The organism is Stieleria mannarensis, from assembly GCF_014154935.1.
Lineage (GTDB): Bacteria > Planctomycetota > Planctomycetia > Pirellulales > Pirellulaceae > Stieleria > Stieleria mannarensis.
Genome location: NZ_JACEHH010000005.1, coordinates 1 through 57,671, shown reverse-complemented (window position 1 = coordinate 57,671; position 57,671 = coordinate 1). Strand labels below are relative to the sequence as shown.

Here is a 57,671-nt window from a genome sequence, read left to right as displayed (position 1 = left end):
ATGGGGAAAATCCCTGAGTTGATCGAACAAGTCCGCAAATTGAAGCAACAATCCGACCGAATCGCCGAACAGAGACGGCTGGGCATCGAAGGGCTGGACTCCAAGATGGTGGAATACGCAAAACGAATCATCGGCAGATACGACGTCGATGGCGATCAGGAATTGTCGCCAGAGGAGTACGCGAAGATGCTGCAATCCCCCGCCGAAGCCGACACCGACGAAAACGGACGCATCAGCTGGGGCGAATACGCCGCGTGGATGCAATCACGTTACAGACGCCGGCAATGAGCAGTCGACTAACCCGCGCACTGATCCGTTTGACACTCCGAGGTCGTGTGGTTTTTCAAATTAACCCTCCTGGCAGGAGGGTCGAGCGCAGCGAGGGGAGGTCGAACGGTGAATCGCCGGGCAAGCGTTCGTCCGCCGGTTGCGTCAAATCGTGGATCAACCCTCCCCGCGTCGTCGCTCACTCCTCCGCGACCCTCCCAGAGGGAGGGTGGAGTCGTAAACGCCTGTTAAATCAGAGGTCAAAAACCGCCCGACCTCGCCAGGGAGGGCTAATTCTTAATCTAGTGCCTATGCCCCTCACCACCGCCTCCAAGCATTGCTAGCAATCCGAGACCCAAAATGTTTCACGCATTTGTCCCCAGAGTCCGGGAAACTGGCTTGGTGATTTTTTCGTCTTTTCGCTAAACTCGCAGGACCGCGCGGCCGACGGGCCTGATTCGTTTCACGAATCGGGGCCGATAACGAGGCGAACACGTTGTTCGTTCTCGCCGCGATCACGGGATTGATGAGGGAGCATCAACGAAGACTACGAAAGTCTTCCGCTTCGTTCATCAGTGAAGCGAGCACGCTCAAAGCGTAAACGGAGGGAACCGATGCCGGGCGAATCTTTTCGATTCATCCACGCGAGTGATTTTCATCTGGAAAGTCCACTCGGTGACTTGGATGAACTGCCTCCACCGCTGCGCGATCAAATGGCAACCGCGCCTCACGAAGCCGTCAAGGCCGTGTTCGAGGCTGCGCTGTCGAATAACATCGACTTTGTCGTGCTTTCGGGCGATCTGCTGAATCCACAGGCGGCCGGGCCTTACGGGATGAACCTGCTGTTGGAGCAGTTTGAAAAGCTGAACGCCGCCGACACACCGGTCTACTGGGCGGCGGGCAACGTCGATGATCCTCACAAGTGGCCCGAAGCGGTCGTGATCCCGTCGAACGTGACCTTGTTCTCCAAGGATCGCGCGAGCGACATCAACATCAAACGCGGTGGCCGAACGATTTGCCGATTGATCGGACGCGGCAGCGATGGTCGATCCTCGCTGCATGTCCCTGGATACGAATGCGAGCCCGGCGACGAGTTTGCGATCGGCGTCGGCTATGGCGATGCGTCGCTGGAAATGCTGGCCGAAGCCCGGTTCGACTTTTGGTGTCTTGGTGGAAAGCACAACCGGTTGGAACTGGAATCCGACGGCGAGATCGTCGGTCTTTACAGCGGTTCACCGCAGGGGCGATCGCTAAGCGAACCGGGATCGCACGGGTTCTCCATCATCGACGTGGACGCCGAGCGGAACGTCCGGGTCAGCGAAATGCCGGTCGATCTATTCCGGTACTGCAACGTTCGACTGCGCGCCGACGAAATTGCCGCGGTGGGCAGCATCCAGAATCTGCTCGGTGAACGCATCGTACGTCTGCAACACGAAGCCGGCGGCAGGCACTTGATCATCGGCTGGGACATCGCCGCTGATAGTGGCGAATCGTTGATCGAGATCGGCGACGGCGAAGCGTTGTTGGATTGGGTGCGTCATGAATACGGGCACGGCGCTCCGGCCGCTTGGTCGACTTCACTGCGAATCCGACCACCCCAAAAGTATCCCAAATCCTGGCACGAAGAAGACACGATTTTGGGCGACTACCTGCGGATCGCCGCCGAGCACCGCAAAGCGGACAGCAAGTCGGACGGTGCGGCGGTCAACCTGCTGCCGATGACCGAGGAACATCCGGGACTGCCGGCCAGCACGACCACGTTGCTGGCCGAGATCCCGCAAACACGTCGAATCGAAACGTTGGACCAGGCGACGCTGTTGGGTGTCGAACTGCTCCGTGGCGGCAAGCCAAACTGGGTGAGCAAATCATGAAAGTCAAAGACCTGAATATCGATGGCTTCGGCGTCTGGACGGGGCTGAGCATCGATTCGCTGCCGGACGGCATGACGTTGTTCTATGGGCCCAACGAGGCTGGCAAGACGACGGTGATGCAATTCCTCCGCTCGATGCTGTACGGATTCACCGCCGAACGCCGCGAAAAATACTTGCCGCCGATCTATGGCGGAACACCGGGCGGGGCGGTTCGAGTGACCGGACCCGGCGGCGGCTATCAAATCCGCCGTCACGCCAAGATGACCGACGAAAGTGTGGTCGGCCAATTGGCGGTCACCGGCCAAGACGGATTGGCTCAAGGCCAACACCGACTCAGCATGCTGCTCGGCCAGATCGACGAACCGATCTTTACCAACGTGTTCGCCATCGGCATGCGCGAGTTGCAGGAACTCAACACGCTCGATGACACCGCCGCGGCAGACGAACTGTACAAACTGTCCAGCGGATTGGATCGCGTGTCGTTGGTCGATGTGATTCGCTCGTTGCGAGACGGCCGCAGATCCCTGATCGGACAATCCTCCAAGAACGCCAAAGCCGATGCGGACAAGCTGGAATCGTTGATCCGGCGCCGCGAAGACCTGCGCGATGAAGTCCAACGGCTGACCGGCCAAAGTCGTCGTTGGAGCGAATTGGCCAGTCTGCGACAAACCCAGCAAAAGGAAATCAGTGACCTGGGCGCTCGGATCACCACCTGGGAGCGCGAGTCACGACACGTCGAAGCAGCGATCAGCGTGTTTGATCAATGGGCCGATCGAAACCGCATCGCCGGTGAGATCGCGGCGATCGAAGCCGAGACGCATCTGCCCGACGAGGCTCCCGGCCAATTGGTCCAAATCGAAGCGATGATTCAAGATCGTCGCACCAAGCTGGAAGAGGTCAAAACGAAGCGGCGATCGTTGCGTGACAAGGCCGCCCAGTTACCCGTCAGCGCCGGCATGCTGGATCTGCAAGGGCGAATCGAAGCCGCGACCGAACAGGCGACCTGGGTCGAGGCACTCGAAGAACAAATCGAGAAGGTCGACACCCAAATCCTGAAAGCACGCAACCAACTGGTCGCCGACGCCGAAAAACTGGGCCTCAGCGATGAAGACCGCGAGTCGATCGTCAGTGGCGATTCGACGCAAATGCCCGACCTGTCGCGTCAGACCCTGTCGGCCCTGTCCGGTCCGGCCAAGCGAGTCAAAGAACAGCTGTTTCTGCTCAAGCAGGCGCGCGGCGAAGGTGTCGAACACAAGAAACGCATGGAGCACTTGGACGAAGAGCTCGGCGAAGTCTTACAGCGCACGCGGGCGACGGACTTGCAACAGGCGATCCGTCAAGAGAACGAGCACCTGGCTTCGCTTCGCCGCGCGATGCAGCTGGGCGAACACATCGAAAAACTAAAGCGACATTACCGCTCGCTCGAAAACGAATCGGTCGATCTGTCCACCGCCGAAGTCCTGCCGATCGACAGCCTGTTGTTGATGGGATTGCCGTTCGTCGTCGGCGGCGCCTGCCTGATCGTGGCGTTTTCTCACTTCTTGGGAATCACCTGGTTCTTGGCAGGCGAACCGACACCGACCGCCGGCATGGTTTGGATGCTGTTCGGTTTGATGGCGATCACACTGTATTTCTTCAGCAAACAAAACAATCATCGTTCGACGACCGTCGACCGCGAAGATTGCGACCGTCAGATTGATTTGCTGAGAAAGCAGATTCGGGAGCTGGAAGCTGAAGAGGACGACGTCGAATCGGAGTTGCCCGGAAGCAGCCAGCCGATCGAATTCCGCGTCCGCCAGGCCGAACTGCTGCTGACCGATCTGGAAGCCAGCATGCCGTCCTACCACGCCCACGCCGCGGCCAAACAGGCCTACGAGACGGCGCGGGCCAAAGCGGTCAAGGCGGCCGAAAACTTGAAAGCCGCCCGACGCCAGTGGTCCGCCACGCTGCGCAAACTCGGGCTCGCAGAATCGATGTCGCCGCGAAGCGTGCGCAAGCTGAGCGAAGGCTACGAAACGCTGCAAGGCAGCCTGCGACGTCTGGAAGAACTGCAAACCGAAAAAGACCAACGCGAGCGAGAGCGGCAAGGCATCGCCAAGCGGATCGAAGCGTTGTACCTGGAATCGCTGGAAATCAGCGAAAAGGACCAACAGCAAGCCAGCAGCGAAGACCGCTCCGACGACGCGACGCGGGAAACTGTGGCGGCCAATCCCGCCGACCGACGCAGCAGCCGGATCGGACCGCTGGAGCAACTCAATCACTTGCAAGAAGAGATCCAGCGACAACGGCATTGGATCAAACGTCGTCGCGACCTCAAGGACCAGGACGCGCAACTGAAACGCCAACACGCCTCGCTCGCCCGGGCGATCGAACGCGGCGAACAACAGCGTCGTGCGTTGTGGGCCAAATGCGGCGTCGCCACGCCCGAACAGTTCTATCAACTGGTCGACAGCAAAGCGAGTTTGGCGCAGCTGAAAGAGCAACATGCTGCGGTCGACAAACAGATTCGATCCATGATCGCCGGAAACCTGTCCTATGACGACGTCAGCGGCGAAATCCAAGACACCACGCAAGCCGATCTGGAACGCAAATGGGAACTGCTTTCTTCACGCACGACCGAAACGCAACAACGAATCGCGACGCTGCAGACTCAAATCGGCGAGTGCGTCGCCGACATGAAACACCTGGCCGACGACAATCGCTTGATGGTCGCACAATTGGAACTCGGCTGCGTCAACCGCAAGATCCAGTCGGTCGCACAGCGTTGGCAAACACTGGCCGCCGCCAGTTGTCTGGTCGAAGAGGTGTGCGGCAAGTTTGAACGCGAACGCCAACCGGAAACCCTGCGCGAAGCGTCTTCGTTCCTGGCCCAATTGACCGACGGAAAGTACACGCGGATTTGGACGCCACTGGGCACCAACCAGCTGAAGATCGATAGCGCCGATGGCAACCCCGTCCCGCTGGAAGTGCTCAGCCGGGGGACGCGTGAAGCCGTCTTCATCGCGCTGCGGTTGTCGTTGGCGGCGGCCTATGCGCGGCGTGGCGTCATGTTGCCGCTGATCCTGGACGACGTCCTGGTCAACTTCGACGGCGATCGCGCCCTGCACGCCGCCGAAACGCTAAAGACGTTCGCCGAACTCGGCCACCAGGTGATGATGTTCACCTGCCATGACCACATCGTCGACATCTTCCATTCGATCGACGTCGAAGTCCGACAGTTGCCGGCCCAAGGCACACCGGGACGGGCGACGATCCTGTTGCCGGAGGAAGAAGACACTCAGTACGAAGTCGAGGAAGAAGAATACGTCGACGAAGAACTGCTGGAGGAGGGCGAGGAAGAGCTGGCGGAAGAACCCGAGCCCGAAGTCGAACCGGTGGAAGCCGAATTGCCGGCCGAGCCTGAACCGGAACCGATTCCCGAGCCGCAGCCCGAGCCCGTCCTGCCGCCGGAGCCCCAGCCGGTCGCGGTGGCCGAGCCAGCCCCTGAACCGCAACCCGAGCCCCCGCCGGCACCGAAAGTCAAGCTGGTCGAGAAACCACGCCCGCCGGTCAAACGCAAACCCAAGCCCGTTGTCGTCCGCGATGACTTCGACGACGCGGAATACGAGACCGACGAAGTGGACGAAGAACCGGTCGCCGCCGCATCGCCGTCGATCGGATGGGCGTGGTTCCAGCGTGAACCGGCCGACGGGAAAATCAGCACCGAAGAACGAGCGGCCGAAACGCTCCGCGCCGCCCATCGCGCGGTCAACCAAGAACTCTACGAGGGCGAAGCGGCCCAGGAAGAGATCCCCGAGGAGGTCTGGGACCGCAATAACGCCTGGTGGGACGGCAGCCGCGTGACGACGTAGGATTTCGCCGCAGCTAAGACGTAGCCACGCTCGCCAGAGCGTGGGAAAGCCTGGGAATCCACCTTCTGGCGAAGGTAGCGACGTGGGATCCGTCTTCCGGTAGCGGAACTCGCCAAGGGTTTCGCTACCCCCGCATCGCAAACGAAAGTCTTGGCGGCTTGTCGATTGACATCAGATTGTTGACGGGATTAGCCGTGTCGAGCCAGCGTACGGACCTCAATGGCCGAGAATAACGCGTCGGTGCCCGTAGGCTCACGCCATCCGGCTGATAAATCAACAAGCCGTTGGCAACGTCCGCTGCAGTTTCGCGACTGTTTGAAGCGGTCGATCGGATTGCGACGATCCTGCAGGGCAAGCTTTCGGAATTCATTGCCCGGGCGTTGCTCCAGAACCTCCTCCGTGACACCAGTTGCTGACGTAGGTTTCTCTAACCAGCGACACGCCACTTGTAGTTGATCGTGGCTTGGTTGTTGGGTTCATTTCGTAGCGGAAGCCGCCAAGGCTTTCGGACCCCGGAGTGGCGTGGCCGCGTCGGTGCGAAACTCTTGGCGAGTTCCGCTACCCGAATATTCCCCCCTCGCCCCCGCTTGTCCCCTTCGTTTTCATGCCCCCTCGACGACGTGGATTAACGTTCTTCGAACTGTCCGTGGTCTTGATGATCATGGCGGCGCTGGCAGCCGTCGCCGTCCCGCACTTTGCCCAGACGCTGCAGGCCCGAAACGCGAGACACGCCGCGATCCAACTGGCCGACTATGTGGACTACATTCGCAACACCGCGATCAACGAAGGCCGGTCAGCCAGCCTTTCGGTCGATCCGAATAGCGACCGCTTCTGGAGCGTCGATGTCGACTTCCCCGACCAGCCCGGTGTCCCGATCAGCGTCCTCGTCAAAGACCGCTTCGAGGACCGTCTGGAAATCACCGCGTCCTTTGACGATGCAACGACACTGACGTTTGATTTGGAAGGAACACCCACCGTCGGCGGAACCCCACTCGGCGACGGTGTGATCGTGATCGACGCGATCGCGGTGGCATATGAGGTTCGCATCGGCACGGGACCGGGCAGGGCCAGCATTGTCGAAGTCGAGCCGGAATCACCGGCCCAAGCCAGCCAGACGCAAAGCAGCGGGTCGTAAGCAATGCCTCTCCAACCAGCACCACCAGACTCACGCGACATCGGCAATCGCCGATCAGACGTAGCCACTTTTGCCAGAAGGTGGATCCCCGGTGTGACACACACCCTGGCGAGCGTCGCGACATCAATGCCGCACCGTCCGACGAGGCAACCTCGATCTGGATACACGCTGATTGAAATGATCGCGGCGATGACCGGGGCCAGTTTGTTGATGGTCACTCTGGCATCGACGGTGATCCTTTCGACGTCGCTGGTCGAGCCCACCGATGAAGACGGCCGGCGAACCCGCGACCGGATGATCTTGGATCGGATCAACCACGACCTGCGCTACGCCACCCGGATCGACGCGACGGGCAGCTATGACGTTTCCATCGAGCGAGCGGACTTGGCCAACCAGCCCGAAACGCTGGTCTACGAGGCGTATCTGAACGGATTGACGCGTTCGGTTAGCGGCGGAGAAAACACTCAACTCGACCCCGTCTCACCGACCGTCGAACTCCAAGTCGACGGATACACCGCACCGACCACAGGGCAGCAGACCTTGCGGCCGCGCATCCGCGCCGTCTCGACCGCCGTGACCGGTGGGGGATCCTCGTCCTCGTTGACCATCGACGTGCCCGATGGCGCACGCCCCGGCGATCTGTTGCTGCTGGCCGTCGTCTCGCGAAACGCTTTCTTCGTCAGTGCGAGCCCGAGCGGATGGCAGGACTTGGACTATCGATTCAACACCGGGATTTTGATGGAGCTGTATGGACAATGGATGACTGCATCAACGCCGGACGCTTACACGCTGAACTTTTTCTGGGGCGGCGACCTGGCGGTGGCGATCCTGGCGATCGAGCACGCCAACAGTTCTTGGCCATTCGGATGGGCCGGGGCGAGTGCCGGAACGTCAATCGCCGGAATCACATCGACCTATCCGCGCCCGTTGGAAAACACCGCGACGATCGGCGAGCGGACGCTCAATTTGCAATTCATCGCATCGACCGGGGCGCCGACGCCACCAACCTCCCTGGGGATCGCTTCGTTTACCGATTGTGTCAATCGAGTCGGATCGCAAGGAACGACCGGAGAGTGCTCGCTGGGAGTCGCCTCTCGCACCGGGCCGATGCCGTCACTGACGACCACACCGCACGTACTGCATCAACAGTCCGCCAGCTGGGTCACGATCGCCGTGGAAGTGGAGGGTGAAGATGAATAGACGCACCGGTTTGTCGATGTTGGAAGTCATCGTCTCGCTAACCCTGGTCGCGACCATCCTGCTCGTTTCGCTCAATGCATCGGCCAACATCCTGCAGCACCGGCTGACCGGTGGCGAAGCCGTCCAAAGCCAAATCCTGGCCGGCTACTTTCTCGATGAGATCTCGACGCTGGATTACCGCGAGACGACCGATGAACCGAAGTTCGGTCCCGAGGCGGGTGAATCGGCGACGAATCGATCCACGTACGATGACGTCGACGACTTCGCCGGATTCCAGCAAGTCACGCCAACGTTTCGTGACGGCGAATCGATTCCGGGTTATCAGAACTGGACGGTCGATGTCAGCGTGACGCCGCAAAGCGTTCTCGCAACCGGCTTTCAAACCGTCGCCGATGCGGACTCGCAATTCCGAACGGTGGCCGTCACCGTGACCAGCCCCGAGGGAGCGACGCAAACCTATCGAATCGTCGTTTCACACACACCTTCGGACCGCCCCGCCGACGCCTCCTTTGAACGACTGCGCCGTGTCGAACTGCGGTTCTCCAGTGACCGGCAACTGAACGTCGTCGTCCCGCTCCGCAACACCCCCGAGCCGGTCTATTAGTGATGCGCGGAAGTAGAAAAGAGAACGTTGCCGTGTGGAGGTCGTCTCGATTTCATTGCCACTCGTCTGCCACACGCTGGCGTCCACTTGTTCCACCATGGCTCCCTTCTCCCCCGGCTTTGCAGGGGAGAAGGGCTGGGGATGAGGGGGCAGGCGACCTGATTGACGCTGAAACGCTGGCCAGACTCTGCTCGCGTGGACGGCCCCTCACCCCCGGCCCCTCTCCCCGAATCGGGGCGAGGGGAGCCAGTGTGCATGAACACAATTCGTGCAGTCACTCCGACCTGGCAGAAACACCAAAAGCGGCGAGGCTCTCTCCCACCACACGTCGCCCCCGACACCGCACACGCGGCGGCTACCTGTACGTCGCCGTCTTGTTCACCGCGTTGATTGTTGCCGGTTCGGTGGCGACCGCGATTTCGTTGGACACCGCCAGAATCAAGACGCTCAGCGCCGCGACCGACCGACAGTCTGCGATCCGCTTGGCTGAATCCGAACTGCATCGCGTCTCGGTGCAGTTGTCCGAAAATCCCAACTGGCGTGACGATCTGACCAACGGGCAAACGAGCGTCTGGATCGACTACGCCACCATCGCGGGGTCGGCCAACGCGGCCGCCCGGTATCGTGTCAGCGATGTCGACGGCGACTTGGCCGACGATGTGTTTGACGAAATCGAAGTCGTCGCACACGCGAGATTCGGCTCCGCCCAGGCCGCCGTCTCGGTGATGATGCAAACCGGTTTCGCGCCGCTGGACTGGCTACGTTACGGCGTGACCACGTTTGACGACTTGCACTGCGACAACGGAGCAACGCTGGTCAGTGAACGCCCCGTGCAAGTCTTTGATGACTGCAAGACCGGATCCGGCGGCGACTTGACCACATCGACCTTGGAATGTTCCGGGGCGATTCAGTTTCCCGTTCGCGGTGACATCAGCGGCGGAAATGTCCAGCGACCGACGTTTGATGTCGCCGGCCGTTATCAGTTGGCCGGTACCGAAATCCCACTGGAATCGCTGACGTACTCGGGCGGCCTTCGCGCCGTGCACGCAACGGTGCTTTCATCGGCAAGCAATCCCTATGGCCCGGCCGATCCGGACGGCATCTACTGGATCGACGCCCAAGGCCAAAGTATTCGAATCGCCGACGCGCGGATCGTCGCCACGCTGGCGATCCAGAACGCCAACCGCGTTTATGTGAACGGGGCGCTTTCCTGGGAAGCCCCTGGTCAGTCGGGAGCCATCCTGGTCACCGACGGCGAAATCGAATTCGATGTGATTGAATCGACACTCAGCGAAACCACGCAAGGGGTTAACTTCAATCCGCCGTCCACCCCGTATCGGGGCACCGATTCCAACCTGACCATCTCCGATCGATTCCCCACCGAGTTTCGCGGCATCGTCTACACCAGCAACAACCTGTTCGTCCGGCCGACCGTCGACGGAGAACCACTGGCGATCACCGGGCTGGTGATGTGCCACGACCTAAGGCTTTATCACAGCCTGTTCGTTCGCTCGTACGACGAAGTCCTGACCGACGTGCCACTGGGGTTCGCCGATCCGCGCCCGCTGCGTTTCAAATCCGGCACCTTCCGCCGCGTCGACACGCTCTAGCGCGGTTCGATTCCCGACCAGGTTGGTCGATCAGGGCCCGCTTGAAGGTTGGGGGGCTTTGATTCAAACGATTGGCATACCGATTGCGTCGCCCCTCGCTCGCGCCATGGGCGAGTTTATCAACTGGCCGCGACGAAACTGCCGTGCCCGCGGGCTACACGTGCGCCGGACAACCTTTCAGCCAGCGAAGACATCAAAATGAGTTTGGTCGAGGATTTCAAAAAGTTTGCCTTGCGTGGCAACATGATCGATTTGGCGATCGGCTTTACGGTCGGTGCCGCGTTTACAACCGTCGTCAAATCGATGGTCAGCGATATCATCATGCCGCCGATCGGACTGCTGACCGGCAATGCAGATTTTTCAGATCTGTTTTGGGTCCTGGACGTTCCAGAGGGAGTTTCGGAACCCGACAGTGGATTTCAAACACTGCAAGCCGCCCAGGACGCCGGGGCCGTCACGATTAACTATGGGCAGTTCTTCAACAACTGCCTCTCGTTGCTGATCGTCGCCATCGCAATGTTCATCATCATCCGCCTGGTCAATCGCATGGACGAAAAATTGGATGAAGCCTTCGGTGACAAACCGCCCGAAGACGAGCCGAAAGAAAAGAAGTGCGACTTTTGCCGGACAACGATCGCCTACCGGGCAAGCCGCTGCCCGAACTGCACCTCCGAGTTGCCTGCCATTGAGCCGGTGCAACAAGACAGCAGCTTGGCCGGATCACATTAGAGTTGCGTTCACGATTCCGGACGTAGCGGAAGCCGCCAAGGCTTTCGCGCCGGCGCGGCGATGGGGTGTGGCGAAAGCCTTGGCGGCTTCCACTACGTGTTGAGCACCGCCTTACCGCACAGGATCCAATCCCAGCGCCCGTCGGATCAAACCGATCTGGCCGGCGTGGATGTGTTCGTGCAGCGGGCAAAACAGGATCGCGCCCAATTTGACCGGGTAAGCCGCATAGGGCATGTCGATCGGCTCCAGTAGCACGTCCGGCGATACCGATTCGAGCACCTTCAGCCCCGACTCATAGACGCGGCCGAGTCGCTCCAACAACTCGTCCGCACTCGGTTGCCCTTCGGCAGTCGGCTTGGGCGTCGATCCGCGTCCGTACGCCTTGCGAAAACGTCCGGGGATCAACTCCAAATCCTCGCTCTGTCGGCCGCGAATTCGGAACATCAGCAAACCGTACTGGCTGACCGTCAAATGCCCCACCTGCCAGGCGATGTTGGTGGGCAAGCCATCGGGGATCGTCCACCAATGCTCTTTCGGCGTGGCGTCCAATAATTCAAGCGTGTAATTGCGTGCGAATCGGATCTGCCCGATCGCGGCGGTCAGCATTTCCGCGGCCGACTGTGGCGACGGCAAGGATTCGATCGACGACTGGGATTGGTTCTCGGTTTGGCTCATGCCGCGATGATAACACATCAAAACAGATGCTTCGTCCATCCTCGAATCAAAGGTCGACGACGCGTTCAAAAAGTCGCCGTGTTCTCCGAACTCGGCGAGCGCGAGAAAGCGAAGCTTTGCCCCGCGCCGACCTCGGCGAGGACGGCGACCGTCCGGCCCAATCGAAAACGACGTTGCGGTAGACGACTAGCCGGCCTTCTTCTCGCCGCGCGGTTTCCGCGCCGGTTTGGCGACCAGCCGGATCTCCGGCATTTGGATCCGCCCCCCGTGGAACGTGCGACGGCCATCGATCGTGTGGTCGAACACAAATACTCCCGCAGCGGCCCCGGTTCGTGGCGAAACCCGCAAAATCGCCGGATTGCCGCAGTGCGTGCAACGTACCCGTAACCCGTGGGCGTCCAGCATTTCCTGGATCGACCGGGCCAACTCACGGTTCGCCTCGATGCTTCCCAGCGATTGCCCGGCCATCCGAGCCAGTTGGGCCTGGATCGCCAGCCGAATCTCTCGCTGCAACCGGTTCATCTCCCGCTTCAGGTCGGCTAGCAGGGCCGCGGCATGCTCGGGATCGACCACCGAAGCCCCCTTGTTGTCCGCGCTGGCCCCCTCTGCGGGGCCGTTTTTCGCCGGCGGTTCATCGGCGACTCGATCGCCATCCTGAAGGTCTGGCGGGGGTGTTGGCGGAAAATCAGTGCTGGGGCGTCGTTGAGGTGCATTCATATCGGTAGACAATCATATACAAACTGTATATGATGTCGAGTCGAATCGCCAAAACCGGTACATGACGCCCCCCGCGGTGGCCATTCATGTCGCATCGTTCAGGTCAACATGGAAACGGCTCCTAAGATTTACTACTGTCGCCTGACTCCATTCCCATTGTCCTTTTTCATTGCAGGGCTCTCCTGATCCATGTCGGTTAACCAGCAAACCGTTGAAGAAACCAAGGCGCAGATTCGCGGCTTGGTGAACGAGATCGCGGCGCTCGCCAAAAGCGGCGCGACTGCGGAAGAGTTCTATCCGGAGCTTCTCAGCCGGATCATCACCGCGCTGGCCGCGGCCGGCGGTGCGATTTGGTTGCTCGACGACGACAAACAGCTCAAGCTGCAATACCAGATCAACGCCGAACCTTCGGTCTTGGCGAGCGACACCGACGATGCCGTGCGTCACTCGCGATTGATCAGCCGGGCGGCCAATGCCGGCCAATCGGTGCTGGTCCCACCGTACAGCGGCACGACCGACGGCGATGCCGAGGGAAACCCGACACGTTATCTGTTGGTGCTCGGTGCGCTCGCCCACGACGGTCACAAGGACGGCTTGATCGAGGTGTTCCAGCGGCCCGACACGGCGCCGGAAACCCAGCGTGGTTACCTGCGGTTTCTCGAACAGATGTGTTCGTTGGCCGCGGAGTGGTTGCGTAGTCAAAAATTGCAAACGCTCGGCGACCGCCAAACGCTGTGGCAGCAAGCCGATGCGTTCGCGCGTGCGGCGCATGAATCGCTGGACCTGAAAGAAACCGCCTATGTCGTCGCCAACGAAGGCCGCCGGCTGATCGGTTGTGACCGTGTCAGCATCGCGATCAAAAAGGGCGGCAAGTGCAAAGTCGAAGCGATCAGCGGGCAGGACACGATCGAGAACCGTTCGAACATCGTCGCGGCGCTGAACAAATTGGCGACCCGTGTTTGTGCCGCTGGTGAGCCGCTTTATCACGACGGGGCGACCGAAGATTTGCCGCCACAAATCGAAGAAGCTTTGGAAGATTACGTCGACCAGTCCTACGGCCGAAACATCGCTGTGCTGCCGCTGCGTGAACCGCAGCGGAAACTCGGTGCGGAGGAAGACACCGGCGCGGCCGGCGAGATCGACCGTGACGACGCACACCGCGGCGAAGTCATCGGCGCGTTGATCGTCGAACAAATTGAAACCGACATCCCCGAACAGATCTTCCGGCAACGCTGTGACCTGGTCTACGAACACGGGACGCGGGCAATCGCCAATTCACAATCGCACAGCAACCTGTTCCTGATGCCGATCTGGCGGGCACTCGGACGGGCGACCTGGATCTTACGGGCCAGAACACTGCCCAAAACGATCGGCATCGCCGCATTGGTCTTGGCGGTGATCCTGGGCCTGACGTTTATCAAAAAGGATTTCAACCTGTCCGCCGAAGGCAACTTGGAACCGACCGTCCGCCGACAGGTGTTCGCGGCGATCGATGGTGAGGTCATCGATGTTTTGGTCCAGCGAAACAGTGTCGTGACCAAGGGGCAAGAACTGGTCCGGCTGCGCAACCCCGAAATCGCGATCCAGTTGGAAGAACTGGAAGGCCAACTGCGCAGCACGCTGGCGGAATTACGGAAGGTCAAGGGCCAACAATTTGGCCAACTGGAACCTGCCGATCGGACCGCCTTGCAAGGCCAGGAGTTCGAGCTGGAAACCAAACTCGCCTCCTTGCAGCAAAAACTGAAACTGCAACGCGAGCGGGAAGCCCAGTTGATCATCCGCGCCCCGATCGACGGTGTCGTGACGACCTGGGATGTCGAAGAAACGCTACGCAGCCGGCCGATCATGACCGGACAGGTGTTGCTGGAGGTTGCGGATCTGACGCAGCCCTACTCGCTGAAATTGGAACTGCCCGAAAAACGCGAAGGCCACTTGGATTTCTACGTCAAAGAAACTCAACAATCCGAGTCGCTGAAAGTGACCTACATTTTGGCGACCGATCCGACGATGGATCCGCTGGACGCCACTTTGCCAATGGCCAACATCTCGCCGCGTGCCGAGGCACACGAAGAACACGGCGCGGTGATCCCGATGGAAGCGCTGCCGGATCAGGAACCACTGCGAGAGCTGAAACCCAGCCCGGGTGCGTCGGTGATTGCCAAGGTTCACTGTGGGCGGGCCTCCAGCGGGTTTGTCTTTTTCCACGAGATCTGGGAATGGCTTTGCAAGTTCTTCTTCTGATCCGGCCCCACCGCCCCCTCGCAACCATCTGTTCGGCTACTCCATCCCCGACCACCGACATCCATGTTTAAACGAAACGCATTCTTTTTCGGCACGTTGCTCGGCAGCGTGATGGCCATCGCCTTTCAAGTCGCACCGGCCGGTGCCCAATCCGCTGCCGATAGCGATGCGGGCATCCTGGTGGAAAACTGCATGGTGCGGTTCATCAACAAGACCAAGGTGCCGTCAGAGTCGCAGGGCAAGCTGACACAGTTGTCCGTCGAAGAGGGGATGTCGATCAAAAAAGGCGATGTGATCGCGATCGTCGACGACCAACAAGCCCGATTGGCACTGGAACTGAAAGAGGCCGAGGAGTTGGTTGCCAAGCTGAACGCCCAAAACGATGTCAACAAACGCGACGCGGTGCAAAGCGAAGTGATCGCCCGCCAAGAAGCGGCCGCCTATCGCGACCTGTACGCCAAGGGCGCCGCACCGCAGTTTGAAATGCTGAAAAAACAGGCCGAAGCCGACCGTGCGGTTCTGCGTATCGAACTGGCCGACCTAAACGAGAACACCGCGATGGCCGAGTATGTCGCCAAGAAGGTCGGCACGAAGCTCGCCCAATCGGACATCGAGATGCGAACCATCCGCGCCGAGTTTGATGCCTATGTCGAGAACCGATTCGCTCAGCTCGGCGAATGGGTCCAACCGGGCAGCCCGATCGTCGAACTGGTGCAAATGGACTTTGTCCGCGTCGAAGGGTTCATCGACGCATTCCGCTACGCCGGTCAAATTCAAAAGGGCGCTGACGTGAAGGTCGAAATCACTGTCGGTGGCACCAGCACCAATCCGGTCATTCAGACCTACGTCGGAAAAATCGACTACGTCAGCATGGAACTGGACCTCAACAAGCGGCATCGTATTTGGGTCAAGGTTCCCAACCAACGCGACGGCGACGATTGGTTGATCAAACCCGGCATGCGGGCAACGATGCAGATCATGCCGCCGGCAGCCGGTGGGTTGTTTTAGGGAACAAGTCTCAAGTCTCAAGTCTCAAGTCTCAAGTCTCAAGTCTCAAGTCTCAAGTCTCAAGTCTCAAGTCTCAAGTCTCAAGTCTCAAGTCTCAAGTCTCAAGTCTCAAGTCTCAAGTCTCAAGTCTCAAGTCTGAGATTCGAGTTTCTTCTTTAGGTTCCTTGTCGAAATAGATGGCCACACTTGCCGAATCACTCGTCAGCAGTTCGTCGCGCCCGCTCACGGTGCGCAAACGACCTGATTTGACGGCCAGTCGACATCGCTACCAAGGGACCGGCTACTGGGTGCTGAAAGAACCCGTCGGGCTGCAGTACTTTCGTTTCCATGACGAGGAATACTTCATCCTGAACATGCTCGACGGGCACGTCAGTTTGCAGCAGATCAAGGACGGATTCGAGCAGCGATTCGCCCCCCAAAAGATCACCTTCGGCGACCTGCAACAATTCATCGGCATGCTGCACCGCAGCGGGTTGGTGATCAGCAATTCGCCCGGTCAGGGAAAGGCCCTGCGTCATCGCGGGCGCAAGAAAAAGAACAAAGAAATGATGGGCAAGATGGCCAACGTCTTCGCCCTGCGGTTTCGCGGCTTTGACCCCGAACGCATCTTGAACGCGATCCTGCCCTGGTTCGGTTGGATGTTCACCGTCCCGGCACTGCTGTTTTTCATCGGGCTGTTCCTGACCGCGTCGCTGATGTTGGCGACACAGTATGAAACGGTCTATTCGCGGTTACCGACGTTCCAACAGTTCTTTGCCGCCGACCGCTGGCTGATTCTTGCCGCGACGATGGCGATCGTCAAAGTGCTGCACGAATTCGGGCACGGGCTGAGCTGTAAAAAATTCGGCGGCGAGTGTCACGAGATCGGCTTCATGCTGTTGGTGTTTACGCCGTGCCTGTATTGTAACGTGTCCGATTCGTGGATGCTGCCGAACAAATGGAAGCGGGTCTGGATCGGTGCCGGCGGGATCTACGTCGAAATGATCCTGGCCTCGATCGCCGCCTTCGTGTGGTTTTTGACCGAATCGGGAACGACGATCAATGACCTGTGTCTGAACATGATGTTCTTGAACGTCGTCAGCACCGTGTTGGTCAACGGGAACCCGCTGCTGCGGTTCGACGGATACTACATCCTGATGGACATGCTGGAGATTCCCAACCTTCGTCAAAAGAGCACCGAGGTCCTGAAACGCTGGTTCCAGAAAACGTGCTTGGGGTTGGAACTGCAGGACGACCCGTTTTTGCCGACGCGGGGGCGCGTCTATTTTGCACTCTTTACCATCGCCAGCGTGATCTATCGTTGGGTCGTCGTGTTCTCCATCTGTTGGTTCGTCATCAAAGTGCTCGAACCCTATGGCTTGGAAGTGATCGGCCGGATGGTTGCGGTGATCGGTTTTTCGGGACTGGTCGCCCAGCCCGTGATTCAAACATGGAAGTTCTGTCGAACTCCTGGGAGACTTTCGAAAGTGAAACGTTTTAATGTGATGGTCACCCTGGCGGTCGTCTCATTGATCATTGCCGCGGTCTGCTTCATCAAGCTTCCGCACCATATCGACTGTGCCTTCGAAATCCGACCGACCGAGGCGGGACGCGTCTACGCGGGCAGCGTCGGCCAAATCGTCGAAACCGTCTCGCCCGGCCAAGTCGTCCAGGCCGGCGACACGATCGCGGTGCTGAAAAATCCGGACCTTGAAATGCGGATGAAGGACCTGGAAATCGAAGAGGCCGTCGCCAAGGTCCAACTGGAAAAGCTGGGCGATCGAGTTTTCTCGGATCGATCGCTTGCCGCACAACTGGAGACGCAACAAGAGATCCTGGACTCGATCACCGAACTGAAAAAGAAAACTCAAGTCGAAATCGATCGCCTGACGATCACGGCCCCGATTTCCGGCTACGTCATTCCGCCGCCGCGACGACCTGAACGCGAAGGCGACGACGGCCAACTGCCCTCCTGGTCCGGGTCGCCGCTAGAGCTGTGCAATCGCGGGGCGATGCTGACCTCCGATGACCTGCTGTGCGAAATCGGCAACGCCGACGACTTCGAAGCGATTCTGGCGATCGACCAAGGCGACGTGCAACTGGTTCGCGAAGGCCAAGCCGTCGACATGAAACTCGACTCGCGACGCCTGGAAACCTTTTCCGGAACAATTAGCGAAAAGTCTCGCGAACCGCTGCGGATGACGTCGACGTCTATGTCCAGCCAGACCGGCAGCGACCTGCAAACCGAAATCGATCCCGCCACGGGGCAAGTCAAACCTCGCAGCGTGACGTACCAGGCGCGTGTCCCCTTGGATACCGATGCGACCGACTTGCCGCTCCGCCCCGGCTATCGCGGCAGTGCCAAGGTTCACGTCGACAAGAAATCACTCGGACAACGGCTCTGGCGCGTGATCGCAAAGACATTTAATTTTGAGTTTTGAATCGGTGATGCAAACTGTTTTGCCCGCTTGCTCCCTTTTCCCTATTTAAACCTCCGTTTTCCCTAGTCCACGTACTTTGCCTCTACTTAACTCAATGCAACAGACGTGAATTGAATTTCCCTTGCGGGTCGGTTTCCGTGGCCAATCGTGATCGTTAGGATGAAACCTCGCGGTGTCGCGATCGGTGATAGCCGACCCCAGAATCGACCTTTCCCCTTTTTCAGCGATCTGCCTCCAATGTCGGATTCCGATCGCGACCCTAACCCCGATTGGAGAATTTTCATCGATGGCTGATGAAACCCAAAAACCTGAAGCAGCAGCACCGCCGGCCGAACAAGCGCAAACGCAACAGCCCGTGCAAGTTCAGGTCAACGACAACAACACGATGGCGACCTACGCCAACTTCTGCCGCGTGACCGGATCGCCGGAAGAGCTGATCGTCGACTTCGGTCTGAACCCGCAGCCGATCGGTGTGCCGAAGGAGCCGATCGAAGTCAAGCAACGCATCATCGTCAACTTCTACACCGCCAAGCGTCTGCTGGCCGCGCTGCAGATGTCGATCGCTCGTCACGAAGCCGTCTTCGGCGTCCTGGAAACCGACATCAACAAGCGTGTCCGTCCCGGCCTGGCGCAACAACAACAATCGGCGCCTCAGCAGCAATCCGCTCCGGCTCCCGCAGCCGAGTAGTCGCTTTGTCGGCGAATCGTTCGCCGTGAAGTCAAAAATTTTATAAACCGCGTGCCGTCAGATTCCGGCACGCGGTTTTTTTGCGCCCCATCGGTTACAACAAGTAGCCCACCGCGGCTTCGTATTCGATGGGACCGGACCGTCGCCGTCCTCTCCGAGGTCGGCGCGGGCGATGCTTCGCTTTCGCGCGTGCGCCGAGTTCGGAGAACACGGCGACACTCGGAACGCATCGGCAAATTCGCCGATTGAGTTGCAGTAGACTACGATTCCCCGTTCCTGACGCCTCGCGTCACTCCTGATGACGCTTCCCTGTCCTTCTCGTTTGAGCCCGATTCCATGCAGTACCCTCTTCAGCTCAGCTTCAAACTCCTGACGTTCGGCCAGCGGATCGTCGCGACCGACTCCGGCGGCAACGTGTTGATGTTCATCAAACAAAAGATGTTCAAGCTGAAAGAGAAGGTGGAGATCTACAACGATGAGAAGCAATCGCAACTGATCTTCCGAATTGAAGCCGACAAGGTGTTGGATTTCTCGGCCAACTACAGCTTCACCGACGCATCAGGCAATCCCTGGGGATCGGTCCGCCGCAAGGGCATGCGATCGCTGTGGGCGGCACACTATCAGGTGATGCAAGACGGCGAAATCGACATGGAGATCCATGAAGAGAGCCCGATGAAGAAGGTCCTGGAAAGTATCCTGGGGGAGATTCCGATCCTGGGGCTGCTCGCCGTCTACTTGCTCAACCCCACCTACATCGTCTCTCGTCCCGACGGGACGCCGCTGTTGAAATTGATCAAGAAACCCGCGGTGTTCGAAGGCAAGTATGTGATCGAAAAGATCAATGACATGCCCGAGGATGACGAGCTGCGTTCGCTGATGGCATTGCTGATGTTGGTGCTGCTGGAACGACGTCGGGGATAGCAACCGTAGCGGAAACCGCCAAGGCTTTCGGCATCCGCCCATTTAAGACAAAACCCTCCCTGGAAGGGAGGGTCGATTGGTGGTGGCTGAGTGCTTCCGAGCCACAACGAACCCTCCCCGCTCCGAGCGCTCACTCCTCCGCGACCCTCCCCGAGGGAGGGTGAAAACCGCACGAAAAAACCCCGCGAGCAATTCACTCACGGGGTTTCTGGGTCGGTCGTTGCGATTCTGGCCTGCTTCCAGGCCCGCCACTGCGATTCTACTCGCGGGGACGAATGGCTCCGGTCAGGCCGCTGTAATCGACGCGGTCGGTGTTGTGCCACAACGGCTGGCCACGCTCCACTCGGCTGCGTAGCACTTCAATCTTCTCGGGGCTTCCCGCTGGCGCGTCGGTCGGCGAGAATCGATCGTCTTCATGGGGCACGAAATCTTCATCGTGACCGTAACGAAGGATGGCTTCGAAGACGTTCTTACAACGAGTCATGTCTTTCATTGGGTTCCGCTCAGAAATGTCAGTGAGGGTTCGGCCACCTAGGCCTGAACATCTGTCGTGCACCGGACCTCTCCGACGCACATGAATGGTGAATATTCGCTTGGTGCCCCCGGGCGCTTGGGAGCGCAAACCGGGTTGGGACGAAGGGATTATTAACGTTGGTAGACGGGAGTCAAGAAAATTGTTGGGTGGTTCGAAACCTCCGGGGCGGCCTCGAGACAGGCCAGCTGCGGCGATTTGCGGGTTCCCACACGCGACGATCCCCGCCGGCTGATTGACCGTCACGCCGAGACCGGATCCGGGTTCATCATCCCTTTGCGAGACAAGGGGGCAGATCTTAACGTAGTTCGCCAACCGCGGTGAATCAGGTCACCTGCAAACCGTCAATGGGGGCGCGGCAACAAAACGGCATCCGCGGGTGGTGTCACCTTGCCGCCACCGTGAAATCGGAGCACAATCGCTAGGTTTCAGATCCGATCGCGCTCGAAAAAAAATCCGTTTTTTTCTTTGTCGCACTTTTTTCGGTTCGACTTTTTCGTAACGGTGAGGCAAGGCATGTGGGTTCAGCGAACATTGACGCTTTCGGCGCGGCCGCGGGGGTTCCATCTGGTGACCGACGAAGTCGTGGACTGCGTGCCGGAGATCGCCACGGTGCAAACCGGACTGCTGCACGTCTTCATCCAGCACACTAGCGCTTCGCTGACCATCAACGAAAATGCGGATCCCGACGTGCGGACGGATTTCGAAACGGCCATCAACCACGCGGTCCCGGAAAACCTTCCCTATGTTCACACCCTGGAAGGCCGCGACGACATGCCGGCCCATGTCAAAGCCAGCATGATGGGGGCCAGCGTCCAGATCCCGATCGGCGGCGGCCGATTACTCCTGGGCGCCTGGCAAGGCATCTACCTGTGCGAACACCGCAATCACGGCGGGTCCCGCCGACTCGTGCTGACCCTGACCGGGCTGTAGCCGGACAACGCCACCTTCGACGTAGCTACGCTCGCCAGAGCGTGGTATCCGCTGGCGATCCACCTTCTGGCGAAGGTAGCGATGTTCGCACGGCGATTTACGATGCATTTCGTGCCAAGCGGGCGTGTCAACCGCGCCCGGGGATCAGTGTCTCGCCAAGATGCTTGGGCACGTTGGCCTGGCTGCGGATCATCGACGCCACCAAGGCCGTCCAGCCGGTTTGATGGCTCGCCCCGAGACCTTTTCCGTTGTCGGCGTGGAAGTACTCGTAGAACAAAACCAGTTCTTTCCAAGCCGGATCGTTGCTATAGCGTGACTCCTCGCCGTGCGCCGGGCGGGCCCCCGTCTCATCGCGTTCGAACAACGAGATGCAGCGGTCTTCCAATTCTCGGGCGACTTCCATCAACGTCATGCGGTGCCCGCTGCCGGTCGGGCATTCGACTTGGAACGAATCGCCGTAGAAGGCGTGGTAGCGCTTCAGCGACTGGATGATCAGGTAATTCATCGGCAACCAGATCGGTCCCCGCCAATTGCTGTTGCCGCCAAACATCCCGCTCTCGCTCTCGCCGGGCACGTATTGGACTTCGTGATGCTGGCCGCCGAAATCGAACACAAACGGTTCGGCACCGTGAGCGGCCGACATGCTGCGAATGCCATAGGGCGACAGGAACTCCGTTTCGTCCAGCATCACACTCAGCAATCGTCGAAACCGGTCTTCGCTGGGGATCGCCAACAATCGCCGCGTGATCGTCGTCTCCTCGGGATCCTCGCCCTCCATGTACGTCATGTGTTGCGACAGATCGGGACGGCTGTTCAAGAACCACTTCATCCGTTTCTTGAACCCCGGCAGCTTGTCGATGATGTCTTCTTCCAGAATCACACCGGTGGTCAGTGGCAGCAATCCGACCAGCGACCGCACGCGGATCGGAATGGATTGGCCATCGACGAACAGGTGGTCGTAATAGAAACCTTCGGATTCGTCCCACAGCCCCGATCCGTCCATGCTGTTCATCGCCTCGGCGATCGCGATGTAGTGCTCAAAGAACTTGCTGGCCATGTCGCCGTAGGCTTCGTTCTTGTCGGCCAACTCGATCGCCATCCGCAGCATCGTGCCACAGTAAAACGCCATCCACGCCGTTCCGTCGGCTTGTTCCAGGTGCCCCCGCGGCAGCGGCTTGCTGCGGTCGAAGACCCCGATGTTATCCAGCCCCAAAAAGCCGCCGGAAAAGATGTTCTTGCCACGCGGGTCTTTGCGATTGACCCACCAAGTGAAGTTCAACAGCAACTTTTGAAACGCTTTGGCCAGAAACAATTTGTCACGCTGATGACGCGGGCCGCTGGCCTTGTAGACCTGCCACACGCCCCAGGCATGGACGGGCGGATTGACGTCATCGAGGTGCCACTCATAGGCCGGGATCTGGCCGTTGGGGTGCATGTACCATTCGCGCAGAAACAGAATCATCTGGTCTTTGGCGAATCCGTAATCCAGGTGCGCCATCGGAACCATGTGAAACGCCAGGTCCCAGGCCGCGTACCAAGGATATTCCCACTTGTCGGGCATCGAGATCACGTCGCGGTTGAACAGGTGACGCCATTCGCTGTTGCGTCCGTGCCGCCGTGCGTCGCTGCTGGTCGGGCCGTTGGGATCACCGTCCAGCCAAGTGCGGACCACGTAATGATAGAACTGCTTGGTCCACAACAGCCCGGCATAGGCTTGGCGGATCACCGGCCGCCGGCACTCGGGCACCGAATCGGGAATGCGGGTGGCGTAGAACTCATCGGCCTCCGCTTTTCGCTGCTCGAACACCGAATCAAAGGACTCGCCCAATGCCAGAGCTGAGTAACGTTGGATGTCGCCGCCGCAATCCTTCGCGACGATCGGTTCCTCGGTGCCGGACAATCGCACCTTAATCGTCTTGGTCACCCCGGGCAGCACCAGGTCCAATCCATAGGCGGCACACTTGGTGCCTCGTTGGTCCGGGTTGATCGTCTTGACTTCACCCTTGACGACAAATTGGTGAAACGCGTCCTTGTAGTAGTCGGACTCCGATGCCAGATCCGGGTGCCGGACCGCGTTGGTTTCGTTGTCGGTGAACAACCACGCCCAGGTGTCCGGGGTGCCCATGCAATCACAGGCAAACCAAAACTCGTTCAGGGTTTCGTGAAACGTTTTGACGACGTCGCCGACCAGTTTCATCGTCGGCCGCGTCGTGCAACCTTCATCGGTACATTGCCACGTCCACGTGTTGCGAAAGAATAGCTGGGGCAAGACGTGCAGCACGGCCGGTTGCGGCCCACGATTGGTGATGTTCAACCGGATCAGGATGTCATCGGGGCCGGCCTTGGCGTATTCGACTTCGACGTCGAAGTAACGGGATTGGTCAAAGACGCCGGTGTCGGTCAGTTCGTATTCCGGTTCGGTGCGTCCACGGCTGCGTGAAACGTCCACCAATTCGTCGTAGGGAAAGATCGCATGCGGGTACTTGTACAACGCCCGCATGTAGCTGTGCGTCGGCGTGCTGTCGAGGTAGTAATAACACTCTTTGACGTCCTCGCCGTGGTTGCCTTCCGGTCCGGTCACGCCGAAAAGACGCTCTTTGAGAATCGGGTCGCGGCCGTTCCACAACGCGACCGAAAAACACAATCGGCCTTGGCGATCGGTGATCCCCAGCAACCCGTCTTCCCCCCAGCGATACGCCCGGCTCCGTGCGTGATCGTGCGGAAAGTAGCTCCAGGTCGCATCGCCACCGTCACTGTAATCTTCCCGGACCGTCCCCCATTGTCGCTCCGACAGATACGGCCCCCAACGCTGCCAGTTTTGAAGTCGTTGGGCGCTTTCGTGCAGGCGTCGATCTTCAGCAGTCATGGGCAGCGGGTGAGGGTAAGAAGAAATGAAGGTACCCCGCCTAACGGGGAGGGGCGCGGAGGAGTTTACCTGGACGGCGACACTTTGACGTAGCTACGCTCGCCAGAGCGTGGGAAACGCCGCGGATCCACCTTCTGGCGAAGGTAGCTACGTTTGACCCTCCCCTCGCTCGACCCTCCCGGCCCGGGAGGGTCGTTTCTCAACGCGGCGTTTCTGCCCCTGGCCCCTAGGCTTCGTCCAGCAGATCGACCGCGGCGAACGACTGGCCCTCGAGCATCGCCAAACTGGCACCGCCACCGGTACTGACATGGCTGACCTTGTCGGCAAACCCGAGCTGGTCGACGGCGGCCGCGCTGTCGCCGCCACCGATGATGCTGATCGAATCGCTATCGGCGACCGCTTGGGCGACGGCTTTGGTTCCGGCATCAAACGGAGGTTTTTCGAACACGCCCATCGGGCCGTTCCAGACGATCGTTTTGGCCGCCGCCAAGATCTCGGCGTACTTGGCGCTCGTCGCCGGTCCGATGTCCATGCCCTCGAAGCCGTCTTTGATTTTGCCGGCCGGAACCACTTCCTTGTTGCAGCCTTCGGGATCCCCGAAATCGTCGCCGCAGTGGGTGTCGACCGGCAGCACCAGCTTGTCGCCGCCTTTGTCGATCAATTCCTTTGCCAGATCGACCTTGTCCTTTTCGACCAAGCTGTTGCCGACCGATTCGCCTTTGGCCAACGAAAACGTATAGGCCATCGCGCCGCCGATCAGCACCGAATCGCAGATCCCCAGCAGGTTGTTGATCACGTTGATTTTGTCGCTGACCTTCGCCCCGCCCAGGATCGCCACGAAGGGCCGCTCGGGGTTGGCGATCGCGTCGCTGAGGTATTGGATTTCTTTGGCGACCAGGTGTCCGACCACGCGCGGTTTGCCTTCCATCGCTTCGGGGACCGCAACCATCGACGCGTCTTTGCGGTGGCAGGTTCCGAACGCGTCGTTGCAGTACGCGTCGGCCATCGCGGCCAGTTTTCCGGCGAACTCGGCGTCGCCTTTCTTTTCGCCGTCGTTGAATCGCAGGTTCTCCAGCACCAGCACGTCGCCGTCGGCCAGCGCCGCAGATTTGGCCGTCGCATCCTCGCCCACGGTGTCGTTGGCGAACGCGACCGGCTTGCCCAACAATTCGCCGAGCCGTTTGGCGGCCGGGGCGAGCGAGAACTTAGCGGCGTCCGAGGGATCTCCCTTGGGACGGCCGAGGTGGCTCATCAGGATCAGCTTGCCGCCCCGATCGACCACGCTTTTGATACTCGGCAATGCCATTCGGATGCGTCGATCGTCGGTGATCGTTTGGGTGTCATCAAGCGGGACGTTAAAGTCGACTCGCATCAGCACGGTTTTGCCTGCCACGTCAACTTGGTCAATCGTTTTCTTCGCCATCGGTCGTTTGGGTGTGTGAGGGGGGAGTGTGATCTGCATCGCTGGGATGCGATTATCGAGATCCGCTGTGCAGTGTCGAGTCCCAGCAACTTGAACGAATTCGGGCAAGATCGGGGAAATCGTCGGCGGGCGGCCCAGCCGGCGCACCGGCGAAAGGCCCGGCCGGGCGGGCGTGCCGGTTTTGACTCAACTCTCCGACCGCCAATCGCCGAATCCTTACCGGTGGGATGGTGGCCGGTGCGGCCCCAGTTCCGAACACGGCGCGTTCCCAACAAGACGCGTTCCGAACACGACGCAGGGATATTGGTGGCCAAGACGAGGGGACACACGATCGCGGGCCTTTGGCACGTCTCCGGCTCGCCCGCCCCGCGGCCATCCGCGCCGGGGTTGCTGGTCGCCTTGGCCTTGTGCTCGGCGCTGGCCGGTTCGCCCTGTGCCGCCGACGGCCCGGCGGGAAAATCTCGCTACCGCTCGGCCACCCACGCCCACTCCGACCAGGACGACGACCGAGACGATCAAGCGTCGCGCGGTGACCTGTTTGGTCTGCGGTCGCTGTTGGGCGGAAAAACCGGCGGGACGTCCTCGCGCCAGAACGAGTTGCTCAGCGCCCTGCCGATGGAGCGTCTGACCGAGCACGCGCAAGAAAAACTCGCCGCGGTGACGGACAAGCCGACGCTTTTCCGCCGTCTGCCCACCCAGGCGATTCGCTGTGACGAAGAACTGTTTCTGTTTCTGACCCGGCATCCCGAAGCGATCATCGGAATTTGGGATTTGATGGGGATCACCAAGGTCCAGGCGACCCGTGTCGGGCCCTACCGACTGGACGCGGTCGACGGCAGCGGAACGACCTGCCAGATCGACTTGCTGTACGGTGATCGCAACCTGCACGTTTTCCTGGCCGACGGGATGTACGATGGCAAATTCGTCCAAAAACCGATCCTGGGCAAAGGCGTGTTCGTCTTCAAAAGCACCTACGCGGCCGCCGCGGACGGATCGACCACCGTCACCGGCACCCTGGATTGCTACATCAAATTCGAAAGCCTGGGTGCCGACATCATCGCCCGTTCGCTGGGCGGGTTGATCGGAAAATCGGCGGATCACAACTTCATCGAAACCGCCAGCTTCATCAGCCAGATCTCCCAAGCCTGCGAGAAAAACCCCGAGGGCATGTTGGAGATGGTCGATCGGATGCCGCAAATCGACGCACCCACCCGAGCCGAATTTGCCCGCACGATCATCAACGTCGCCCAGCGACACTTGGCAAAGAGGACGGCGGCAGCCAAACTCGTGCAGGAACGCGGGATCACCCCGACGCAACGTTAGCGCCGTCGATCCTAGACTGCAACGCTGAGCATCGTTTTCCACTTTCGATCACAAACTGAGCCGTAGACGCTAGCCTCGGGCCTTCCAAGTCTCGAAGGGCAATCCAAGGCCCGCGGCTAGCGCCGCCGGCTCATGACGTAGGTGGCAATGGGCTGGCGCCAGACGGCTGAGAGGCACTTGACACCAGCCGGTTCGGCCCTGCGCGAGGGTTCTGCGCGATCCCACGATGCGACGTCCTCCCCCCTCACCGGTGGTCTGTATGAGTCACGCCATTCTTCCCAAATCGCTTTTCTCGTTTCTTCGCAAGTTGAAACAGAACAACGATCGCGAGTGGTTCGCCGAGCACAAGCATCTGTACCAGCAAGACGTGCTCGGTCCGGCGGTCGAGTTGGTCGCACGGCTGGAAAAACCACTCGCACGCTGCGCCCCGATGCTGCATGTCGTCCCCAAGGCGCACAACGGTTCGATCATGCGAATCTACCGTGACACCCGATTCAGTAAGAACAAGGACCCTTACAAGACCAACGTCGGGATTTCGTTTCGCCATCAGGCGGGCAAGGACATTCACGCCCCCGGCATCTACTTGCATCTGGAGCCGCGTGAGTGCTTTATCGGGGCCGGCAGCTGGCGGCCCGATAGCACGGTGCTCTCGTCGATCCGGGCCGCCATCGACGCCGACCCGAAAGCCTGGAAACGGGCCCGCGACAACAAGGCCTTTCGGGCGGATTACGAATTCGTCGGCGAGAGCCTGAAAACGGCCCCCCGCGATTACCCCAAAGACCATCCGATGATCGAAGACCTGCGGCGCAAGGATTTCATCGCGATCGCGCCGCTGAGCGAGGCGGAGCTAACCGGCGACGGGATCGTGGATTTGATCGTCCAGCGTGTCAAACAGGCCAGACCCTTGATGCGTTTCTTATGTGATTCGATCGACGTGCCGTATTGATCCGACCGTGCTACCCTATAGCCTGCCGATTCCTCGTCCGTTCCGCCCAGCCCAGACCCTTGCATCGTGAACCCTGCTGCTGATCCCGAACCCAAGCCGAATCCGCCGGCCGATCTTGAGGTCAAAGACGCGCAATTGATCTTCAATTCCGTCTGGAAAGAACTGGAATTCGAAAAGGGAAAACTGAACCTCCGCTTTCCCACCGAACTGATCCTGCTGGGCGGAGCCCCCGGTGCCGGCAAGGGCACCAACACCGACTTCATCCGCCAGGTCCGTGACATCACGGCCGAGCCGATCGTGGTCAGCGAGCTGCTCAGCACCCCCGAAGCGCAACAGATCAAAGCCCGTGGCGGCATGGTCGGCGACCGCGAAGTCGTTTCGCTGGTGTTCCGCAAACTGTTGGAACCGGAGTATCAAAACGGCGCGATCCTAGACGGTTTTCCCCGCACCAAGGTCCAGGTCGAATGCCTGAAGTCGCTTTACGACCGCATGAAAGCGCTCCGCCGTGAGCTGATCGACAACCCGCACCTGGTGCAGATGAAACCGCCGGTGTTTCACATCATGGTGTTGTTCGTCGACGAATCCGAGAGCGTCAAACGCCAATTGTCTCGTGGTCGTCAAGTCATCGCGCACAACGAAGAGGTCGCCCGCAGCGGGATCGGAGAACTATGGGAAGAACGCGCCACCGACTTCAACGAGGCGCTGGCGCGAAACCGTTATCGCGTGTTCAAGGAAAAGACCTACGACGCGCTTGTCTCGCTGAAGCAAATCTTTCACTTCCACTTCATCAACGCCCAGGCCGATCTGGTCGTCGTCCAGGAGAACATTCTCAACGAACTGGAATACCAGAGTTCGTTGGAGCTGGACCCGAGAACGTTCCATGCGATCGGCGACATCCCGCTGGCCAGTGACATCATCCAACACGCGCGCCGTGATCTGGTCAGTCGATTGGATGCCTACGAGTACGATCACGGAGAAATCTTCCATGCCGTCGTCGAATTGATCGAAGCCAAGCTGGTACCGATCATCTTGCGGCACGCCATCTCCGGCCGCGCGACGATCAGCAGCGAAGACGAAATCTTGGACAACCCGCTGGCATTGCAGATGTTGATCGACATCTTTTCCGAACGCGGTTACCACGCCATGATCGACGTCCGCCGCCGGGCCATCCCCGAAAAAGTCAACTTGGAAACCGGCAAGATCACCTGCCGCCAAAAAAAGGTGTATCGAATCACCCTGTACTTCAAAGGCAGCGAAATCCGCCGCGGCTAGCGTGGACTGCAACCGATGTGACCCTCGCTGGCGGACGCTCTGCGGCTTTTGGCAATTAACCCTCCCTGGCAGGGAGGGGCGAGCGCAGCGAGGGGAGGGGCGATAATTTCTTACCTCCGAAATCTTCTTACCCAGCATTCTCGAACCCGCCCGGTTATTCCCGCCAGAACGATTGTCACACCTGGAAACACGTTTTTCCCGTCCTGTCCGGCTGGCACCCTGAAGACGCGTGAAGTGTGCGAAGTGATTCCGTCGATTTTCACGACGTGTCTCCTTCGGTTTTCACGCGTCACGCACCGTCCATGCTCCGCTCACGCCCCACCATCACCAGCTATCGCGGCCTGACCGGGCAACCGAAGCGTGGCATGCAAACGGTGTCGCAATCGACAGGGCAGTGGATCGAACAGATTCGGGACCGCGCTCGACAACTCGCCGCGCTCGACGATCGATCCTTTCGAGTCGTTGCCGCACAGTGTCGCGATCGGATTCGCACCCGCGACCAGGCCATCCTGGTCGAAAACGTCGTCGAGTCGTTTGCATTGACCGGCGAGGCGCTGCGGCGTGTGACGGGGATGTCCTACTACGACGTCCAACTATGCGGCGGATTCGTGCTCTCGGCCGGTGCGATCGCGGAGATCCAAACCGGCGAGGGCAAGACGATCACCACGGCGCTGCCGACGGTGCTGCACGCCTGGTCCGGGCGGGGCGTCCATGTCGCGACCACCAACGACTACCTGTCCCGGCGCGACCACGATGAACTGAAACCCGTCTATGACTTGCTCGGGTTCAGCGTCGGACTGCTGCAACCCCAAGGCCCCATCGAAGAGAAGATCGACGCTTATGCCTGCGACATCACCTATGGTCCGGGGTATGAGTTCGGATTCGATTTTCTGAAAGACCAACTGGCACTTCGTTCTCGCCAACGCATGCGACTCGGCGACCAATTCCTCCGCTCGCTGCAAGGGATCGACCACCGCGAATCCACGCCCGCCCAACGCGGCCACGCGTTCGCGATCATCGACGAAGCCGACAGCGTGTTGATCGACGAAGCGACGACGCCGTTGATCTTGAGCGGTGGGAAAAGCCGCGCGGCGACCGCGCCGGCGCTGTATCAATTCGCCCGCCGCGTGGCGTTGGAATTAAGCAACCGTCGCGACTATGTGATCGACAACGTCAAGCGCACGGTACGATTGACAGCCCAGGGATGGAAGGTCGTCCACGAAGCATTCGACGGACGCCCGGCAGGCCAGCTGGCCCGCCCCTGGAGCCAGTTGGTCGAGAACGCGCTCCGCGCCGAATGCATGCTCCAGCGCGACGTCGATTACGTCGTGCGAGACGATCAAGTCATGATCGTCGACCAAAACACAGGCCGCATCCATGACGAACGCAAATGGAGCAGCGGGCTGCACCAGGCGGTCGAGGTCAAAGAGCACGTCGAAGCGACCGCCGAAAACGAAACCCACGCCCGGATCACCCGTCAGCGCTACATCGGGTTCTACGACGGTGTGGCCGGACTGACCGGGACGGCCGAGGACAGTGAATCGGAGCTGCGCGAGTTCTATCGTCTGCCCGTCGTCCGTGTCGAAACCCACCGCCCCTGCCAGCGGAAACCGCTTCCGCTGCGGTGCTTTGACTCGTGTGAAAACAAATTCGACGCGATCGCCGACGACGCAGCCGGGCGAAGTCGACGTGGCCAGCCGGTTTTGATCGGGACGCGGACGATCCAGGAGAGTAAGCAGCTGAGTAGGCGGTTGGCCGCCAAAGGCATCGCGCACGTCGTCTTGAACGGCTTGCAGGACGACGAAGAGGCGTCGATCGTCGCCCGAGCCGGTGCCGCGGGAACCGTCACCGTCGCGACCAACATGGCCGGCCGCGGAACCGACATCAAACTCGATTCCGCTGCCCGGGCCGCCGGCGGGTTGCATGTCGCCGCCGCCGAAATGCATGCCTGCCGACGGGTCGATCGCCAACTGGCCGGACGCGCCGGACGTCAAGGCGATCCGGGAAGCTGCCAGTTCTACGCCTCCGCCGAAGATGAAATGGTCCGCACTCGCGGCCCGGAACTCGCGGCCCAAATGGTCGCCGCGGCGGGCCCGACCGGTGAGTGCCGCAACGATTTTTCGGCGCCGCTGCGAAGGCTGCAACGACAAGCCGAAGCCGACGCGCTGATCCAACGGCAACACATGGTCGCCCACGACGACTGGGTCGAATCGGTGCAATCGTCCCTGGCAAAGCGCGCCTGATTGACACGAGTGCCTCGATGTAAATGCCAAACGAACGTAGCTACCTTCGCCAGAAGGTGTGTCGCCGGGATTTCCGCGCTCGCATCGAGCCTGGCTACGTCTTTGCGGTATTGAGGGCACGGGGCGAACGCTATAACAGAGCCTCTCGCGTCCCCCAATTCATCGTCTCTCCGGCGGATCCATCATGGCAGTGACCACCACCCCAGCGATTGCGGCACAGCCTGTGCCATCCGCCGTGGAATCCGTTCACACCACCGTGCTGGGAACGATGACGTCAACGTGGACACCCGCGGGGCTCTATTCCTTGCGTTGGGAAGACTGTCAACGCGACCGACACGGCATGGGCTTCTGCGACGGGCGCGCGGAAGATCTGGACCAACGGCTGCACGAGTACTTTGCCACCGGTCACGCGGCGTTCGATGGAGTCCGCTTGGACGAACAAGGTTGGACAGAGTTCACCAAACGGGTTTATCAATGCTGTCGGGAGATCACACCGGGAACGACGAACACTTACAAAGAACTGGCACATCGGGCGGGAAACCGTGCTGCCAGTCGCGCCGTCGGCGCCGCGATGGCCCGTAATCGGGTGCTGCTGGTCATCCCCTGTCACCGTGTGGTCAGTGCCGGTGGCAAATTGCGGGGGTTCAGCGCACCGGGCGGGCTGCAGACCAAACAGTTCCTATTGGATTTGGAATCGCAATGAGCGAAGCGCGGTTCGCGTTCGGTGAAAACTGGGCCTCCTTCCTGAACCAGCTGGACGATCAACGCATCGACCAAGCCTGTCGTTCGTTAGCCGAGTTGTTGCGTCTGGACGACGCGGCGAACAGCAAACCATTGCACGGCCAACGCTTCTTGGACCTCGGCAGCGGCAGCGGACTGTTTTCGTTGGCCGCCTCTCGTTTGGGCGCCCAGGTCGTCTCGATCGACTTTGATCCCCAGTGTGTCGCCTGCACCGAGCGTTTGCGCGAACGTGAATCGGCTCCACCCTCGCGCTGGGAAATCCGCCAAGGGTCCGCGTTGGATGAAACGCTGATGGAGTCGCTGGGACGGTTCGATGTCGTCTACAGCTGGGGCGTTCTGCATCACACCGGCCAGATGCAGCGCGCGATCGAACTGGCCGCCGCACGTGTCGCCGACGACGGACGATTTGCGATCGCGATTTACAACGACCAGGGCGGCGCGAGTCGACGTTGGCTGTGGATCAAACGAACGTATCACCGTCTGCCGAAAGCGGTGCGGCCGATTTGGGTCGCGACGGTTGCGGCATGGTACGAATCTAAATTCGCGCTGGCGCGACTGGCCAGAGGACGCAATCCGCTGCCCTTTGCCGACTGGAAACAAAAGCGCAGCGATCGCGGCATGTCGGCCTGGCATGATTGGGTCGATTGGATCGGCGGGTTGCCGTTCGAAGTCGCCAAGCCCGAGGACATCATCCTGCCGCTGGTCGCCCGACGGTTTCAGCTGATCAATCTGACCACCGTCGGCAACGGCTGGGGCTGCAACGAGTTCGTGTTTCGGAAGTCTAAGTAGCGACCAGCGGCGGCAGAGGGCAGGTGGTTATTGGGAATTCACGCTCCTTGGCAGCATTGATTTCGACACAACTTACAAAGGCTCCCTGCTCCCCCGGCTTTGCGCACAGAGAAGGGCTGGGGATGAGGGGGCCAGCGCCGCGAAAACTGATTGGCTGCACGGCACCTCACCCCAGCCTAGCCTGATGAAAAGTACGTGGCGTCGAAAACTGGTGAACCGGCAACGATTGAAAATTGCAAAATGAACAGTGCAAATTGCGAAATGATTTGAGCGACGATTCCCTGCAAATTTGAATTTTGCAATGAACAGTTTGCAATTTGCAATCGAGGGATCCAGCAGAATCGCTGAACGTCCCCGAACCTACCCAACGTTCCAAGTTCCATTGATTTTCGCCAGCCCAGGCCACCCCCAGCCCCTCTCCCCAAAACAGATCGCGGTCAACGTCACTCTTTGATCACTGATTTTCGCGCGATCTGTTTTGGGGAGAGGGGAGCCATTTGGGAGCGGGAACGCATCGTTGTGAATCAGCAGTTAATTTCACGACCGCATGGCAGCGTGGATCGGTTGTCGCGAAGTGAAACCGAGCCGCGTCGACAAGCCTCCTACCCAGCCCCCTCAACCGCCGCCGTCAATTCGTCGATGAACCGCTCGCGGTCGACCGGCGAGACCAGGTAGAACCGCGAGGCGGTGCTGATCTTGACCCGTCGCACCGACAGCGCCGGTCCGCTCAACCAACTGCCGCTCGGTTCGATCGCCTTGATCTGCCGCAGTGGCACGCGCATGAACAGGATGCCGCAGCGGATCGATAACATGTCCGGCAGAATGGTGTAGCGGCAGGGGACGGTGAACATTCCGGTGACCAACAGCGTTGCCGCACCGGCCAGCAGACAATACAAGGCATCTTGCTGGCGGCCTTGCTGCAACAGAATTCCGGTCATGCCGACACAGATCACCGGCCCCAGCATCAACAGAATCGCGATCCACCAATCGACGGCGGAGACATAAACGGATCTTCGTGGCGTGGTGTCGGCGTGGCTGTTTGCCGCGTCGTCAGTGGTCATGATGGCTCGTTCGTTTCGGAATCCTCGCCGACGGGCGGTTCGGCGTCCTCGCCGGTTTGTTCATTCAACGCCTCTTCTTCCTTCATCAACTGGACGGCTTCGGCCATCGCCGCGGCAAACTCGACGATTTCATCACGCTGCTGCCGCGTCACGCTCAAGTTGCGAAAGATGTCGGTCTCGTTCTTTTTTAACTGTCCTTCGTCCACCGTCAACGTGATGCCGATCGCGGACAAGTAATCACTCTCGTCACAGGTCGGGCAATCGGCCAGCCTCAGTTCGACATAGCTGGCGTCCGAATCGGGAGCGATTTGAAGTTTCTTCAGTGCATCGAAGTTTCCGTTTCGGACTTGGTTCCAAGCCGGATCGGTCGTCGACACCGGCAACACCGCCAACTCCTCGGTCTCCTCATTCCAGCGGTAACAATTCTCGCAGAACGGACGATTCCCGTAGGCGGCCATGCCGGAAACGAACGCGGTGCCGAAGATCAATCCGGCTTCCAACACCCAAACCGCGACCGCTCCCCATCCAGAAAGCGCGCCCCCACCGCCGGCTCCCATGGCCCAGATACCATCGGTATAGATTCCCTTCATCCAACCGAAAATCATCAGCGGGTCAAAGCCTTGGAGCATCAGCGGCACGAAGTCTTCGCCGAGTTCACCGGCACCGATCACCAGCGCCGGATGGACCGCCCACGAACTGTAGTAACCAATCGCCGTGAATCCGATCACGGTCAGAAACGTCATCATCCAACTGCGGTACTTCAGCTTGTAGCACAACGAACCGGCGATCACCCCAAAACCGGCACCGACAAAAAACGTGACCAGGCCACGCAGCTTGATGAACGGCAGATAAACAACCGCGGCCGAATAGATGGCACCAAACAGGATCCCCAGTGGAATCAACACGGCGGCGGCCACGACCAGGCTGACCGGCGAGACCTTGCCGCTGCGCCGGTACAGCGTCGGGGCGGAGACGACCGTCGAACCGGTCGGGTCGGTAAACGTTTCGCTCATCAAATCCGCCTGCGTGAGGGTTTAGTGGAAAAGGAATGGAAAAGTCCAGCAGCGCGGTGCCGACCGACTGCTCCCGATCAACCTTGCCAATGGCGCGCCCCAGCGGCATAGTAGCAAAATGTCTCAGCCCGCGAAAACATCCTCCGCTGTGTCGGAGCACCAGCGCACGTCCCAGCAACGGCCGATCGCTCACGATTGTACGCCATCGCTGGCACCGCGTCCCCAGTCACGCTGGCCGGGGGCCAACTGGTTTCGCAATCCCTTTGGCGAACTAACACGCAGCGAGCGCGCCGAACTGGCCGTGGTTTCGATCGATGAGATCGTTGCGGCGATCGGTCATCGATCCGATGCCGACGGCAAGATTGTGTTTCAGGCCCGGTGCGCCTACCAGTTGATCGGGGAATGTGGTCGTGGCAAAACCACCCGCATGCTCGCGCTCCACAAGCGGTTTCCTTCGGCCAGCTACGTCTACCTGCCTGAAGACCAGCCCTGCCCGTCGATTCCGACCGGCGATCCGCTGCTGATCGATGAAGCCCAACGGTTGCCCTGGCGGATCCGACGCAAGGTGCTGGCCAGCGGCGTGCCCCTGGTTGTAGCAACTCACAACGATTTGTCCGGGCCGCTCCGCCGTGCCGGATACACGGTGACGACCGAACGGATCGGTTTGTCACTCTCGGTCACGCAGCTCACCGAAATCCTGAATCGACGCATCACGGCGTCGCGGCGCGATCCGCTGCGTCCCGTCCCCCGCATCGGCCAAGACGATGCGGCGGAATTGATTCGCCGATTCGGGACCGATGTTCGGAGCATCGAAAGTTACCTTTACGACATCGTGCAAGCTCAGGTCAATCAACATGGCGAAATGCGATTTATCGATTGAATTGGACCACCCCGATCGCGTTTATGTCGGTGGTGACAAGATCACCGGGACGTTGCACGTGTTGGCCGACGCCGATGTGAACTGCAAGGGATTAGAAATCAGCTCGGGGTGGCGAACCCACGGTCGCGGCAACGTCGCCCGGGGCACCACCGAAACCGTCACGCTATTTGTCGGTCAATGGAGTGCCGGCCAGCGCGAATCGTATCGATTTGAATTGGAAGTCGCCGCGTGGCCGCCCAGCTATCACGGCAAGTACATCAACGTCGATCACTACATCGACGCGCGGGCAAAGATCCCTTGGGCCTTCGATCCGAAAGCCACCGCGGAATTCGTGATGCGTCCGACCAGCGGCCCCGATCACTCCGATTCGCCGACGGCCACCGCCGTGGGAGGCTGCATCGGGTATGGATTGGTCATCTTGGTGCTGGGCATGATGGCGGTCGGGCTGGGCTTCCTGGTCGTCGCCTTTGTCGTCAATCCGTTCGCAGGGCTGATTGCGGCGGGCATTATCATGCCACTGATGGGCTTGATCGCCGCCAAAAAGCTGCTGCCGAAGTGGCTGCTCGGCAACGTTCATGTCGATTTGATCACGCCCCAGGTCGCACCGGGCGGGCGAGTCCGGGCGCAGTTGGCGTTCCAGCCCAAGCGTCGCTTCACAATCAATTCGATCAGTGCCGAGCTGACAGGAATGGAAGTTTGTGTCAGCGGCAGCGGCAGCAATCGCACGACACACCGCAACACGTTCTTCACCGATCGCCATGAACTCGAAGGCGCCGCGACGCTTCACGCCGGTGACCGCAAGGAATTTAACCTTGATTTTCCGATCCCCGACGATGTGCCCTATTCATTTGACCTCAGTGACAACGACCTGGTTTGGACGATCGAATTGCGGGTCGACATCCCGCGTTGGCCGGACTGGACTCACTCGCTGAAATTGCTGGTCGCCCCCGATGGCCGCTCGGGCGAACGCCTGGAACCGGCCGAAAAGCATCTGGCCCTGGACGCCGCCGACGCAGTGCCCCCGGCGGATTCGCCAGCGGCCGATGAGATCACCTTTGCCGAAACCGCGACCCATCTGTGGAACTCTCGCAATGAAGACGACCAACTGTATCGTTTGGTCGAAGCGGTGACGGGGATGACGTTCGAAATCGACACCCTGATCGAGCGGCGACTGCTCTACAGCGGCGAGGAGGATCCGCACGTTTACAAGGACGGCTATGCCGTTTGGGCCCGCCACACCGACCCGCCGCTGCCCCTGGTGCTGTACATTCCCCACGAATTGGCGGACGAGTTCGAGCAGGCCGGACACGACCAATGGCGCTGCCGCGGCACCATCGTCGGTTGGGACCACCCGCACCGCCGGCTGCAAATCAAGGTCTTGGTCCGCTAGGAAAGCGGGCCGGCAAGGAATAAACTCGCGGCCAGAGTTTTCAGGTGCCGGCTGCCCCCATGCCCCGCTGCCGGCCCCCCGTTGTTGTCCGCCCCACCCGTCCTGCAAGCTTTCGACATGTCGTCCCCCCGAGTCCTCGTGTTGCGTGCCCCCGGCACCAATTGCGACGAAGAAACCGCATACGCCTTCGAGCGCGCCGGCGCGAGCACCGAACGGGTTCACGTCAATCGCCTGATCGAAAACGCGACGCTAAAGGATCGCTATCAAATCCTCTGCCTGCCCGGCGGATTCAGCTACGGGGACGACATCGCCGCCGGCCGGATTCTGGCGACCCGGATGCGAAACCACCTGGCCGATCTGGTCGACACCTTCGTTCACGGCAAGGGCGACCGGCTGGTGCTGGGGATTTGCAACGGCATGCAGGTGCTGATGCGACTGGGTGTGCTGACCGAAAACGTCGACGCCGCCGGTGAGCACGAACCAGCTACGTTGACCTGGAACAACCACGGTCGCTTCGAAGACCGCTGGGTCGATCTGGCCACCGACGGATCCCAATGCGTCTTTCTGCGTGACATCCGGCACATGTATCTGCCGATGGCCCACGCCGAAGGCAAGTTCGTCGCCCGCGACCAAGCCGTGCTCGGCGAACTCCGCGACGCCGGTCGGCTGTGTCTGCGCTATGCCCGCGACACCAACGGCACCGTCGAAGACACCCCGCTGGATTTTCCGGCCAATCCCAACGGTGCCGACGCCAACGTCGCCGGGGTCTGCGATTCGACTGGACGCGTGTTCGGACTGATGCCACACCCCGAGCGACACATCGACGCGACCCAGCATCCGTACTGGACACGACGCAAAGAACAGCCCGCCGCCGGAGACGGACTGGCGATGTTCCAAAACGCCGTCAAGTGGTTTGAGTAGAAGTGTGGGATAGGCTTCCAGCCTGTCATTGCGCCGACCTGACAGGCTGGAAGCCTATCCCACTGGTCTATTCCCCAAAATGCACGGCACAGGCGTCGTTTTCACAACCCCCGTCGTCGGATTTCTTGCCCGCCAACTTGTAACGACGCTTGGCCACTTGGTTGTACGCCCAACGCCACAGGTTGGCGGTTCCAGGGATGTGAAGGATCGGAGCGGCTGGCCATAACAGCGGCAAACGCCGGCTGAGATAGCGCACTGCGTCCCCGCCCCCGTGTCGGCGGCCCTGGGAATCGACGACGTACATTTGCGCCATCAACTGGTCGTATGCCAGGTCCGGATAACGCTCCGCCACCCGAGGATCATGCAAGGACAGAAACGACAATCGCCCGCCGCAGCAATCCAGCCGTCGCAGATTTTTGACCTGCCCGATGCAAAACTTGCAGTCGCCGTCATAAATCACCACATCGGCATCGGGCCGCTCTGCCGGGTCCGGCAGGCCGTTTTCACGGGCCACGGGGAGTGATTGGGGGGCTGTTTCCGCCATGAAATTTACGAAAAACGGGTAGGTCGGGGGGGAATCTCGCTGCCATCGGGCGGCCCTGGGTTCCTATACTTGGATTGTAGGCCGCAACACACCCAAGGCTACCGCCATGAACCGAATTGAGTCCCAAGTTCGAAACGCACGCCGACGCCTGATTCTAGGTAGTTTCGGTCGTTCGCTATGCGTCGCCCTGTTTGCCGCGTTGATCGTCGCCACGATCGCCTGTGCCGTTCCGGGCGTTCTCGCAGTCGAGGTGGACGTGCAAACCTGGAACACGGCCTGGATCGTCGGGTCGATCGTCGTCGCTGTGCTAGGTGCATTGGCCTACGCGCTCGCCACGGCCCCCAATCGAGACCGAGTGGCGTTGGAAGTCGACAAACGCTTCGGGCTCAGCGAACGACTCAGCAGCTCGCTTTCAATGTCCGCTGCCGACCGGGAATCGGAATTCGGGCTGGCGGTGATCAGCGACGCCGATCGGCGGGCCGACAAAATCAAAATCGCTGAAAAATTCGCCTTCCAACCCAGCCGACTCGGATGGCTGCCGCTAGCGATCACTCCGATCCTGGTGCTGGTTTTGATTCTGGTCGATCCGGCCGGACCGATCGACCCCAGCGCCGGCGATGAAATTGATCCCGCCGTGGCCGCACAAGTCAAACGCGCGTCGCTGCAGCTGAAAAAGCGAATCGAACAACAAAAACGCAACGCCGAAGCCAAGGGACTGAAAGAAGCCCAGGACCTGTTCGAAAAGCTGGAAAAGGATCTGAACAAGATCACCGAAAAGAAAAACGTCGATCGAAAGGAGGCGATGATCGCGCTGAACGATCTGAAGAAACAGCTTGAAGAACGCCGCGATCAATTGGGATCCAACGATCAGATGCGAAAGGCGATGGCACAGATGAACTCGCTGCAAGCCGGCCCGGCCGACGAAGCGGCCAAGTCGATCGCCAAGGGCGACTTCGGCAAAGCCGAACAGGCGATGCGCAAGCTTGCCGAAAAAATGAAGGACGGCAAACTCACCGACAAAGAAAAAGAGCAACTTCAAAAACAAGTCCAGCAACTCAAAAACCAGCTCGAAAAAAAGATCGCCGAACAAAAACGCAAGCAGGAAGAGCTGAAAGAAAAGATCGAGCAAGCCAAACGCGAAGGCCGTTCGCAAGATGCCGCCAAGATGCAGCAACAGCTCAACGAAATGCAGCAGCAATCCAAGCAGCAGTCGCAACAGATGCAGCAAATGGCCGACAAGCTCGGTCAAGCCGCCCAGGCAATGCAAAATGGCGACTCCAAACAAGCCGCCGATGCACTCGATGCGATGGCCGATCAACTCGGCGACATGCAGCAAGAGATGAGCGAGCTGAAGGATTTGGAGGACGCCATGAATGATCTCTCGCAATCGAAAGAACAGATGCGTTGCAGCTCCTGTGGCGGCGGCGGTTGCCAACAATGCCAAGGCATGGGGATGGGAATGGGCCAGGGCGACCGCCCCGGCGATGGACTCGGTGAAGGCGCCGGCCAAGGCGATCGCCCCGAAGAAGAAGGCGACACCAACACCTACGAAACCCAAGTCCGCGGGCAGGTCAAAAAAGGCAAGGCCGTGATCTCGGGGTTCGCCGACGGACCGAACCGCAAGGGCATCAGCCGCGAAGACGTCAAACGCGCGATCGAAAGTTCGTTCAGCGAAGAAAGTGATCCGCTGGAAAACCAGCAATTGCCCCGCACCGAGCGCGAGCACGCCATGGATTACTTCAACAAACTCCGCGCCGGCCAGTGATGCAACAACGTGGGATAGGCTTCCAGCCTGTCACGATGCACTGGCCCACTCCACGCTCGGCGTACATCCACGTCCCGTTTTGCCGACACCGATGCGGTTACTGCAACTTCAGCGTCGTCGCCGATCGCGATGACTTGATGGACCGCTATCTGGCGGCAATCGATCAGGAATTGGATCGGCTTGCCGGCATTGCCAATCGCCCTCCCGTCCTGGACACCTTGTTCGTCGGCGGCGGAACACCGACGCATCTGCCGATCGCGCGGCTGCAGCGGTTCCTCCAATCGCTTCGACGCCGATTCGATCTGGCCGACGGATTCGAATGGACGATGGAAGCGAACCCCGAAGACATCACGGCAGAAAAGCTGGACGTGATGTCGGGGTTCGGGGTCAATCGCGTCAGTTTGGGGATTCAATCGTTTGACGACCGCAAACTGGCGGTGCTGGAACGCAGCCACAGTGGGCAATCCGCGGCGGAGGTCATCCAGCAAGTCGCCGCCCAAATCCCCAACGTCTCGATCGACCTGATCTTTGCCGCACCCGGCGAAACCGTTTCCGCCTGGGCAGAGGACCTGCGGATTGCGGCATCGCTTCCGATCACTCATGTCTCGACCTATTCGTTGACGTATGAGAAAGGCACTTCGTTCTGGACCCGCCGGCACCGCGGTGACCTGTCGGAGGTCGACGAATCGACGGAGATCGCGATGTACGACTTGGGACGCGAAGTCTTTGCTGCCGCAGGCCTGCGGCACTACGAAATCTCAAACTTCGCCAAGTCCGGGTTTCGCTGCCGACACAACCTTGCTTACTGGCAAGGCGACCCCTGGTACGCGGCCGGCCCCGGCGCCGCGGCCTTTGTCGATGGCCAGCGTGTCATGAACCACCGTAGCACGACGACTTACCTGAAACGGATCGAGAGCGGCGGAAACCCGATCGCGGAATCGGAGACCATCGTTGCCGAAGAAGCGGCGCGGGAAGGTGCGGCGTTCGGTGTTCGGATGATCGATGGAGTCGACCTGTCGCAGATCCGCGCACGCACCGGCATCGACATCAGTTCCCTGTGCGCCGCGTCCCTCGACCACCTGCGATCCCAAGGACTGATCAACCGAACCGCCGACCACATCCAACTGACCCCGCGCGGCGTCCACTTCGCCGACGCCGTCGCCCGCGAACTGCTAAGCTAACCACCGCGCAAAGGGGACGGGGGTTGATTCGACCTGCACGGCGTCCAGGCAGTCGCCGTGTTCTCCGAACTCGGCGCCCCCACCAGCGAAGCTTGGCTCCGCGCCGACCTCGGAGAGGACGGCGGCTGCCTAGCCCAACCGAAAACGAAGCTGACCCGAAATACGATTCCTTGGCCCCAGGTCTCGGGTTCGTACCGTAGCGGAAGCCACCAAGGCTTTCGGACCCCCGGGTGCAACGCCGCCGCCACGTGAGCACGAAACTCTTGGCGAGTTCCGCTACGCGAAGACCAAGCTACGACCGACTACAAGACTGTGCTTCCAGCCTGTCCTCCAGCCACCCTCCGGATGATCAATTATGCAACGACGCGACCTCCTCCTCGCCTCCGCCTTTTTCCTCGGGAACACACACTCCGCAACCGCCGACGACACCATCACCCTGCAAGACGCGGTCAACCGATTTGCAGGGTCCCGCCGTGCGATCACCGCCTACGACCTGTCGATCACTGCAAACGTCGATGACGCTGCCGAACCCGTACGACTCTCCAACGGCGAAACCTACATCCCGACCGAACGATTGGTCGCATTCACCATCGACATCGTGGCTGATATCAAACGTGGGCGAATGCTTGTCGCGCGGCTGTACCGGACCGAAGAGATTGCAACGGGCAATCGCGAAAACGAACGATGGCAGGTTTGGATGACCGATGCCCGTCAATCGGACGACCAACACTATGGTCCTGGCAGGCTATTGTCGGGTGGGACCCGAGGCACGAAACCGGAATTTTTTGATCCGCTCGCTCTTGGCCTGGGCCTCGGGGGCGAATACGGAAGAGGCACGCCGCTGGCGGAGATTGTCAAAAACTATGCCCACTGGCCTCAGTGGAAATCCAAGCAGTTGGACAAGGGCGTCTTCGCTTTCGGAACCGTTGACCATCTGTACTTGGCGTTTGACCCGCAGAAAGATTGGTCGCCCGTCGAGCTCCATTCCAAGCGAGGAAACTCGACACCGTTCGAGATCAAGCTGGAACCGGCCAAGATCGAGGGCCATTGGCTACCGGCGACGGCAAGCGTCGTCAGCGGCGACCAGCGACAACAATTGACATTCAATTGGAACAGCATCAGTCGTCCCGTCGATCATCGTTTTTCTATCGACGACATCGCCAACCGATACCAAATCAAGCCACCCCGCCGACCGTGAGCTTCTGGGGCCAGAGCTTCTGGGGCCAGAGATCTTTATCGCGGAATTGCCGACAACGCTGATGCAGGGGCCGCGTGTTTCTCGCCGTAGCTTTTAGAAGCAGAGGTTGATGGAGGCCCCCCGTCTGCGCGGGCCCTCCGATGCACGGTGATGATACGGAGCGGCGAAAATGAACGTTCGGCCTGGATCTCGGTCAAAAGTCCCCCCGCGGAGAACTCCGGCTCGACGTCGAACCGGCAAGCGAAAGACACGTCGTCCGCTGATGCAGCAGCTTGAGCCGCGGATCGTGCTTGATGCGGATCCGGCCAATCTGATCGCACAATTCCGAGGTGATCTGGATTCGAGCGCCGAGCCCCGCTCGTTCCCGTTTCAAATCGGCCCGGCGGACGCAATGGGATTGCGCGGGACACAGGTGTTGACCTTCCGCGTGGATCCAGACGCGGGATCCCAGCTCAACCCCGCCGCCCCCGTCGTGCTCGACGAATCCGGAGTAACGGTTCCGCTCAATGCGACCCGCGATGATTTGCCCGATTCGTCGTCCGGCATGATCGTTGCCGAGTTAACGCCCGGCGACTACACGCTCCAAGTCCATTCGGAAGCCGGCAGCCAAGGGGCTTTCGAGGTCGATGTCCTGCTGGCCGGTGACCTCAATGGTGACGGTCGCGTGCTGATCGACGACCGAGCGGCGATGATCATGCTGCTTCGAAGTCGAACCTACTCGGTTTCCGCCGACGTCAACTTGGACGGCTACCTGACGTCATTCGACACAGGGCATCTGCTGCGCAATTATGGTACCAGCACGTCGATCGGGCCGCTGCAGGTCTCTGCTTCGCTCCAGCCGGGACCCGAAGCGGAACTTCCGTCGGGCATCGCGGGCACGAGTGTTGGGCAGCAAGCGATCGTTGGAGTCACATCGCCGAACACTCCCATCGAGATCGATTTGGACAGCGACGGTGAGGCTGACTTTCAACTGCTCTCGTCGGCAACGGGAGACTTCAGCCAGCCGATCGATCTGCTTGAAGGCTTCAATTCGATCACAACAATTGCCCGCGACTCGTTTGGACAGCAGGCGCGTTCGGTCGTCGAAATCTCTCTCGATACGACCCCGCCGCCGCTAACACTCGACCTGGCCGCAGCCTCCGATTCGCCTCCCGCAGGCGATCGCGAGACGACCTTCTCCCAAGTCACGGTGGAGGGGATCACCGAGCCAGGCATGGAAATCAAACTCTATCGAGACGGAGACCTTGGCACCGAAGTCGCATCCACCACCAGCGATTCGGAGGGACGTTACCAGTTCCTCGGCCAACCGGTCACGCTGGGAACCAACCTGTTCACGGCGATGGCTTCGGATCTGCTCGGAAACACGACGCAGATCAATTTGGAGGTCGTGCGGTTTTCCGCGGACACCGATGCGCCCGCGATCCAGTTGAACCTCGCCAACGACACCGGGCAAAGTGATCGCGACACCGTCACGTCCGACCCCGCAACCATCGCGGTGGTCACCGATGAAAACGACATCGCGACCGTGCGTGCCAAAATTCAAAACGCCGGATCGGCAGATTTCTTTGACGCAACGCATCTGCTGCAGTCCGACGGCACATTGTCGTTCACCCCGGAAATCCTTGGTCAGATCAACGGCCAACCGCTGGGTGATGGCGAGTTCACACTGATTCTGGAAGCCGAGGATGCGCTGGGCAATCGCAACGCAGCCTCCCTCACCGTGACGTTAGACCGCGCCGGCCCGGTGCTCAGCATCTCGACTCCCGACGACAACGCCGTCACCAATAGCAGCGTGACCATTTCCGGCGTCACCACCGACGCGTTGTCCGGAGTCGTCACGCTGGAAGCCCAGCTCGACGGTGGTGCTGCCATTTCGATCGGCCACAACGCCGACGGTCACTTCATGTTTAACAGCGCTCTACAACCGGGTGGGGCCAGCGATGGACTTCGCAATTATTCACTCCGCGCAACTGACGTCGCCGGCAATCTTTCGCCGCTCGTCTCAGTCAACTACATCGTCGATACCGTCGCTCCGACCATCGAGTTGATCTCGCCATCGGATGAAATCGTCACCGCAGACAATGTCACGGTCCGAGGCAGTGTGGCTGATGTGGGAACGGGCGTCGAGCGATTGAGATACCGAATCGATTCCTCCCCATGGGAAACGGTGGGCGTTGACGCCAGTGGCGCGTTTCAGTTCAGCACGTCACTTCCGCTGGACGGAACGGCTGACGGCGAGCACCGGATCGAGTTCGTCGCTGAAGACTTTGCGACCAATCCTTCAGCCACCGTCTCCCGCACGTTCACGCTGGACACGCAATCGCCGACGACAAGCCTGACGCTCGATCCCGGCTTCGACACGGGCGTGGTCGGTGACAACATCACCTCACTGGCCCAGGTTCGCATCAACGGCGTGACAGAGCCTGGCAGCACCGTTACGTTTCTCGGCGATGGGCGGCAAACCGCAGTCGATTCCGGGGGGCAGTTTTCGTTTGATGACGTCCAACTGGCGATCGGCGACAACGCGCTGGAGTTTCGCTCTGTCGACCCGGCTGGAAATTCAGCGATTTCCACTCTGTCAATCGTGCGTCAAGTCGCCCTGGCAGAATTAGTCGAAGGCAGCGAGTTTCATTCCCAACTGGACGTCCCGATTCTGGTCGGGGAAGAAGCGTCTTATGTTGAAATCCAATACCGCAATCTAGTTTTTGATAGCGACAGTGATTTTATCAACGATGCTTTCGAAATCGCATTGCTCGATGCCGCCGGAAATTCGCTCGTCCACACCGTCTCGCATTCCGGCGATGCCGCATTCAACTGGACCGAAGGTGAAGCCCAACGACTGGGCGCCAACACACTGGCAGACACCGGTGTCATTCGGATCGACCTCAGCCATCTTCCCGCCGGGACCGAGGCGCGATTGATCGCACGCTTGGTCAATAACGATTCAGACACCACGACCGCGGTCCAGATCTGGTCGGTCGAGACAATCGAAGGGGATTTGGGGACTCCGGCGGGCGTTGTCACCGCGTCGGAACCATTACGGCGGTTGCCGGAGAATCTCAATTCGCTGGTGGACGTCACCGGGTCGCTCGAACCGGTCTATCGCACGACAAGTTGGCAGCCGGCGACTTCGGAATTGTTGACCGAAGTTCAATTCACCAATGCCGGCAACTTCCCGCTTGATGGTCCTGTCATCGCAACCATCGAAAACCTGACCGACCCGACGGTGCGTCCTCGCGGGTTTGACGGCGTGACCGCCGATGGCACTCCGTACTGGATCATCCTGACCGAAACGGACTCGCAATTGTCGCCCGGTGAAACGACCGAGCCTCAACTCATCGCTTTCTTAAACCCGAACGAACGTCAGTTTTCGTACACGTTTGTGCTGTCCGCTGCCATCAACGGGTCCCCTGACATCACCAGCGATCCCGACACCGAAGCAATTGTCGAAAAGCTCTATCGCTATGATGTCCAAGCCGTCGATCCCGACAAAGACGAACTCAATTACCAATTGATCGTTGCCCCGCTGGGGATGCAGATCGATGCATTGACCGGAGAAATCCAATGGAACGCTCAGCCCAGCGACCTTGGCAATCACTCGGTGACGGTGCGTGTCGACGACGGGCGGGGTGGCGTCGACGAACAGTCGTTTCTCTTGTCCGTCATCCAGCCGCCTCCCAACCGACCGCCGCAAATCACGTCTCATCCCATTGTCGCCGCGGCCGTCGGCGAAACGTATCAGTACCCAGTCACAGCCGATGATGCCGACGGCGATACACTGACGTTCGAGATTCTCGAAGGTCCTGAAAACCTTTCGATCGACTCGGTGACCGGCACGATCGACTGGAATCCCGACGGCGAGCAACGAGGGATGCCGCCGGTTGTCATCCGCGTCAGCGATGGAAATGGCGGCCAAGCGGAACAGGCCTACCGCATCAACGTCTTGCAAAATCCCGACAACAACGCACCGGTGTTTACGTCCGAACCGCCGACGACGTTGAATCTGCCAGGCAGCACGACCCCGACCAGCGGAACGGTCGATCCGACTGCGATCACAACCGAACTCAACCCCGGCGAAGTCCTCGGCTCGACCGTCACCGTGACACTGCCCGAGGAACAGGTCGAAGCGTTTGCCGATATCGTCTTTATCGTCGACGAAACGCGGAACATGGAATTCGAGCCCGGCGTCGACACGATCGATTCCAGCCGCCAAGGCTGGATCCGCTCGACGGTGGAATCACTCGACCAGCAATTAAGCGATGCCGGCATCGGACCGAACCGCTTTGCCCTGTCGGGCTTCGGCCACTACGTCAGTGGTTCGATGCCAGTGCAAGTTCGTCAGGCTGCAACAGTGAGAGCGATACCAAACCAAGCGTACGACGTTAGCTTTTCTGTTGCCGTCAATTCGGCGGATCTGGACGGCGACGGTGACTTAGACGTCATCGGCAGCCAAACGGAACACTACGTCTTCTTAAACAACGGTGACGGTACCTTTGCACCCGAGGTTCGCTATACATCCGCGAGCGGTTATTTCAAATTCGGCGCGAAAATCATTGCCGATATGAACGGGGATTCGATTCTTGACTTCGTCACCCAGGGTAGCGGCTCATCGGTCCAAATCTTTATCGGTAACGGTGATGGAACCTTTCAGCAGGCAAAGTCTTTCGGCACATCGTATAATCAATACAGTGATGGACTTGCTGCCGGAGATGTCAATTCTGACGGGGCGCTCGACGTCGTGCGCTCGGACGCTGGCTCTCCGCAATTCTTAAACGTGTTTCTTAATGACGGGTCCGGCAACCTTCTCGATCCACAGCAGATCAGCTTCCCGAATTTCACTTCACTGGCTTCTCCAAATCTCGTGGACATCAACGGTGACGGTGACCTGGACCTGATCGCGTACATGCGATTTGGTTCCGGATTTGGATCCGCTTTCGCCGTCCGATCCGCATTTGGAGACGGGAACGGAAACTTCTCAGATCCCGTTGTCACTGTCGATGAAGCCCTTGGTGATGTTCATTTGATTGATCTCAACAACGACAGTTACCCGGATATGGTCTGGTCGGACAACACGGGGACTCGTGTCGGAATAGCGCTCAACGATCGACTCGGCGGTTTTTCCCAGGTTTCAAGCGTTGCAGTTGGTGGATCTAGCGGACGGCAATCTTTGGATGATCAGAACTTTCGAGACATCGACGAAGACGGAAACCTGGATCTGATCGTCCCCCAGGGTCGCGGAATTTCGGTCCTGTTCGGAGATGGTTCGGGTGGTTTCTCCGATCGCGTCGAGTATCAGACTCACGCCGGTCCGACATACAATCAACCGGTTCGCAACAACCTGATCGTAGGCGACTTTGACGGTGACAATCACTTCGACGTACTGCAGTCAGACACCTACGACGCTGAGTTCAAGGTTCTTCACGGGATCGGAGGTGGCCGATTTGATGGGCCAGTCCAACAATACGCTGCGCCTTCAATCTTGGCTGGCGAAACGGCTGACGTAGACGGTGATGGAAACCAAGACTGGATCACCATCAACGCTGCAAATAGCGGAGTCGGAACGAACACGTTACTGAATTCCACACCGTTGTTGAGTATTTCCTTCGGTGATGGCCAGGGAGGCATTGCATCAAGATCCGACTATCCAATCGAAGCGGCCAACGCGGTAGCAGTTGGGGACGTGGACGACGATGGCGACATCGATGTTGTCATCGATCAAAACCGAACCGACGTCGTCGTGTTTGAAAACGTCGGCGGCGGAACGCTGCAGGCTCATTCCCCACAGAGTACTACTGCTTCCTTTGCGATTCGCAGTCTTTCGATCGACGATTTGAATGCGGATGGTTTTTCCGATTTGGTTGTCGGCGCTTCATCGGGCTCATCAGCATTCTACGGAAGCACCACGGGGCTTTTTTCCGCGTCTGCTGTTCCGATCGCCGCGGCGACCGGAAATGATTTCGCAAGACAAGTCGTTGCAGATCTTGATGGAGACGGTTTTCTTGACATTGCATCGCCCACGAATTCGACATCTGGGTTCAGCGTCCTGCTGAGTTCGGACGACGGAACCTTGGAGCCGTCGGCAACCTTTTTCTCGTCCGGCACTCAAATTTCCCGCCTCACCGGCTCGGATATCGATGGTGACGGAGATGTTGATCTCATTGCCATCGACTCCTCTCGAAATGCCGTTCGCGGATCCCTCTGGCGAAACGACGGCTTTGGTAGCTTTGTTCTGGCTTTCCAGTTCGACACGACCGCGTTGGAGTGGTCAACCGATCTCCGCTCCGCCGATTTGAATAACGATGGCTTTGGCGACATCGTCGTTTCCGCAGAGACGACCGACGCATACAGCGGTTCACCGCCTGGGTCGGATGTCGCCGTCTTCTTTAGCAACGGAGACGGTACACTGAGAGATCCGATGTTGATGGAGACACACGGTTCCAGGTCCACCGCCGAAACCGTAAACGCAATTTCCTTAGGTGATTTCAATGGTGACAGTGCTTACGACCTGATCACAGGAAGCCGAACTTACGAAAGCCTCTCGATCATTTTAAATGACGGGTACGGTGATCTGGGACGATTCGGAAACGCCCAGCAATTCGGTTGGTCATTGCCCAGCTTGAATGCCGATGGAACCGGGACAGGAACGAACGGCAATTTTGCGGACGCCTACGTCCCGCTGGATTCAACGCTCAACTATATTCCCCGCCCCGGTGCGACCACCTACTACGTCCTGGTCGCTGCAACGGATCGAAACCAAGCACCTGGCTCGCCATCCTTTGCCGAGATTCGCGACGAACTGCAGAACCGGGGCGTCGTCTTCGATGTCATTGTCGATGCCGAGTTTCAGGACGGAAGTAGCCGAACCGCCCTGGCGGTCGATGCCCTGGGCCAAGCCATCGTCAACGACACAGCCGGCAGCTACGAGGTCGCCTCCGGCGGCCAGTTCGTCTCCGGCGTCGGTCAGCCCGATTACACCGACCTTTCCTGGTCGCTCGGCGGTACCGCCTGGGATTTGGACCTGCTGCGTAGCGACGACGGCGGCGTCGCGCGTCAAGCGTTCATCGATCGCTTCATCCAGCAAATTCAAGACAAACAAGGGTCCCCGCTGACTGTCGTCGCATCCAATCCCGATGCGGGTTTTGGGAACGTGACCGGCACGCTGACCGGTATCGGCCCGGGGCAATCGGCAAGTTTTGACATCCAACTCACCGGCGGAATCGACGGCAGCGCCTTTGATTTACTGTTCGTGCAAGAAGAAACCAACACCATCGTCGGCTCCATCCCGGTCACGATCAACACACTCTACCAATACGACGCCAGCGCGATCGATCCGGATGGTGACACGCTGTCGTACCGGTTCTTGGAAGCACCCGAGGACGCGGAATTGGACTCGATGACCGGCGCGGTGACTTGGCGACCGACCCTCGCCGGCGAATACCCGTTCCGAATCGAAGTCCGTGATCCGCTCGGTGCCACGGACGTGCAATCGTTTGTCGTCTCGGTCAGCAGCGGTCGAGCCAACACGGCTCCGGTCATCGACCCACCGGGAGCAACGTCCGCGACGGTGGGCCAAGACTACTCACTGCAACTCACGGCAACCGACGGCGAAGACGATCGGCTCTCTTACTTTGTCATCGAGGGTCCCGACAACCTTTCGATCGACCAAGACAGCGGACTCATCTCCTGGGTCGCCGAAGACAATCAGGTCGGACTGCAACCGGTGACGATCCAAGCACGAGACGGTCGGGGTGGCGTGTCGGAAACCAGCTTCAACATCGCCGTGCTCGGCGCCCCCTTCAATCGTTCCCCGCGAATTCAATCCGACCCGCCGATTTCCGCTCCCGTCGGCCAGCCGCTGAAGTACTTCGCGATGGCCAATGACGCCGACGGCCATCCGATCCATTGGGACCTGTCCGTTGCTCCCGAGGACGCCGCGATCGACCCACAGACGGGCGTCTTCGTCTGGACACCGAAGGAATACCAATCGCGTCCGATCGATGTCGTGATCCGGGCTTCGGATGACTACGGCGGAGTCGACTTGCAGCGGTTCCAAATCACACTCGACCGTCCCAATTCGGCGCCCCTGATCCTGGCGACGCCCGACGCTCAGCCGGTCGTCGATTTGCCGCACGAGTACCAAGTGCTCGCCCAAGATGGCGAAGACGACTCGCTGACCTATTCGCTGGATGCCTCGGGGACGACGGCCATGATCGACGACCAGACCGGATTGATCACTTGGACGCCGTCGATTGGCGACGTCGGCACGAACGTCTTTGCCGTCACCGTGATCGACGTTCAAGGAAACAGCGCAAGCCGCGACTTGGTGTTCGACGTCGTCGAAGACGCTGCCAACGCGCCGCCCCAGTTGACGGGCGTGCCGGCAGTGATCAACCCGCGGATCTCGTTCGATTATTCCCTGCAGTTGAGTGCTGTGGATCCAAACGGTGATCCGCTGACGTTTCAGTTGCTCAACGGTCCAGACGGAATGACAGTCTCATCGTCGGGGTTACTCCACTGGAAACCGAACGTTGATCAGACGGAGACGTCTACGGTCACGGTCGCTGTTTCCGATGGCCGTGGGGGGACAAGCCAAGTTGACTTCTCGGCCGAACCCATGCCGATCGAGTTCAATACGATCCCTCAAGCTCTGAACGATCCGCCCAGCTCGGCCGTTGCAGGTCGAGTCTATGCGCACGATTTCGTCGGCTTTGATGCCAACGGAGACACGATCGTTTGGAAGCTTGATGCCGGGCCGGTCGGCATGTCCCTGGATCAACAGCGAGGCACGCTGCGTTGGACGCCTCAAGCCGATCAAATCGGCCGACACACGGTGCGCATCCTGGTGCTGGACAATCAGTTTCTCGGCTTCGACGTCGTCACCTTCACGGTCGATGTCCGCGCGGCCAATTCGCCACCGCTGATCCTGTCGACGCCGCCGACTTTGGCAGCCGCCAATGTCCCGCTGACGTATCAGGTCGACGCCGACGATCTCGACGGAGACTCGCTTGTCTATGCCCTGGACACAACACTCGGCAACATCGACCCAAACACCGGCCGGTTCACCTGGACCCCCGGTGACAACAACGTCGGCACCAATCGAATCACCGTTGCCGTTTCGGACGGCATCGAAACCACGTTCCAAACGTTCGACATCGTCGTCGAACCCGACCCGCGCAATCGGTTCCCCGCGTTCGAATCAACCCCTAGTTTTCTGGCGACACTGGACCAGACCTATCGTTACGACGCATTGGCGATTGATCCCGACGGCGGCGGGGTTGCTTACGAATTGATCATGTCTCCGGCGGGAATGTCGATCGATCCCAACACCGGCGTGTTGCAGTGGATCCCCAAGGCACTCGGTCCCGTTTCTGTCGTTGTCCAAGCGACAGACGATGCCGGCGACACGGCGACCCAGTCGTTTGGGATCGAAGTCCGAGAGACGAACAATCCACCATTGATCACTTCCACGCCCGTTGAAGCCGTCGCCGCCGGTGGAACCTACCGCTATGACGTCCTCGCAACGGACGACGATCCCGAGCCGCTGACGTTCCATTTGACGGGGCAACCCGACGGAATGGCCATCGACCCGGCAAGCGGGCAAATTCGCTGGATGCCGACGGACGACGACACGGGCGTCCATTCATTTGTGGTCTCAGTTTCGGATCCCCGCGGTGCGACGGCGACTCAACCGGTGAACCTGTCCGTCGGTGCGGATCTGCAAGCACCGCAGATTTCCATCTCTGTGAATCCAGACCCGGTCTCGATCGGCGATGTCGTCTCGATCACAGTTGCCGCCGTCGATGATGTCGATGTGACTTCGCTGAGATTAACGGTGGGCGGCCAAATCGTTCCGCTGGATTCAAACGGTACCGCGCAAATTTTGGCGGCCACCGCCGGCGCGGTGAACGTGACCGCCACGGTCCGCGATCCCAGCGGCAATGTCGGTGAAGAAACCTTGGTGCTTTCGATTGGCGATCCGAGCGATTCCGACGCGCCGATCGTCTCGATTGCGTCACCCCAAAACGGCGAAATCATCACCGGCTTTGTCGACGTCATCGGGACGGTTGCCGATCCGAGCCTGGTCTCGTATGAACTGGCCGTCGCGCCCTTTGCCGGAGGGCCGTTCACCACGATTGCAACCGGGGATACGGCGGTCACTGATGGACTTTTGGGTCGCTTCGATCCTTCGCTGCTGATCAATGACACCTACGTGTTGCGTTTGACCGCGACCGATGCAGGTGGCCTGAGTTCCTCCGACGAGATCCTGGTCGATGTCAGCAGCGAGCTAAAGATCGGCAACTTTGCCTTGTCGTTCACCGATCTGGCGGTCCCCGTCTCGGGGATTCCGATCACCGTGTCGAGAACTTACGATTCGTTGACAGCCGCCCATGAAAGCGAACTCGGTTATGGTTGGCGGATGGAAATCAAGGATGCCGACCTGCGGACGACTGTTCCGAAAACGGGAGCCGAAGACAGTTTGATTTACGCGCCGTACTTTGACGGAGCACGCGTCTTCATCACCGTTCCTGGCGGCAGTCGCGTCGGGTTCACGTTCAAAGTCACACCGGACACCAGCTTGGCGGGGCGCACCTTAGGGCTCATCAACGCGGAATTTGTGCCCGACGAGGGGATCGAAAGCCGACTGGAGATCGATGACTATTTGCTTCGAGTCAACGAGTTAGGCGAAGTCTTCGACTATCAAAGCGGGCTTCCCTACAACCCGGCTTCACCCGTGTTCGACGGTCAATTTACGTTGGTGACTAAGGAAGGTCTGACATACAACATCGACGGCGAAACCGGTGATTTGATCTCTGTCCAGGACCGTAACGACAACGAATTGACTTTCACCGATGCCGGTGTCTTCAGTTCAACCGGCGTCAGCGTGGCGTTTGAGCGAGACGCCCAGGGCCGTGTCACCGCGGTCATCGATCCCAACGGCGACCGCGTCCAGTACGCCTACGATGCAAACGGCGACTTGGTCAGCGTCACCGATCGCGAAGGCATCGTGACGCGGATGGTCTATGACGAACCGAGCCGGCCACACTATTTGACCGAAGTCATCGATCCGCTGGGACGCACCGGCATTCGCAGCCAATATGATGCCGATGGGCGTTTGATCAAAATGATCGACGCGAATGGTGAAGCGGTCTCACTGATCCATGATCCGGACAACTTCGTCGAGACGATTGAAAACCAACTCGGCTTTGCCACAACCTACCAGTACGACAATCGCGGCAATGTGGTCACCGAGATCGATGCCGAAGGTGGTGTCACACGCTACGTCTACGACGATCCGAATGATCCGACTCTGGAAACGTCGATGACCAAGGTGCTGGCCGATGGCACCGAGTTGACGACGCTGATGGGGTACGACGCCGAGGGTAATCTGGTCGCCGAAACCGATCCGCTGGGACGAACGACGTACTCCAGCTTCGATGCCTTCGGAAATGTCTTGACGACCACCGATCCGCTGGGCAACACGACGGTCAATGCTTACGACGATCGTGGCAATTTGTTGTCGATCGTTGATCCGGTTGGCCAGGCAACCACGTTCACCTACGACGCCGCCGGGAATCCAACCACGCTTTCCCTGCCAGGCGATCTGACCCAAAGCTTTAGCTACGACGGACGCGGCAACGTGTTGACTCAAACCGATGCGTTGGGTCATGTCACGTCATTCACGTACGATGCAGCCGGGAACCAGCTCACCGAAACGCGCACTCAAACGACGCCATCCGGTGTCCGCACCCTGCTAACGGAATACGATTACGACGGTGAAGGCCGCGCGATCGCAGAGCGGTTCTTTGAAGACGGCGTCTTGGTTCGTGCAACTGCGACCGAATACGACGCCGTGGGAAATCGCGTCGCCGAAACCGATCCACTCGGCCGCGTGACACGTTTTGTTTACGACGATCGCGGTCAGATGGTCGCCACCATCTATCCGGACGCCACGCCCGACGACTTGACCGACAATCCCAGCACGGCAACGGAGTACGATGCCGCCGGCCAGACGCTCGCGGAAATCGACGAACTGGGACGGCGCACCGAATACCGCTACGACAAAACCGGCCGCCAAACCGAAGTCATCCTGCCGGATGAGACTCCCGGTGATCTCAGCGACAATCCTCGCCGGACAACGGTGTACGACCGGGCCGGCAGGACGATCGCGCAAATCGATGCCCGCGGCAATGCCACACAATTTGTCTTGGACGCGGCCGGACAACAAACCGAAGTCGTCTTGGCGGACGAAACTCCCGCTGATCTCAGCGACAACCCGCGAATCAAAACCGAATACGACCTTGCCGGGCGAAGCATCCGGCAAATCGATCCGCTGGGTCACATCACGGAGTTTCAATACGATTCAGCCGGTCGCCCGCTGGCAACGATCGCCGATGACGGCAGTCGCACCGAGATTAGCTTTGACGAAGCCGGTCGTCTGGCGGTGCGGACCGATCAGGCCGGTAAAGAAACACGGTACGAGTACGACGACTTGGGGCGATTGATCGCCGTGATTCAGCCCGAGGTGTTCGATCCGGTTGTCGGACAGCGGGTGCACCCGTGGACCGAATACGAGTACGACGAACTGGGCAACCTGGTCGTCCAGCGTGATGCCCGCGGTCGCGAAACGCTGTACGATTACGACGGTCAAGGCCGCCGCACCGCGACGATCCTTCCGCTGGGCGAGCGTTCAACCAGCAGCTACGACACGGCCGGAAATTTGATCAGCACCACGGACTTCAACGGTGACACCATTGTCCGCCAGTACGACGCCCGCAATCGCTTGACGCTGAAAGACCTGCCCGGAGATTTCCCCGACGTCAGCTACACCTACACCGCGACCGGCCAGATCGACACCGTGACCGACGGCCGGGGGCTGACCGACTATGAATACGATGCCCAGGATCGTCTGTTATCCCGCACCGATCCCGACGGATCGATGATCGCCTACACCTACGACCTTGCAGGCAATCGCACGTCGGTGACGACGACGGTCATCGGAAACGATCCCCGCGAGACGACGTACACCTTCGATGCCCAGAATCGCCAGAAGGTAGTCACCGATCCCGAAGGCGATGCGACCGAATACTTTTTCGATTCCAGCGGTCGGTTAGTGCGAACCGAATTGCCCAACAATACCTTCGAAATCCGCGAGTACGATTCGTTGAATCGCTTGACGTTGATCGAGAGCCGCCACGAAGTCACCGACGAGGTGCTGACGAGTTTCGCGTACGAACTGGACGAGATCGGCAATCGCATTGCCGTCGACGAGCACGACGGACGTCGCGTGGAGTACGACTACGATGAACTCGACCGTCTGATCAACGAAACGATCTACGATCCCGGTGAAGCCACTCCTTCACGCACCTTCGACTACATCTACGACATCGTCGGCAACCGGCTCGAGCGAGACGATTCCGACGAAGGCGTGACGTCCTACACCTACGACGACAACGACCAACTGCTCACCGAACTCTTAGCCGGCGACGAGACCCGTTACGACTACGACGCCAACGGCAACACGATCGCCAAGCACACCGCAACCGAATCCGTCTTCTACAAATGGGACCCCGAAAACCGCCTCATCGCCGCCGACACCGACGGAGACGGAGCCGACGATGTGATCTACCAGTACGACCACACCGGCATCCGAGTCACACGAACCGAAGCCGGAGAGGAAACGAAATTCCTCTTCGATAAGAATCGACCGTATGCCCAGGTGCTAGAAGAATACACCGCAGGGGGCATTCTCAAAGTCTCCTATGTCCACGGCCGGGATTTACTCTCGCAGTACCGACACAGCGACGCGGGCAAGTCGTTCTACCACGTCGATGGATTGGGCAGCACAAGAACGCTCAGCGATCCGTTAGGGATCGTTGCAGATCGGTACATCTACGATGCGTACGGCCGCATAATGAGTCGGATTGGCTCTACGGAGAACGATCATCTGTTCGCAGGAGAGGTTCGAGACAGCCGCTTAGAATTCGATTATCTACGGTCACGGTTCTATCAGCCAGTAGGAGCAAGGTTCACTTCAAGAGATTTTTTCCTTGGAGTTCCAAGCTTCCCTTCATCGCTCCATCGATACAACTATGCTTCAGGGAACCCGGTAAATGTGATTGACCCCTCCGGGAGATTTAGTCTGGTTGAGATCAATGTCAGCCTGACGATCAATGCAAATCTGATCGACGTGCAAAAATCGTTCTCGCAAGCGAGCTTGGTTGCCGTGGCGACAAGTCTTGCCATCAGAGAGACAGTGATTAATCCAGCGTACACAGTTCAACAGCTGGCACTCCGCATGATCGCTAACGGGTTACCGGGAGGTGAGGGGCTCTATCAGGCATCACGCCTTATGATTGCACAGGGGTATTCGGCAATCGGAGTGACATTGCAAAAGATATACGAAGATACGGCCGACTCGCTGGTTGAATTCGATGTCGATTTCGGAGTTACTACCGCGTTCGACCTGGCAATGGAATTGGCGGCCATTGAGAGCCTTGTCAATGACCTTGTTCATATCGTTGAAAAAATCGCGAAATTCGTGAGCGATTTGAGTACATTGACCGATCAAGGATTTTCAGATCAGGCAAGATTAAACTCCCTTATTCAACTGGGGACCGCAATTATAAATCGTCTATGAACGTCTAGACCAAACCAAAGGGGGCAGACCAAATCAAAGACCAAACCAAAGGGGGCAGGCCTCTTTGGGAAGAGA

At 59.5% G+C, this 57,671-nt stretch carries 35 protein-coding genes (1 of these 35 running past the window's edge); 27 read left to right on the top strand and 8 right to left on the bottom strand.

What is annotated here, in order from left to right; genetic code table 11:
• From H1B37_RS04910 to mscL, 8 genes are all read left to right on the top strand, one after another.
• Nucleotides 1–288 carry the end of an EF-hand domain-containing protein gene (locus H1B37_RS04910; protein ID WP_182865504.1) on the top strand. It extends 627 nt beyond the left edge of the window, so 288 of the gene's 915 nt are visible here — the last part of the coding sequence; its start codon lies off the left edge, out of view; it ends in the stop codon at nt 286–288.
• 593 nt (nt 289–881) lie between these two features.
• Nucleotides 882–2,138, top strand: a complete 1,257-nt coding sequence (locus tag H1B37_RS04905) for a metallophosphoesterase family protein (protein ID WP_182865503.1) — start codon at nt 882–884, stop codon at nt 2,136–2,138.
• Entirely contained in the window at nt 2,135–5,989 is a 3,855-nt protein-coding gene (locus tag H1B37_RS04900; protein ID WP_182865502.1) for an AAA family ATPase, read from the top strand. Before H1B37_RS04905 ends, H1B37_RS04900 begins: the two co-directional genes overlap by 4 nt.
• Nucleotides 5,990–6,593: 604 nt before the next feature.
• Nucleotides 6,594–7,124 carry a pilus assembly FimT family protein gene (locus tag H1B37_RS04895; protein WP_182865501.1) on the top strand — a complete coding sequence of 177 codons (531 nt, stop codon included), beginning with the start codon at nt 6,594–6,596 and terminating at the stop codon, nt 7,122–7,124.
• A gap of 93 nt (nt 7,125–7,217) precedes the next feature.
• A complete protein-coding gene (locus H1B37_RS04890) occupies nt 7,218–8,324 on the top strand; it encodes a PulJ/GspJ family protein (protein WP_182865500.1) in 1,107 nt (368 codons plus the stop codon).
• Nucleotides 8,317–8,928: a hypothetical protein gene (locus tag H1B37_RS04885; RefSeq protein WP_182865499.1), complete on the top strand. Its 612-nt coding sequence runs from the start codon at nt 8,317–8,319 to the stop codon at nt 8,926–8,928. The genes H1B37_RS04890 and H1B37_RS04885 overlap by 8 nt, the downstream gene beginning before the upstream one ends.
• Nucleotides 8,929–9,179: 251 nt before the next feature.
• Nucleotides 9,180–10,538, top strand: coding sequence for a hypothetical protein (locus H1B37_RS04880; RefSeq protein WP_182865498.1), 1,359 nt, complete (start codon nt 9,180–9,182; stop codon nt 10,536–10,538).
• Nucleotides 10,539–10,736: 198 nt separating this feature from the next.
• Nucleotides 10,737–11,267: a large conductance mechanosensitive channel protein MscL gene (gene mscL / locus H1B37_RS04875; protein ID WP_182865497.1), complete on the top strand. Its 531-nt coding sequence runs from the start codon at nt 10,737–10,739 to the stop codon at nt 11,265–11,267.
• A gap of 111 nt (nt 11,268–11,378) precedes the next feature.
• Here mscL and H1B37_RS04870 read toward each other — a convergent pair whose 3' ends face one another.
• Nucleotides 11,379–11,981, bottom strand: a complete 603-nt coding sequence (locus tag H1B37_RS04870) for a DinB family protein (protein WP_286177413.1) — start codon at nt 11,979–11,981, stop codon at nt 11,379–11,381.
• Between the two features lie 147 nt (nt 11,982–12,128).
• Nucleotides 12,129–12,659, bottom strand: coding sequence for a hypothetical protein (locus tag H1B37_RS33640; RefSeq protein WP_286177412.1), 531 nt, complete (start codon nt 12,657–12,659; stop codon nt 12,129–12,131).
• A gap of 189 nt (nt 12,660–12,848) precedes the next feature.
• On the opposite strand from H1B37_RS33640, the gene H1B37_RS04860 reads away from it, so the two are divergent.
• From H1B37_RS04860 to H1B37_RS04840, 5 genes are all read left to right on the top strand, one after another.
• Nucleotides 12,849–14,900, top strand: a complete 2,052-nt coding sequence (locus H1B37_RS04860; protein ID WP_182865496.1) for an efflux RND transporter periplasmic adaptor subunit — start codon at nt 12,849–12,851, stop codon at nt 14,898–14,900.
• A gap of 63 nt (nt 14,901–14,963) precedes the next feature.
• A complete protein-coding gene (locus H1B37_RS04855) occupies nt 14,964–15,908 on the top strand; it encodes an efflux RND transporter periplasmic adaptor subunit (protein WP_182865495.1) in 945 nt (314 codons plus the stop codon).
• 176 nt (nt 15,909–16,084) lie between these two features.
• Nucleotides 16,085–18,328: an HlyD family efflux transporter periplasmic adaptor subunit gene (locus H1B37_RS04850; RefSeq protein ID WP_220498046.1), complete on the top strand. Its 2,244-nt coding sequence runs from the start codon at nt 16,085–16,087 to the stop codon at nt 18,326–18,328.
• A 286-nt stretch (nt 18,329–18,614) separates the two neighbouring features.
• Nucleotides 18,615–19,016 carry a DUF3467 domain-containing protein gene (locus H1B37_RS04845; protein ID WP_182865494.1) on the top strand — a complete coding sequence of 134 codons (402 nt, stop codon included), beginning with the start codon at nt 18,615–18,617 and terminating at the stop codon, nt 19,014–19,016.
• A 336-nt stretch (nt 19,017–19,352) separates the two neighbouring features.
• A complete protein-coding gene (locus tag H1B37_RS04840; RefSeq protein WP_182865493.1) occupies nt 19,353–19,937 on the top strand; it encodes an LURP-one-related family protein in 585 nt (194 codons plus the stop codon).
• A 259-nt stretch (nt 19,938–20,196) separates the two neighbouring features.
• Here H1B37_RS04840 and H1B37_RS04835 read toward each other — a convergent pair whose 3' ends face one another.
• Entirely contained in the window at nt 20,197–20,421 is a 225-nt protein-coding gene (locus H1B37_RS04835) for a hypothetical protein (RefSeq protein ID WP_147866141.1), read from the bottom strand.
• 564 nt (nt 20,422–20,985) lie between these two features.
• On the opposite strand from H1B37_RS04835, the gene H1B37_RS04830 reads away from it, so the two are divergent.
• Complete coding sequence (locus H1B37_RS04830) at nt 20,986–21,402, top strand: secondary thiamine-phosphate synthase enzyme YjbQ (protein ID WP_182865492.1); 417 nt, start codon at nt 20,986–20,988, stop codon at nt 21,400–21,402.
• Nucleotides 21,403–21,529: 127 nt separating this feature from the next.
• Here the strand turns inward: H1B37_RS04830 and H1B37_RS04825 are convergent, their stop codons facing one another.
• Both H1B37_RS04825 and H1B37_RS04820 read right to left on the bottom strand, forming a co-directional pair.
• Nucleotides 21,530–24,268: an MGH1-like glycoside hydrolase domain-containing protein gene (locus tag H1B37_RS04825; RefSeq protein WP_182865491.1), complete on the bottom strand. Its 2,739-nt coding sequence runs from the start codon at nt 24,266–24,268 to the stop codon at nt 21,530–21,532.
• A gap of 226 nt (nt 24,269–24,494) precedes the next feature.
• Nucleotides 24,495–25,691, bottom strand: coding sequence for a phosphoglycerate kinase (locus tag H1B37_RS04820; RefSeq protein ID WP_182865490.1), 1,197 nt, complete (start codon nt 25,689–25,691; stop codon nt 24,495–24,497).
• 306 nt (nt 25,692–25,997) lie between these two features.
• Here H1B37_RS04820 and H1B37_RS04815 point away from each other — a divergent pair, with 306 nt between their 5' ends.
• The 6 genes from H1B37_RS04815 to H1B37_RS04790 all read left to right on the top strand — a co-directional run bounded on the left by H1B37_RS04815 (nt 25,998) and on the right by H1B37_RS04790 (nt 33,005).
• On the top strand, nt 25,998–27,014 hold the full coding sequence (locus tag H1B37_RS04815; protein ID WP_182865489.1) for a hypothetical protein: 1,017 nt from the start codon (nt 25,998–26,000) through the stop codon (nt 27,012–27,014).
• Nucleotides 27,015–27,240: 226 nt separating this feature from the next.
• Nucleotides 27,241–27,960, top strand: coding sequence for a DUF2461 domain-containing protein (locus H1B37_RS04810; protein ID WP_286177411.1), 720 nt, complete (start codon nt 27,241–27,243; stop codon nt 27,958–27,960).
• Nucleotides 27,961–28,026: 66 nt separating this feature from the next.
• Nucleotides 28,027–29,232, top strand: a complete 1,206-nt coding sequence (locus H1B37_RS04805) for a nucleoside monophosphate kinase (protein ID WP_353620779.1) — start codon at nt 28,027–28,029, stop codon at nt 29,230–29,232.
• Nucleotides 29,233–29,534: 302 nt separating this feature from the next.
• Complete coding sequence (locus H1B37_RS04800) at nt 29,535–31,475, top strand: preprotein translocase subunit SecA (RefSeq protein WP_220498045.1); 1,941 nt, start codon at nt 29,535–29,537, stop codon at nt 31,473–31,475.
• Nucleotides 31,476–31,665: 190 nt separating this feature from the next.
• On the top strand, nt 31,666–32,178 hold the full coding sequence (locus H1B37_RS04795) for a methylated-DNA--[protein]-cysteine S-methyltransferase (protein WP_220498044.1): 513 nt from the start codon (nt 31,666–31,668) through the stop codon (nt 32,176–32,178).
• Nucleotides 32,175–33,005: a class I SAM-dependent methyltransferase gene (locus H1B37_RS04790; RefSeq protein WP_182865486.1), complete on the top strand. Its 831-nt coding sequence runs from the start codon at nt 32,175–32,177 to the stop codon at nt 33,003–33,005. The genes H1B37_RS04795 and H1B37_RS04790 overlap by 4 nt, the downstream gene beginning before the upstream one ends.
• A gap of 602 nt (nt 33,006–33,607) precedes the next feature.
• Here the strand turns inward: H1B37_RS04790 and H1B37_RS04785 are convergent.
• Complete coding sequence (locus tag H1B37_RS04785) at nt 33,608–34,066, bottom strand: PH domain-containing protein (RefSeq protein ID WP_182865485.1); 459 nt, start codon at nt 34,064–34,066, stop codon at nt 33,608–33,610.
• Entirely contained in the window at nt 34,063–35,079 is a 1,017-nt protein-coding gene (locus tag H1B37_RS04780; RefSeq protein WP_182865484.1) for a hypothetical protein, read from the bottom strand. The genes H1B37_RS04785 and H1B37_RS04780 overlap by 4 nt, the downstream gene beginning before the upstream one ends.
• Nucleotides 35,080–35,197: 118 nt before the next feature.
• Here H1B37_RS04780 and H1B37_RS04775 point away from each other — a divergent pair, with 118 nt between their 5' ends.
• The 3 genes from H1B37_RS04775 (at nt 35,198) to H1B37_RS04765 (ending at nt 38,270) form a co-directional block, all read left to right on the top strand.
• Nucleotides 35,198–35,959, top strand: a complete 762-nt coding sequence (locus tag H1B37_RS04775; RefSeq protein ID WP_182865483.1) for a hypothetical protein — start codon at nt 35,198–35,200, stop codon at nt 35,957–35,959.
• Entirely contained in the window at nt 35,934–37,349 is a 1,416-nt protein-coding gene (locus H1B37_RS04770) for a sporulation protein (RefSeq protein ID WP_182865482.1), read from the top strand. The genes H1B37_RS04775 and H1B37_RS04770 overlap by 26 nt, the downstream gene beginning before the upstream one ends.
• 117 nt (nt 37,350–37,466) lie before the next feature.
• Nucleotides 37,467–38,270 (top strand): phosphoribosylformylglycinamidine synthase subunit PurQ, encoded by an 804-nt coding sequence (locus tag H1B37_RS04765; protein ID WP_182865481.1) that lies wholly within the window; start codon nt 37,467–37,469, stop codon nt 38,268–38,270.
• Nucleotides 38,271–38,337: 67 nt separating this feature from the next.
• On the opposite strand, the gene H1B37_RS04760 is transcribed toward H1B37_RS04765, so the two are convergent.
• On the bottom strand, nt 38,338–38,814 hold the full coding sequence (locus H1B37_RS04760; RefSeq protein WP_182865480.1) for a thiol-disulfide oxidoreductase DCC family protein: 477 nt from the start codon (nt 38,812–38,814) through the stop codon (nt 38,338–38,340).
• Between the two features lie 106 nt (nt 38,815–38,920).
• Between H1B37_RS04760 and H1B37_RS04755 the strand changes: the two genes are divergently transcribed.
• From H1B37_RS04755 to H1B37_RS04740, 4 genes are all read left to right on the top strand, one after another.
• Nucleotides 38,921–40,579: a hypothetical protein gene (locus H1B37_RS04755; protein WP_182865479.1), complete on the top strand. Its 1,659-nt coding sequence runs from the start codon at nt 38,921–38,923 to the stop codon at nt 40,577–40,579.
• Between the two features lie 35 nt (nt 40,580–40,614).
• A complete protein-coding gene (hemW, locus tag H1B37_RS04750; protein ID WP_182865478.1) occupies nt 40,615–41,760 on the top strand; it encodes a radical SAM family heme chaperone HemW in 1,146 nt (381 codons plus the stop codon).
• A 355-nt stretch (nt 41,761–42,115) separates the two neighbouring features.
• A complete protein-coding gene (locus H1B37_RS04745) occupies nt 42,116–42,958 on the top strand; it encodes a hypothetical protein (protein WP_182865477.1) in 843 nt (280 codons plus the stop codon).
• A gap of 262 nt (nt 42,959–43,220) precedes the next feature.
• Nucleotides 43,221–57,596: a putative Ig domain-containing protein gene (locus tag H1B37_RS04740; protein ID WP_182865476.1), complete on the top strand. Its 14,376-nt coding sequence runs from the start codon at nt 43,221–43,223 to the stop codon at nt 57,594–57,596.
• Nucleotides 57,597–57,671: the final 75 nt, after the last annotated feature.

Excerpts from the sequence above, each read along its gene's own strand:
- H1B37_RS04905 (WP_182865503.1), top strand. The coding sequence starts at position 882 with ATGCCGGGCGAATCTTTTCGATTCATCCACGCGAGTGATTTTCATCTG.
- H1B37_RS04900 (WP_182865502.1), top strand. The coding sequence starts at position 2,135 with ATGAAAGTCAAAGACCTGAATATCGATGGCTTCGGCGTCTGGACGGGG.
- H1B37_RS04895 (WP_182865501.1), top strand. The coding sequence starts at position 6,594 with ATGCCCCCTCGACGACGTGGATTAACGTTCTTCGAACTGTCCGTGGTC.
- H1B37_RS04885 (WP_182865499.1), top strand. The coding sequence starts at position 8,317 with ATGAATAGACGCACCGGTTTGTCGATGTTGGAAGTCATCGTCTCGCTA.
- mscL (WP_182865497.1), top strand. The coding sequence starts at position 10,737 with ATGAGTTTGGTCGAGGATTTCAAAAAGTTTGCCTTGCGTGGCAACATG.
- H1B37_RS04870 (WP_286177413.1), bottom strand. The coding sequence starts at position 11,981 with ATGGACGAAGCATCTGTTTTGATGTGTTATCATCGCGGCATGAGCCAA.
- H1B37_RS33640 (WP_286177412.1), bottom strand. The coding sequence starts at position 12,659 with ATGAATGCACCTCAACGACGCCCCAGCACTGATTTTCCGCCAACACCC.
- H1B37_RS04860 (WP_182865496.1), top strand. The coding sequence starts at position 12,849 with ATGTCGGTTAACCAGCAAACCGTTGAAGAAACCAAGGCGCAGATTCGC.
- H1B37_RS04855 (WP_182865495.1), top strand. The coding sequence starts at position 14,964 with ATGTTTAAACGAAACGCATTCTTTTTCGGCACGTTGCTCGGCAGCGTG.
- H1B37_RS04850 (WP_220498046.1), top strand. The coding sequence starts at position 16,085 with ATGGCCACACTTGCCGAATCACTCGTCAGCAGTTCGTCGCGCCCGCTC.
- H1B37_RS04845 (WP_182865494.1), top strand. The coding sequence starts at position 18,615 with ATGGCTGATGAAACCCAAAAACCTGAAGCAGCAGCACCGCCGGCCGAA.
- H1B37_RS04840 (WP_182865493.1), top strand. The coding sequence starts at position 19,353 with ATGCAGTACCCTCTTCAGCTCAGCTTCAAACTCCTGACGTTCGGCCAG.
- H1B37_RS04835 (WP_147866141.1), bottom strand. The coding sequence starts at position 20,421 with ATGACTCGTTGTAAGAACGTCTTCGAAGCCATCCTTCGTTACGGTCAC.
- H1B37_RS04830 (WP_182865492.1), top strand. The coding sequence starts at position 20,986 with ATGTGGGTTCAGCGAACATTGACGCTTTCGGCGCGGCCGCGGGGGTTC.
- H1B37_RS04825 (WP_182865491.1), bottom strand. The coding sequence starts at position 24,268 with ATGACTGCTGAAGATCGACGCCTGCACGAAAGCGCCCAACGACTTCAA.
- H1B37_RS04820 (WP_182865490.1), bottom strand. The coding sequence starts at position 25,691 with ATGGCGAAGAAAACGATTGACCAAGTTGACGTGGCAGGCAAAACCGTG.
- H1B37_RS04810 (WP_286177411.1), top strand. The coding sequence starts at position 27,241 with ATGCGACGTCCTCCCCCCTCACCGGTGGTCTGTATGAGTCACGCCATT.
- H1B37_RS04800 (WP_220498045.1), top strand. The coding sequence starts at position 29,535 with ATGCTCCGCTCACGCCCCACCATCACCAGCTATCGCGGCCTGACCGGG.
- H1B37_RS04790 (WP_182865486.1), top strand. The coding sequence starts at position 32,175 with ATGAGCGAAGCGCGGTTCGCGTTCGGTGAAAACTGGGCCTCCTTCCTG.
- H1B37_RS04785 (WP_182865485.1), bottom strand. The coding sequence starts at position 34,066 with ATGACCACTGACGACGCGGCAAACAGCCACGCCGACACCACGCCACGA.
- H1B37_RS04780 (WP_182865484.1), bottom strand. The coding sequence starts at position 35,079 with ATGAGCGAAACGTTTACCGACCCGACCGGTTCGACGGTCGTCTCCGCC.
- H1B37_RS04775 (WP_182865483.1), top strand. The coding sequence starts at position 35,198 with ATGTCTCAGCCCGCGAAAACATCCTCCGCTGTGTCGGAGCACCAGCGC.
- H1B37_RS04770 (WP_182865482.1), top strand. The coding sequence starts at position 35,934 with ATGGCGAAATGCGATTTATCGATTGAATTGGACCACCCCGATCGCGTT.
- H1B37_RS04765 (WP_182865481.1), top strand. The coding sequence starts at position 37,467 with ATGTCGTCCCCCCGAGTCCTCGTGTTGCGTGCCCCCGGCACCAATTGC.
- H1B37_RS04760 (WP_182865480.1), bottom strand. The coding sequence starts at position 38,814 with ATGGCGGAAACAGCCCCCCAATCACTCCCCGTGGCCCGTGAAAACGGC.
- H1B37_RS04755 (WP_182865479.1), top strand. The coding sequence starts at position 38,921 with ATGAACCGAATTGAGTCCCAAGTTCGAAACGCACGCCGACGCCTGATT.
- hemW (WP_182865478.1), top strand. The coding sequence starts at position 40,615 with ATGCACTGGCCCACTCCACGCTCGGCGTACATCCACGTCCCGTTTTGC.
- H1B37_RS04745 (WP_182865477.1), top strand. The coding sequence starts at position 42,116 with ATGCAACGACGCGACCTCCTCCTCGCCTCCGCCTTTTTCCTCGGGAAC.
- H1B37_RS04740 (WP_182865476.1), top strand. The coding sequence starts at position 43,221 with ATGCAGCAGCTTGAGCCGCGGATCGTGCTTGATGCGGATCCGGCCAAT.